Origin of the sequence: Streptomyces sp. WM6372, assembly GCF_001279655.1 — a bacterium.
In the GTDB taxonomy this organism is placed as follows: domain Bacteria; phylum Actinomycetota; class Actinomycetes; order Streptomycetales; family Streptomycetaceae; genus Streptomyces.
This window is the reverse complement of sequence record NZ_LGDB01000180.1, coordinates 112,584-168,143: the sequence shown is the minus strand read 5'-3', so window position 1 is coordinate 168,143 and position 55,560 is coordinate 112,584. Positions and strand designations below refer to the sequence as shown.

Sequence of the window (55,560 nt, the reverse complement as noted above, 5' to 3'; positions counted from 1 at the left end):
GGCGATCGTGCTGCCGGCCGATTCCCTCACGTACGCGCTGGAGACGCAGACCAAACCCGTCTTTTCCGGCGCACCCGACGAGAACCTCGTCCTGCACGAGACGGCCCACCAGTGGTTCGGCGACTCGGTGTCCCCGAAGTCGTGGAAGGACATGTGGCTCAACGAGGGCTTCGCGACCTACGCCGAATGGCTGTGGTCCGAGGACCACGGCGGGACCACCGCCCAACAGCACTTCGACGCCTTCCTGAAGGGCGACACCGCGGTGGACAAGGACGCCGACGCCGACTGGGCCGCCTTCCCGCCCGCCGACCCGCCCAGCGCCGAGGACATCTCGCAGACCCCGGTGTACGTCCGGGGCGCGATGGTCCTCCAGCGGATCCGGCAGGAGGTGGGAGACGAGAAGTTCTTCGCCCTGCTGCGCGGCTGGGCCACCGACCACCGGTACGGGAACGCGAGTACGGCCGACTTCACCGCGTACGCGGAGCGGTCGACGGGGCACGACCTGAAGAAGGTCTGGGACGTCTGGCTGTACGGGGAGGGCCGGCCGAAGTAGCCCGTACGGGCCCCATCCGTACGGCCCGCGTCCGTACGGGCCCGCCCCCCCGCGTCGCCCGCGCCCCCTACAGGGCCTTGCGCATCACGGTGCAGTCGCGGCCGTGCTCGCGGTCCTTGGCGCGGCGCAGCGCGGTGTAGCCCCGGGACCGCCAGAACGCCAGGCCGGCCGTGTTGCCGTCGAGTACGGCGATCCGTACGCCGCTCCGCCCCGCGGCGCGGAAGCGGTCCTCGACGAGGCCCGCGACGGCCCGCCCGTACCCGGCGCGGTGCGCGGTGGCGTCGATGAGCAGCAGGCCGATCCACGGGTCCGGGTCGCCGGAGGAGGGGTCCGGGTGGTGGGCGAGGGTGGCGGCCAGGCCGACCAGCCGGCCGGCGGAGCGGGCCAGGAGCACCTCGGCGCCGTCGTGGGCGAGTTCGTCGGCGAGGGCCGCGGCGACCTGTTCCACGGTGATGCGGCGTGGGTCGGGGAAATCGCCGCTGAGCTCGAAGAAGGCGTGGTTGGTCGCGTAGAGCGCGGCGATCTCGGTGAGGACCGGGCCCGGCAGTGCGCCGTCCACGGGCGCGAGCGGTTGCAGGATCACCTGTCGAACCGTAGCGAAGCCCCCTCCCCGGACGGCCGGGAGGGGGCTTCGCTGCGGTGCGTTCGGCCGGTCGGACCCGGCCTCGGCCTCGGCCTCGGACTCAGACGTTGACGCCGAAGTCCTGGGCGATGCCGGTCAGGCCGGAGGCGTAACCCTGGCCGACCGCGCGGAACTTCCACTCGGCGCCGTTGCGGTAGAGCTCGCCGAAGACCATGGCGGTCTCGGTGGCCGCGTCCTCGGAGAGGTCGTAGCGGGCGATCTCGGCGCCGCCGGCCTGGTTCACGACGCGGATGTACGCGTTGCGGACCTGGCCGAAGTTCTGGCTGCGGGCGTCGGCGTCGTAGATCGAGACCGGGAAGACGATCTTGTCCACGTCGGCCGCGAGGGTGGCGAGGTTGACGTTGATGGACTCGTCGTCGCCGGAGCCCTCGCCGGTGCGGTTGTCACCGGTGTGGACGATGCTCTGGTCCGGGGTGGACTTGTTGTTGAAGAAGACGAAGTGACCGTCGGAGACGACCTTGCCCATCGCGTTGACCGCGATGGCGGAGGCGTCCAGGTCGAAGTCGACACCGGTCGTCGTACGGACGTCCCAGCCGAGGCCGACCGTGACGGCGCTGAGGCCGGGGGCCTCCTTCGTGAGCGAGACGTTGCCGCCCTTGGACAGGCTTACTGCCATTTTGACTGGTGTCCCTTCCTCTTCGCTTGGCCGCGAGATCGTGGCCAAGGTACCGCTGACTTACATAACGCGGGGAGGGGGGCGGTAGGTTCCGCGCGGCGAAATACGCGCGGCGAAATACGGGTGACGGGCATCGCGCGGGGCGGGATCATAGGGGGCATGCCTGGTCCCTATGTCATTCGCGGTTCGGTCGTGCTCCCCGAGGCGGAGCTCGCCTGGCGTTTCTCGCGATCCTCCGGTCCGGGCGGACAGCACGTGAACACCTCGGACTCGCGGGTGGAGCTGCTGTTCGACGTCGCGGCGACGAAGGGGCTGCCGGACGTGTGGAAGGAGCGGGCGCTGGAGCGGCTCGCGGCCCGGCTGGTGGACGGGGTGCTGACCGTACGGGCCTCGGAGCACCGGTCGCAGTTCCGCAACCGGGAGATGGCGCTGGTCCGGATGGCGTCCGTGCTCGCGGAGGCCACCGCCCCGCCGCCGAAGGCGCGCCGCGCCACGAAGATCCCCCGGGGGATCAACGAACGCCGCCTGCGCGAGAAGAAGGCCCGGGCCGAGACCAAGCGCGGCCGCACCGGCCGCGACTGGTAGCCGCTGGTCGCGACGGGTACCGACCGGCCGCGACGCGCACCGAAAGGCCGTGACGGGTACCGACCGGCCGCGACGGGCTGCGCCGCCGGGGTCCTCAGCCCGCCAGGTGGCGGTAGCGGCCGCGGAAGTACGTCAGCGGCGGGGAGTCCGGGGACGGGAGCGCCGCGGTCAGGACGCGGCCGATGACCAGAGTGTGGTCGCCCGCCTCGACGCGGTTCTCCGTACGGCATTCGAGGGTGGCCAGCGCTCCCGTCAGCAGCGGGGCCCCCGAGACCTCGCCGCGCCCGTAGGGCAGGTCCGCGAAGAGCAGCCGGTCGCTGATGCGGTTCTTCATCGAGAAGCGGCTCGCCACCTGCACCTGGTGGTCGGCGAGCACCGAGACCGCCCACAGCGGCTGCTCGGCCAGCAGGTCGTCCATCCGGGAGCCCTCGCGCAGGCTCACCAGCACCAGCGGCGGGTCCAGGGACACGGACAGGAACGCGGTCGCCGTCATGCCGACGTCCTCGCCCGCCGGGCCGGTCGGCGTCAGGGGCGGCTCGTGCGCGGTGATCAGGCACACGCCCGCCGCCAGTCGGGACATCGCGGCACGGAACTCGTCGTTGCTCACGCCCTCAGGATGAAGGGTGGCGGGGATCGGCATGGGTACGGGGGTCGTCTTCGGCACGTTCGGAACGCTAGTCTCGCCCTCCCGCGCCGCGCATCGGGCCCGAGTCCGAGCCGCGTCCCCGCCCCTTGGCCTAGGCCCGGGCGTATCGTTTGCTCCCGGGAATGCAGGGGAGTGCTCCGAGGTGACACAACCCCCATCGCCCACCTTTATTCATCTCATGTGACTTGAGTCACAGAGGGCAAGATTTGTTGACCCTGTGTACCTGCCGCACAGCTCACTGTGATTCAGTGGACGGGACACCGCAACGAAACGCCGATGACAAACCTGGAGTTGCTGTCGAGGTCTCGGGGAGAGCGAGCAATGGAGACCGAGTCGGAGCCGTACGTCCGTCTTGCGACCCTGCGGCAGCTCCATCAGGTGGTGGCCGAACTCAACACGGCCAGGAGCCTGGCGGACACCCTGCAGACCGTCGTGGACGGCATCGTCGTGGGCCTCGGCTACGAACTCGCCTGTGTCAATCTCGTACGCCCTGACGGGGATCTCGTCGTCGCCGCCTTCGCGGGCGACCCGGCCGCAGAGGCGCTCATCACCGGCCGCGTCGGCTCCCGCGCCTCCTGGGAGCGCCGTCTGACGATGGGTGAGAGCTGGGACGGGCTCCGCTTCATCCCGCACACCGAGGGCTGGGTCCTCCTGGAGGACGACGTACCCCAGTGGCACACGGACGGCCCCGACCCGCGCTTCGCGGACGAGTGGCACCCCGAGGACCGGCTCTACGCCCCCATGTACGCGTCCGGCGGGGAACTTCTGGGTGTCATTTCGGTGGACAGACCGCGCAACGGGCGCCGCCCCGGCGCGTGGGGGCGCGAGGCGCTCCAGATGTACGCCTTCCAAGCGGCGATTGCGATCAGCAACGCACGGCTGCGCGCGAACATGCAGCGGGCCCTGGTCCGGCTGGAGCGTGAACAGCAGGCGCTGCGCGCGAGCGAGGAGTCCTTCCGGCAGGCCTTCGAGTACGCGCCCAGCGGCATGGCGATCGCCGAGATGGGCGGGGACCAGCACGGGCGGCTGCTGCGGACCAACGACGCGCTGTGCCGGCTGCTGGGCCGGCCCGCCTCCGTACTGCGCCGCTACTCCTTCTCCGACCTGGTCCACCCGGAGGACATCGGGACCCTGCTGCGGACCTCCGCCGAGGGCGGCCGGGCCGAGCTGCGGCTCGGGCGGCGCGACGGCACGTACGTATGGGTCTCGCTGCGCAACTCCGTCGTCGCGGACGCCGCCGACGGGCCGCGCTTCCTGCTCACGCACGTCGAGGACATCGAGGAGCGCAAGCGCCACGAGCTCCAGCTCGCCCACCGGGCCAGCCACGACTCGCTGACCGGCCTCCCCAACAGCGCCGAACTGCGCTCCCGCCTCGGGGCGCGGCTGTGCCGCAGGCCGCAGTCGGTCCGCGCCACCGCCGTGGAGGCGCTCGACGCGGCGTACGAGGGGAACGGGGCGCACGGCGGCCACGGCGCCCACGGCGGGTACGGGGGCGGCGCCGTCGAGGCGGGTGGTGCCGTCGGGGAGCACGGCTTTCGGCCCGACGCCTATCCCGAGCCCTTCGAGTACCCCGGCGCCCCGGCGGTGCCCGCTCCCGGTGTCCCGGGGGTGCCCGGGCCCGGCGGGCCCGGCGCGGGCCCGGGCCCGTACGACCACCACGTGCACACGGTCGCGCCCGCGACGGACATCGACGACGGGACGAAGGGGCTCGCGGTCCTCTTCTGCGACCTCGACGGGTTCAAGTCGATCAACGACCGGTTCGGGCACCACACGGGTGACGCGGTTCTGATCGAGGTGGCCCGGCGGCTGACGACGGGCGTCAGGGACGGTGACACCGTCGCTCGGCTGGGTGGTGACGAATTCGTCGTCCTCGCGGACGGACTGGGCGCGGCGGACGCCGCCGACCTGGCCGTCCGGCTGCGCAACGCGATCATCCCGCCGATCCGGGTGGACGGCCGCGCGGTCCGTGTGGGCGCGAGTTTCGGGATCGGCTGGGCCAGCTGCGGCATGTCGGCGGACGAGGTGCTGCGCTCCGCCGACCAGCGGATGTACATCGAGAAAAGGTCCCGTTCCAAGGCGCACCGCCGGGCCGGCTGAGGAGATCGGCCGCCCGTGGGTGCACCTGTTCGGGGTAGGCTCCCGTGGGTCGAAAGGAGTGACCTGCGATGACGACGCCCGCGAACCACGGCCCGAACAGTGGGGCGAACAAGCCCGAGGACGACGATCCGTTCGGCTATCTCTACGCGGACGGCCAGGCCGCCGGAGCCACCCCGCCCGCGTCGGGCGGTGGATACGGCTACCCCGGCCCGACGGTCGGTGGGCAGCCCGGTGTCCCCCGTACCTCGTACAACCAGGTGCGCACGGTCGGTGAGCGGACGTACGGCGGCCAGCGCGGCGCCCAGGTCCCGCCCCAGCAGCAGCCGGCCTACCAGGCCCAGTACCAGGCCCCGGAAGCGCTCCAGGCGGGCGGCTACGGGGTTCCGCCGCAGCAGGGGCAGGTCACGTCGACGATCCCGGCGCCGGGCGGCCACGGCGGCCACGGCGGAGGCGGCGGTTCCAGCCGCAAGGGCATGCTCATCGCGGCGGTGGCGGTGGTCGCCGCGGTCGCGATCGGCATCGGTGCGGCCGTGGCCTTCGGCGACAAGGACAAGGACAAGGACAAGGCCGGCGCGACGGGCGGACAGCAGTCCGCGCAGCCGCAGAACTCCGCGTCCGCGCAGCCGAGCCCCTCGCAGTCCGCGGAGGTCCCGCTGCCCAAGGCGGACGCCTCGGGCGCGGGCATGTCCCTCACGGGCGGCGCGCACCTGGAGGCCGCGGTCCCGGGCGCGAAGAGCGCGGGCGGCCAGTACGTGGCGGGCTTCAACGCGCCCGGTGCGGCGCTGACCTGGACCGTGGACGTCCCGACCGCCGGTGATTACACGCTCTTCGTGAACTACGGCGTGCCCGGGAAGGACGCGAAGGCGACCCTCACGGTCAACGGGCAGAGCCCGACGCAGTCACTGAACCTGTCGAACTTCGCCAAGGCCGAGGCCGGAGCCTGGGACAAGGGGTGGACCCGCACCTTCGCGTGGATCAGCCTCAAGAAGGGCACCAACACGATGAAGATCTCGTGTGAGGCCGGCAACCAGTGCGAGGCGGTCTTCGACCAGCTCGACCTGGGCCAGGGTCACGTCAAGCGCTGACCTCCCGCCGGGTGGGCGGGCCCCGCCCCGCCACCGGCCCGGAACGAGTCCGGCCCCACCGCACCTGCGGTGGGGCCGGACCCCGTTGTGCCTGCCGGTGCGTCAGCCGCAGTGGACCCAGCCGGTGTTCTCCGAGCGCTTCGACGCCAGGTAGGCGGAGTCCCTCCGGACGCCCGTGATGTCGGGTCAAGCGCGCGCGGACCGCCGCGGACTGACGCCAGGTCGGGGAACCGGACGGGGGCGCGTGGTCCGATCGTCAGTTGCCGCCGGTGACGGAGATGGCCTGCCGCAGCTCCTCGTAGGTGCGGGGGTCGAAGTCCCCCGCCGTCGGGGCGTGGACCGTGGCCGCCGAGAGGGCGACCGCGCGGGTCAGGCGGGCCGGCCAGTCCAGGCCCTCCGTGAGGGCCGACAGCAGCCCCGCCACCGCGGAGTCGCCGGCTCCGGTCGGGTTCCCCGTCAGGGCGCGCGGCGGGGCCGCCCGCCAGGTGCCCTGGGCCGTGGCCGCCAGCAGTCCGTCGGGGCCGAGCGAGGTCACCACGGCGTGCGCGCCGCGGCGGCGGGCGTCGCGGGTGGCCTGGAGCGGCTCGCGGGAGCCGGTCAGCTCGGCGAGCTCGGCGGCGTTCGGCTTGATCATCTCCGGTCGGGCCGCGACCCCGCGGCGCAACGCCTCGCCGCTGGTGTCCAGGAGGACCGGGACCCCGGCCGCGCGGGCGGCCCGTACGAGCGCCGCGTACGCGCCCACCGGCACGCCCGGCGGGAGGCTGCCGCACAGGGCCACCGCGGAGGCCCCGGCCAGCAGGGCCGCGTACCGGTCGAGGAAGGCGGCCCATTCCGCGGAACCGATCAGCGGGCCCGGCTCGTTGAACTGCGTGGTGTCGCCCGAGGACTCGTCGACCACGGCCAGGGTGCGCCGGGTGGTGCCCGCGCAGGGGACCAGAGCGTCCGTCACCTTCGCGGTGTCGGCGAGCAGTTCGCGTACGACGGCGCCCGTGCGTCCGCCCGCGAAGCCGGTCGCGGTGACCTCGTGGCCGAGCGCGGCCAGTACGCGGGCGACGTTGAGGCCCTTGCCGCCGGGCCGTTCGGTCACGGCGGTGACCCGGTGCGAGGTGTGCGGAATCAGCTTCGGTACGTGGTGGGTGACGTCGAGTGCGGTGTTGAGCGTCACGGTGAGGATCATGGCAGGCCCCGGTCTCGGTGTGTGCGGGGATCATGCCAAACACCAGTACGGGCGGCCCAGTCCCGCGGGCCGCCCGTTTCCCTCCGTACCCGCTCGGACCAGCGGCCGCAGCGGCACTCAGACCAGCGGGTCGACGACCCACTCGCCGCGCCGCATGACGCCCTTGACGTCGAACGCGGCGTCCAGGACGACCAGGTCGGCGTACTTGCCCGGCTCCAGCGAGCCGACCTCGTCGTACAGGCCGATCAGCTTGGCGGGATTGGCCGAGATCGCCTGGACCACGGACTCCACGGGCAGCTTGTCCAGGGTCACCGACCGCTTGAAGGCGGTGTCCAGGGTCAGCGTGGAGCCGGCGATCGAACCGCCCTCGACGAGGCGGGCCACGCCCTCCTTGACCTCGACCTCCAGCGGCCCCAGGTGGTAGATCCCGTCGCCGAAGCCCGCCGCGTCCATCGCGTCGGTGATCAGCGCCACGCGGTGCGCGCCGGCGTGGTGGAAGGCCAGCTCCAGCATCGCCGGGTGCAGGTGGGTGCCGTCGTTGATCAGCTCGACGGTGACCCGCTCGTCCTCCAGCAGCGCGGCGATCGGGCCGGGGGCGCGGTGCTCCATGCCGGGCATCGCGTTGTACAGGTGGGTGGCCACGGTCGCGCCCGCGTCGATGGCCTGGCGGGTCTGCTCGTACGTGGAGTCGGTGTGGCCGATCGCGGCGATGACCCCGTGCTCGGCCAGCAGCCGTACGGAGTCCAGCCCGCCCGGGAGTTCGGTGGCGAGGGTGAACATGCGGGCGGCGCCGTGCGCGGCGTCGATCAGCTTGCGGACCTCGGCCGGGTCGGGGTCGCGGAGCAGGTCCTCCTTGTGCGCGCCCTTGCGGCAGGGGTTGATGAACGGCCCCTCGAAGTGGATGCCGGCGATCTCGCCCGCCTGCGTCAGCTCGGCGAGCAGCCCGGCGCGGCGGGCCAGTTCGTCCAGGTCGCCCGTGACGGTGGAGGCGACGAGCGTGGTGGTGCCGTGCTCGCGGTGGGTCCGTACGCCCTTGAGGACCTCCTCGGCGGTGCCGGAGGTGAAGGAGGCGCCGCCTCCGCCGTGGTTGTGCATGTCCACGAAGCCGGGGACGAGCCAGTGCCCGGACAGGTCGACGGTCCGCGCGCCCTCGCCGGCACTGCCGGCGATGCGCTCGCCGTCGACGATGACGCGGCCGCCCGCCACGGTCCCGGTGGGCAGGACCACCCTGGCGCCGGAGAGAACGGTGCTGTGTGCGCTTCCGGACATCAGGCAGGTACCTCCGTGGCGAGTAGGTCCCAGGCGAGCAGCCCTGCGCCCAGGCATCCGGCGGTGTCCCCGAGGGCCGCCGGAACGATGTCGGGCAGCCGCTGGAACGTCACGCGCTCCTCGACGGCCGTCCGTAGTGGTGTGAACAAGGTTTCCCCCGCCTCGGCGAGCCCGCCACCGATGATCAGCGTGCGCGGGTCCAGCAGGGTGATCGCGGTGACCAGGCCGTCGGCGAGGGCGCCGACCGCGGCCAGCCACACCTCGTGGGCGCGCGCGTCGCCGGACGCGACGGCCTTGGCGCAGTCCGCGGCGTCCGCGGCCGGGTCGCCGGAGGCGGCCGCCCAGGCGCGGCTGACGGCGGACGCGGAGGCGAGGGTCTCCAGGCAGCCGTACTGGCCGCAGCCGCAGGCGGGGCCGCCGGGGCGGACCACGATGTGGCCGATCTCGCCCGCGTAGCCGTGGGCACCGGCCTCGATGCGGCCGGCGATGCCGATGGCGCCGGCGATGCCGGTGCCGAGCGGGACGAACAGGAAGCGGTCGGCGCCCCGGCCCGCGCCGATGCGGCCTTCGGCGAGTCCGCCCGTGCGGACGTCGTGGCCCAGGGCCACCGGGATGTCGCCGAGCCGTCTGCTGAGGAGCGCGCGCATCGGTACGTCGCGCCAGCCCAGGTTCGCCGCGTAGACGGCGATCCCGTTCTCGGCGTCGACGATGCCGGGGACGGCGACGCCCGCCGCGCTGGCGGGTACGCCGAAGCGTTCGCGGCCGAGCCCGGACAGCTCCGCGGCGAACTCCAGGATCGTCTCGACGACGGCGTCGGGGCCCCGGTCGCGGCCGGTGGCGCGGCGCGCTTCGTGCAGCAGGGAGCCGTCCTCGGCGATGAGGGCGGCCTTCATCCCGGTGCCGCCCACATCGAGGGCGATGACGTGTTTCACGGGTTTCACAGGTGACAGTCTCGCGTGCTCGGCGGGGAAAGGTCTAGTCCATTGGAGGGGATTGTTGAGCGGCCATACAAAATCGAAGACCTCGGTCGGGCGACGAACCGGACACCGTGCGTTCCGGATGTGGACGAGCCGCCAAAGTGGTGTAGACCTTACGTGGATCGTACGTACAACAAGGGGTGGATCGAGAACTGTGAAGGGCCGTTACCTGAGCCTGGCCGCGACCGGCGCCGCGCTGAGCCTGACCGCCGCGGCACTGACGGGCTGCGGAGCCGTGGGGAGTCTCACCGGGGACAACGAGGTGACCCTGCGGGTCGTGGCGGCCGACTACGGGGACAATCCGCAGAACTCCTCGACGGGCTACTGGAAGGACCTCGCCGACGGCTTCCAGAAGGACCACCCCGGCGTCAAGGTCGAGGTCAGCGTCTACTCCTGGTCCGAGGTCGACGCCAAGGTCGCGGAGATGGTCAAGGCCGGCAAGGCCCCCGACATCGCGCAGATCGGCGCGTACGCCGACTACGCGGCCGCCGGCAAGCTGTACACGGCGGAGGAGCTGCTCTCCGTCAGCACCGAGGCCGACTTCCTGGCGCCGCTCGCGGACGCCGGCAAGGTCCGGCGGGTCCAGTACGGCATGCCCTTCGTGGCCAGCACCCGCCTGCTCTTCTACAACGAGAAGCTGCTGACGGACGCCGGGGTCATGCCGAAGGACGCCAAGGGCGGCTGGCAGCCGAAGAGCTGGACCGACCTGGAGGCCGCCGCGAAGAAGCTCAAGGCCGCGGGCGTGCCGACGCCGCTCGCGCTGCCGCTGGGCCGCGAGGAGGCGCAGGCCGAGACGATGATGTGGATGCTCGCGGGCGGTGGCGGCTACACCGACAACGAAGAGGCGTACGCGATCGACTCCCCGGACAACGTCAAGACGTTCGAGTTCCTGCGCGACAAGATGGTCGGCCAGGGCCTGACCGGAGGGCTGGAACCGGCGAAGACCGACCGGCAGGCGGCCTTCGACGCCTTCACGCGGGGCGAGGTCGGCATGCTCAACGGCCACCCCACGCTGCTGAAGCAGGCGGCGGAGAAGGGCGTGAAGTTCGGCATGGTGGCCATGCCGACCGCCGACGGGACCGAGCACCCGACGATGGGCGTCGCGGACTGGGTGATGGCCTTCAAGAACGGCCACCGCAAGGAGTCCGGGCAGTTCCTGGACTACCTGTACGAGGCGAAGAACGTGACGGCCTTCACCAACAAGTACGACCTGCTGCCGGTCACGACGACCGGCTACCGGGCGATGGACGCCAGTACGGGCGGCTCGGCCACGCAGCTGAAGACGTTCTTGCAGGCGCTGCCGAACGCGCGGCTCTACCCGGTCGGCAAGAAGTCCTGGGCCGGGGTGAGCGAGGACGTCAAGAAGAACATCGGCAAGACCGTCCAGCCGGGCGGACAGCCGGCGAAGGTCCTGGAGGACATCGCGGAATCGGCGCGCAGGGCGGACGCGCACTGAGGGACGGCTCAGGGACGGCTGAGGGACGGCCGCCGAGGGGTGCGGGCCCGGTGGGTGTCACAGGGCGGCGTTAATCTGGCGGTATGACGGACGACGTGGGGCTGACGGCCACCGAGGCCGCGGTGCTCGCGTACGAGGGACGCACCTGGCCCGGGCCCGGGGCCAAGGAGCGGGCGATACGGGAAGGGCTGGGGATGACCCCGGTCCGCTACTACCAGCTGCTCAACGTGCTGATGGACGACCCGCGGGCGCTGGCCCACGCCCCCGGCACCGTCAACCGGCTGCGCCGCATCCGCGAGGCACAGCGGGCCCGGCGCTGAGGGGCGGCTCCGGGGGACGGATCCCCCGGGGGGTGTCCGGGCCTCGCGCGCCGTAGCCGTGGCCCGGCCGGGCCGTTAGGGTCGTCCGTATGGGGAGCCATCCGCACGACTTGCCGATGCCCGTCACCGCCGCCGGACGCGAGGGCCTCGAAGCCCTGCTCCGCGCACCCCGCCGTTCCGTCGTCGCGCTCGACTTCGACGGCACCCTCGCCGAGATCGTCCCCGACCCGGACCAGGCACGGGCCCACCCGGGGGCCGTCCCGGCCCTCTCCGCGCTCGCCCCCGAGGTCGACTCGGTGGCCGTGATCACCGGCCGACCGGCCGGTGTGGCCGTCCGCTACGGGGGCTTCGCCGGCGTCCCCGGACTGGAACACCTCGTCGTCCTCGGCCACTACGGCGCCGAGCGGTGGGACGCGGTGACCGGCATCGTCCACGCGCCGGCCGAGCACCCGGGAGTCGCCGCCGTACGGGCGGAGCTGCCCGGCTTCCTGGACTCCATCGGCGCCTGGCGCGGTACCTGGATCGAGGAGAAGGGCCGGGCGCTGGCCGTCCACACCCGGCGCGCCGACGACCCGGCGGCGGCCTTCGCGGCGCTGCGCGAACCCCTGGCCGAACTGGCGGCCCGCCACGGGCTCATGGTCGAGCCGGGCCGGGCGGTCCTGGAGCTGCGCCCCCCGGGCATGGACAAGGGCGTCGCCCTGACGGAGTTCGTGGCGGAACGGGACGCGGAGGCGGTCCTCTACGCGGGCGACGACCTCGGCGACCTCGCCGCGTACTCCGCGGTGGAGAAGCGCCGGGCCGACGGTCTGCCGGGGCTGCTGGTGTGCAGCGGCTCCGCCGAGGTCCCCGAGCTCGCCGCCCGGGCGGACCTGGTCCTGCCGGGCCCCGGCGCGGTGGCGGACTTCCTGGCCGTCCTGGCCGGGGCCATCCGCGGCTGACGGGCCCCAATGCCCCGCGAGCCGTCCCTGGCCGGGGCCATCCCGCGGGGCGACGGGCCCCACCGCCCCGCGGAGCCCCTCAAGGCTCCGCGCGGCGGCAGCGGTCACGCCTCGCGCAGGTCCTCCAGCTGGGCCGTGAACCACTCCGTCGCGGGGAGGGCCGTGGCGGCGGCGGCCAGGCGCTTCGTACGCTCCAGCCGCTCACCCGCCGGCATGGCCAGCGCCGCGTGCAGGGCCTCCGCCGTCGCCGTCACGTCGTACGGGTTCACCGTCAGCGCGTCCTCGCGGAGCTCCCCGTACGCCCCCGCCCCGGTCGACAGCACCAGCGCGCACCCCGCGTCCGACACCACCGGGATCTCCTTCGCCACCAGGTTCATCCCGTCCCGTACCGGGTTGACCAGCGCCACGTCCGCCAGCCGGTACGCCGCCAGGGAGCGGGCGAAGTCGTCCTTCACCGACACCAGCACCGGCTGCCAGTCCTCCGTACCGAACTCCTCGTTGATCCGCTCCGCCAGCTCCCGCACCGCCTCCGTGTACGAGCGGTACACGGCCAGGTCCTGCCGCGACGGGTACGCCGACGCCAGGTGCACCACCCGCCCGCGCCACTCGGGGTGCACCGTCAGCAGCTCCCGGTAGGCCAGCAGCCCGCGCACGATGTTCTTCGACAGCTCCGTCCGGTCCACCCGGACGATCGCCTTGCGGTCCCCGACCTCCGTCCGCAGCGCCGCCAGCTTGTCGTTCACCTCCGGCCGGTGCGCCAGCGCGCGCAGCTCGTCCCCGTCCACGCCCAGCGGGTACACGGCCACGTCCGTCCGCCGGTGCCGCACCGGGCCGCGCGGGGCCTTCTCGACGAACCGCTCGCCCGTCCCCGCCGGGGAGCACGGCTCGGCCACGCCCCGCTCGTCGTCCAGGTGCGAGCCGTCCATGAAGCTGTTCGCCCACGCCCAGGTGTGGAAGCCCACGACGTCCGCCCCGAGCATCCCCCACATCAGCTGCGAGCGGATGTCGTCGGGGAGCATCTCCAGGAACTCCCGCGAGGCCCACGGGGTGTGCGTGAAGTGGCTGATCTTCAGGTCGGGCCGCAGCTCCCGCAGCTCGCCCGGGACCAGCGCCAGGTGGTAGTCCTGCACGAGCACCGCCGCGCCCTCGCCCGCCTCCTCGGCGAGCGCCAGCGCGAAGGCGTGGTTGTACGCGGCGTACGACTGCCACTGCCGCCGGAACCGCGCGTCGAAGACCGGCTCGCGCGGGATGTCGTAAAGGTGGTGGTGGGTGAACCACAGCACCGAGTTCGCGATGCCGTTGTACGCGTCGTCGTACGTGGTGGGATCGATGTCCAGCATCCGGACGCCGGGCTCGGAGACGCCGCGGCGGACCGCCTCCCGGTCCGCGTCCGACAGGGCCGCGCAGATCCACAGCGCCTCCGGCTGGCGGGCGAGGGCGGCGGAGAGACCGGAGACGAGTCCGCCCCCGCCGCGCCGGGCCGTGAGGGTGCCGTCTTCGTCGAGTGCGTAGGAGAGCGGGCCGCGGTTCGCTGCAACGAGTACCTGGGAAGCCATGCGGCGAACCTAGCCCGGGGCCGGTGTGCTCAAACGTCAGTTCCCTCACGCCACCCGGCGGCCGGAGTACTCCTTCACCCCGGCCATCGGCGGCCGCTCCTCGGTGTCCACGGCGTACGTCCGGGGCCTGAACCCGTCCGGGCCGCGCTCGAACTGCGTCAGCTCCGGCCGTACGAGCTGGCCGCGCGAGAGCCGCAGCTGCGCCGTCCGGTAGATCGCCGCGGCCATCCGGCCCAGCGCCTGGCCGTCCTGATGGCGGTGGAGCCGTACGCCCACGTCCACCTGGGCCAGCGCGTCCAGTCCGACCGTGTGCAGCGCGTCCACGAGCAGGCCGAGCTCGACCCCGTACCCGACGGGGAAGGGCAAACGTTCCAGCAGGGACCGGCGCACGGCGTACTCGCCGCCCAGCGGCTGGACGAAGCCGGCCAGCTGCGGCCAGTGGAGGTTGAGGAGCGGGCGGGCGACCAGCTCGGTGACCCGGCCGCCCTGGCCGGGCGCGTCCCCCAGCGGGCGGTCGTACATCGCCTTGACGAACTGCACGCCGGGCTCGGTCAGCAGCGGGCCCACGATCCCGGACACGAACGTGGAGGAGAAGTCCCGCAGGTCCGCGTCCACGAAACAGACCACGTCACCGGTGGTCGCCAGCAGCGAGCGCCACAGCACCTCGCCCTTGCCGTGCAGGGCCGGGATCCGCGGCAGGATGTCGTCGCGGTGCACCACCCGGGCGCCGGCCTTGGCGGCCACCTCGGCGGTCCGGTCGGTGGAGCCCGAATCGATGACGACCAGCTCGTCGACCAGCGGCAGCGGCAGCCCGTCGATCAGATCGCGCCGGATCACCTCGACGATCGCGCCGACCGTCTCCTCCTCGTCGAGCGCGGGCAGGACGACGCTGACCGTGGCGCCCGCCGCCCGCTTGGCGGAAAGCAGCTGGTCGAGCGGTCGGTCGGCCGCGGACCAGGAGCGGTCCGCGAACCAGCGCTCCACCTCTTCCAGCACGTTCAGCACTCCCTGCTCGTCCGTCGGTCGTCCGTCGCTCCTCGGCGGTTTCGGCCGAAAAGTGATCCATCTCGCGGTTCGGACGGCTGTCTCAACCACCCGGACCTTCAGTTACAGTCTTGAACAACGCGAAGGACCACCGCATGCCGGGGGTCCCCGCGCACAAACGCCCGGACGCGCCGCAGAGCGCGCGGCCCGGTGCCATACCGCTCATCCAGAGGGGCAGAGGGACACGGCCCGTTGAAGCCCCGGCAACCCTCCAGTCGGTTCTCGCGCTTGCTTGCTTGCGGCAGCGAGGTCCCCGGCTAGGGAAGGTGCCAATTCCGTCTCATGGCGAAGTGCGCCATGGGGAAGATGAGGAGAAAGGGCCTCGCCATCATGGCTGCACAGACTGTTGCCACCTCTGTCGATCTCGGACCTGCCACGGGCCTCTCGTGTCGTGAGTGCGGTACCCGTTTCGAGCTCGGACCCATCTTCGCCTGCGTCGAGTGCTTCGGTCCGCTGGAAGTCGCCTACGACCTTCCCACCGGAGACCCGCAGGCGCTGCGCGCCGCGATCGAGGCCGGCCCGAACAACATCTGGCGCTACGCCCCGCTGCTGCCCGTCCCCGCGGACGTGGCCTCCAAGCCCAGCCTGAACCCGGGCTTCACCAAGCTCGTGGACGCGGCCAACCTGGCCAAGGAGCTCGGCGTCACGGGCAAGCTGTACGTCAAGGACGACTCCGGCAACCCGACGCACTCCTTCAAGGACCGCGTCGTGGCCATCGCCGTCGAGGCCGCCCGCGCCTTCGGCTTCACCACCCTGTCCTGCTCCTCCACCGGCAACCTGGCCGGCGCCGTCGGCGCCGCGGCCGCCCGGGCCGGCTTCCGCTCCTGCGTGTTCATCCCGCACGACCTGGAGCAGGGCAAGGTCGTCATGGCCGGTGTGTACGGCGGCGACCTCGTCGGCATCGAGGGCAACTACGACGACGTCAACCGCTTCTGCTCCGAGCTCATCGGCGACCCGCTCGGCGAGGGCTGGGGCTTCGTCAACGTCAACCTGCGTCCGTACTACGGCGAGGGCTCCAAGACGCTGGCCTACGAGATCTGCGAGCAGCTCGGCTGGCAGCTGCCCGACCAGATCGTGATCCCGATCGCCTCCGGCTCGCAGCTGACGAAGATCGACAAGGGCCTGCAGGAGCTGATCAAGCTCGGGCTCGTCGAGGACAAGCCGTACAAGATCTTCGGTGCCCAGGCCGAGGGCTGCTCCCCGGTCTCCACCGCCTTCAAGGCCGGCCACGACGTGGTCCGCCCGCAGAAGCCGAACACCATCGCCAAGTCGCTCGCCATCGGCAACCCGGCCGACGGCCCGTACGTCCTGGACATCGCCCGCCGTACGGGCGGCTACGTCGAGGACGTCACCGACGAGCAGGTCGTCGAGGCGATCAAGATCCTCGCGCAGACCGAGGGCATCTTCGCCGAGACCGCGGGCGGCGTGACCGTCGGCGTGACCAAGAAGCTCATCGAGAACGGGCAGCTCGACCCGGCGCTGACCACGGTGGTCCTCAACACCGGTGACGGCCTCAAGACCCTGGAGGCGGTGGCCGCGGACAGCGGGCAGACCGCCACCATCCGCCCGAGCCTGGACGCGTTCCGCGCCGCCGGCCTGGCCTGACCCCTACCCTCCGCCCCCGGAAAGGCAGTAGCGCCATGAGCGTCAACGTCCGCATCCCCACCATCCTGCGCACCTACACCGGCGGTCAGGCCGAGGTCCCCGCCGAGGGCGCGACCCTCTCCGAGGTCATCGCCTCCCTGGAGGCGAGCCACCCGGGCATCGCCGCCCGCGTCCTGGACGACCAGGGCAAGCTGCGCCGCTTCGTGAACGTCTACGTCAACGACGACGACGTGCGCTTCGAGGGCGGTCTGGACGCGGTGACGCCGGACGGCGCGGGCGTCTCGATCATTCCCGCCGTCGCCGGCGGCTGCTGACACGCGAAAGCCCAGAATTACCCCCTCCGGTAAAAGCGGAGGGGGTAATTCTGCTTGGTTGGGCGCGGTAGAGTTGGGGAAGTCCCCTCCGCTGTTCTTGCCCGCCGCATATGAGCGGGTCGCGTGATGGTTGACATTGAGTCAATGTGCGAGTGCGGTATGGGGCTTTGGCGAGATATGCCGGGTCCGAGTTGCCCGGGAATATGCCAACTTTTCACTCTATTTCAATGTATCCCCGTGTCCAGATTTCTCGTCGGATTGACCTGTTGCAGACAGCAGCGGTGCAGATACATTCAGCCCCGGTCGAGGCGTTCCGGCGCAAGTTCTGACCCGGGACCGCGAAGTGCGGTCCTGCGCAAGGGCCAGTAATAGGGGAGTTAGGCATGGCTCAGGGCACCGTCAAGTGGTTCAACGCGGAGAAGGGCTACGGCTTCATCGCGGTCGACGGTGGTGCGGATGTGTTCGTCCACTACAGCGCCATCCAGATGGACGGGTACCGCACCCTTGAAGAGGGTCAGCGGGTCGAGTTCGAGATCTCGCAGGGCCAGAAGGGTCCGCAGGCGGACATGGTCAAGCTCGCCGTCTAGCCCCGGCGCGATCGACCAGCGACGCATTACGCACGAGGGTCCACATCCTGGAGGAGGGATGTGGACCCTCGACGCATGTCCGGGCTCCGCCCGGGCCGGCCGGGCCTGTCGTTGCCCGAAGCCGCTTGCTCCCCCCGTCGCCCGACCGCCACCCCTCAGCGAGGCTTCTTCGAAGCCGCTTGCACTCTCGGGGGTCGAGTGCTAATCATTGGCGTTAGCACTCTCCTGGTGAGAGTGCTACTACACAGGACCGGGTCGGTGAGGCCCGCAGGGTCCGGCGGGAAGGAACCGCCGGGCACGCAGGCCGTCCGTCGCGGGCGCGGGCGCGGTCCGGAGCAATCCAACCCTCCCCTCGTGCCGACGGCGCAGGGGGAACCCCAGTCCTGGAGGACCACTTCAGATGGCCAAGATCATTGCGTTCGACGAGGAGGCCCGGCGCGGTCTCGAGCGCGGGATGAACCAGCTCGCCGACGCCGTCAAGGTCACCCTTGGCCCCAAGGGTCGCAACGTCGTCCTTGAGAAGAAGTGGGGCGCCCCCACGATCACCAACGATGGTGTCTCCATCGCCAAGGAGATCGAGCTCGAGGACCCGTACGAGAAGATCGGCGCCGAGCTGGTCAAGGAAGTCGCCAAGAAGACGGACGACGTCGCGGGCGACGGTACGACCACCGCCACCGTGCTCGCCCAGGCGCTCGTCCGCGAGGGCCTGCGCAACGTGGCCGCCGGCGCCAACCCGATGGCCCTCAAGCGCGGCATCGAGAAGGCCGTCGAGGCCGTCTCCGGCGCCCTGCTGGAGCAGGCGAAGGATGTCGAGACCAAGGAGCAGATCGCTTCCACGGCCTCCATCTCCGCCGCCGACACCCAGATCGGCGAGCTCATCGCCGAGGCCATGGACAAGGTCGGCAAGGAAGGCGTCATCACCGTCGAGGAGTCCCAGACCTTCGGTCTGGAGCTTGAGCTCACCGAGGGCATGCGCTTCGACAAGGGCTACATCTCGGCGTACTTCGCCACCGACATGGAGCGTATGGAGGCGTCGCTCGACGACCCGTACATCCTGATCGTCAACTCGAAGATCGGCTCGGTCAAGGACCTGCTGCCGCTCCTCGAGAAGGTCATGCAGTCCGGCAAGCCGCTGCTGATCATCGCCGAGGACGTCGAGGGCGAGGCCCTGTCGACCCTGGTCGTCAACAAGATCCGCGGCACCTTCCGCTCCGTCGCCGTCAAGGCCCCGGGCTTCGGTGACCGTCGCAAGGCCATGCTCGGCGACATCGCCATCCTCACGGGCGGCACGGTCATCTCCGAGGAGGTCGGCCTCAAGCTCGAGAACGCGGGCCTGGACCTGCTCGGCCGCGCCCGCAAGGTCGTCATCACCAAGGACGAGACCACGATCGTCGACGGTGCCGGTGACAGCGACCAGGTTCAGGGTCGCGTCAACCAGATCCGCGCCGAGATCGAGAACTCCGACTCGGACTACGACCGCGAGAAGCTCCAGGAGCGCCTCGCGAAGCTGGCCGGCGGCGTGGCCGTCATCAAGGCCGGCGCCGCGACCGAGGTGGAGCTCAAGGAGCGCAAGCACCGCATCGAGGACGCCGTTCGCAACGCGAAGGCGGCCGTCGAGGAGGGCATCGTCGCCGGTGGTGGCGTGGCCCTGCTCCAGGCCTCCGCGGTCTTCGAGAAGCTCGACCTGACGGGTGACGAGGCGACCGGCGCCAACGCCGTGAAGCTCGCCCTGGAGGCCCCGCTCAAGCAGATCGCCGTCAACGGTGGTCTCGAGGGTGGCGTCGTCGTGGAGAAGGTCCGCAACCTGACCGTCGGCTGGGGCCTGAACGCCGCGACCGGCGAGTACGTGGACATGATCGCCGAGGGCATCATCGACCCGGCGAAGGTCACCCGCTCCGCGCTGCAGAACGCGGCGTCGATCGCGGCCCTCTTCCTCACCACCGAGGCCGTCATCGCCGACAAGCCCGAGAAGGCCGGCGCCCCGGCCGGCGGCGGCATGCCGGGCGGTGACATGGACTTCTGATCGGCCCCTGGCTGATCGGCTGTTCTTCGACCGAGGGCGGCACTCCCCACACGGGGGGTGCCGCCCTCGGGCGTTCTCGGGGCTCCTAGAAGCCGCTGGTGTCGAGGGAGAAGTCGAAGGGCGAGGGGATCTGCAGGGGCTTCCCGAAGGACACCGTCGTACGAGAGCGGTACCCGTGCGGCGAGGGGTCCCAGAAGCAGGTGATCTCCGAGTCCTGCATGTCGACGACGAGGTAGACGGGCACGAGCCGGCCGTACACGTCGAGCTTTTCGTTCCAGTCCGCGTCCCTGGTGGAGACGGACGTGAACTCCCCGACCAGCGACAGCGCCGCGCCGTCCGCGTGCAGCCCCTCCTGCTCGAAGGCCGCCTCGTCCGCGACGTACAGGTCTGGTCCGTAGCCGCGCTCAGCTGCCTCGAACCGGAAGAGGAAGAGCGAGGTGTCCGCGAATTGCCCCTCGGGGACGTGGGCCTGGAGCTGCTCGCGCAAAAGACGCATGCGACGGGAGTAGCGCAGCTTGGAGAACGGCGACACGATGATCTTCCCCCGGATGAGCTCGGCCTTATAGCCGTCTGGCGTGTCCATCTCCGCAACCGTGCGCAGGAGCGTCTCGAATGTCGGCGGTGCCGCCTGCTCTATCGGTGTGGCCCGTTCGATCATGATCGTCACCGTGATCCTCCGCGTGGCGTGCCGTGTACTGGGCGTGAGCCCCGTTCCAGGCTAGCGGCGCAAGGGTGGCCGCGCCCGGGTGCCGAGACGGCTCACCACCCAACAGGGCGGTTTGGTTGACTGGGGGGATGAGCGAGCTGTTCGTGAAGATCTGCGGGCTGAAGACCGGGCCGGACGTCGACGTGGCCGTGGCGGCCGGGGCCGATGCCGTCGGGTTCGTCTTCGCACCGGGGAGCCCCCGTACGATCGGCGCCGCCGCGGCGCGGGAGCTGGCGGCGCGGGTGCCGGACTCGGTGCTGACCGTGGGGGTGTTCCGGGGGCAGCCGGTCGAGGAGGTGCGGCGGCTGGCCGAGGAGAGCGGCGTACGGGGAGTGCAGCTGCACGGCGACGAGGGCCCGGAGTACTACGAGGCGCTGCGCGCCGAGGGCCGGACCCTGCTGCGGGCCACCGCCGAGCACGTGAAGCGCTGCGGGGAGTACGGGGAGGACCTGCTGCTGCTCGACGCCCCCGACCCCGGCTCCGGCAAGCCGTGGAACTGGGGCTCCGCGGAGTTCACCGCGCCCGAGGGCCGCTGGCTGCTGGCCGGCGGGCTGACCCCGGGCAGCGTCCGGGACGCCGTGGAGACCACCGGCGCCTGGGGCGTGGACGTCTCCAGCGGAGTGGAGCGGGAGCGCGGGGTGAAGGACCCCGCCCTGATCCGCGCCTTCATCGAGGCCGCCCGCGGCTGACCCCGCCGCGCCGCCGTCAGGAAGCGCGCCACACCGTCATGTCCGCGGTGATCCAGCCGGGCAGGTCGGGCAGCCGCACGACCGGCTTGGTCTGGATCACGAGCAGCGCGATGTCCCCCGAGGGGTGCCGGACGCAGATCTCGGTGCCGGGCGCCGACGCGGCCAGCGGCAGCTCGTGCTGCGTGGCGGCCTTCGTGAGGAGGCCGCACGTGTCGAGGTTGCCCGTGCCGGGATCGGCGTACAGCTGGACGATCACGCTCGTGTCGCTCGCCAGCGCACAGCTGTTCTTCTCGCAGTCCAGACGGATGTCCCCGGTACGGTCCTCCCGCCTGACGGGGTCCTTGACGCCGATCGAGTTCTTCTGGTCCAGCCAGACCTGGGGGAAGGGGACGGGTGCGGGCGGCTTGGAGGCCTTGGGCGTACTCGATGCGGTTCCGCCGGCTCCACCGGACCCGATCGATCCACCGGCTCCGCCGGCTCCGGAGGCCTTGCCGCCGCTCGCCGGGCCGGGGGACGTGGCCGCGGCCGCGCTCCGTTCGCGCGCCCGGTCCGCCGCGTCCATGACGGTCCAGGCCAGACCGGTCAGCAGGACGGCCGCCGCGGTCACCGCCGCGGTGACGATCACAGCGGTACGCCGCCTGCGACTGCGCTGCTCCTCCGGTGTGAGGGGCGTCGTCACCGGCGGCTGCCAGGCCATCGGCGACGGCGACGGCGACGGCAGCGGCGGCTGCGGCTGCGGATCCAGGGCCCGCGTGTGGACCGAGGTGGGGTGCGGTACCGGAGCCGGGACCACCAGCTCCGGCCCCGTCACCTCCCGCCACACGGCCGGACCGCCGCCCGCGTCGGCGTCCTTGCCCAGCCGCTGCCGGCACCACGCGACGATCTCAGCCGGGGTGGCACGATCCTCCGGATCGGCTGCCAGGCACCGGGCGATCAGCGGGCGCAGGGGCTCCGGCAGCCGGGACAGGTCGGGATCGGAGTGCACGATCCGGAACAGCACGCTCACGGAGGGGCCGTCCCCGTACAACGGCTCGCCCAGCGCGGCGAACGCCGCCGTCTGGCCCAGCGCGAAGACGTCGGTGGCCGCCGTGGTCTCGCCCGCCAGGGCCTGTTCGGGGGCCATGTACTGGGGCGTGCCGATGGCGCTGCCCGTGGCGGTGGGAGAGGTGGTGCCGGAGGCCAGCGAGATGCCGAAGTCGATGACCCGGGGCCCGTCGGCGGCCAGCAGTACGTTCGACGGTTTCAGGTCGCGGTGCACGATCCCCGCACCGTGGATGACCTGGAGGGCCTCCGCCACCCCTGCCACCAGCCACAGCACCGCGGGCACCGGCAGCGGTCCGCGCCGGGCCACGGCCTCCGACAGCGAGGGCCCCGGCACGTACACGGTGGCCAGCCAGGGCGGCGTCGCGTCCGCGTCGGCGTCGATCAGCTCGGCGGTGTACGCGCCGCGGACCCGCCGGGCCGCCTCCACCTCCCGGCGGAACCGCCGCCGGAACGCCGGGTCCTCCGCCAGCTCGGGCCGTACCACTTTGATCGCCACCGGGCGGCCGCCCGGCGTGTGCGACAGGTAGACCCTGCCCATGCCGCCCGCGCCGAGCCGGGCCGCGAGGCGGTAGCCGGCAACGGTCTGCGGATCGTCCGCCCGCAGCGGCTGGAACACCTCGGTCGCGCTGTTCATCGGTCTCCCCCCGACTCCCCCGATCAACTCCCGAGTTGATCGTCCTCACCCTAAGTGGCGGGCGGGGCGGGGGAACGGGCGGGAGCCCGTCAGCCGGCCGAGGCGGTGCCGTCCTCCTCGACGGTCTCGACGCCCGGCAGCGCGTGCAGGGCCGCGACCTGGCCGGGGCTGAGCGGGGCGGCGAACCCGTGCAGGGTGGAGCGGAACACGTGGACCGGGGTGACGCCGACCAGCTGCGCCACGCCGGCCGGGTCGAGGTCCTTCCGTACGGTGACGATGTACGTGGGATGGTCGACGGGGGCGGCGTACGGCGCGGGCTGCGGCACGGCGGCGCCGGCCGCCGAGACGGGCAGGGCGGCGAAGGCGGCCAGGACGACGGCGGCTGCGGGCAGGGCCCGGCTCAGGCGGGTGCGCATGGGGCGAGGCCATCACGTACATCGCCGCAGGTCAACGACGCCCCGGGGGGTGGCGGGGGCATCGGGGGCGCACCGGCCGTGCGCTCCCTGGTGTGGGGGCGGACCATACGGGTGATCTTGTCGGCGGCCCGTCGGCGGTGAGGGACGGGACCACGCGGGGCACGGGCTTGGCGCCACAACGGGATAACCCTTTCTGCAGTGTGTGCGACAGCGCGTGTTGACGCCGCACCGGACGATCGGCCTGGCGGCGGGCCGTGGTTCAGAACGCGCCGGGGTGGCACCGATGGAACGAAAGCCGCACCGCACAGGCACTCCTCGTAGCGGGGCGGCTCTCCCATGTCGATCCTCCGCCCCCTTCAGGGAGTTCTTTCCATGCGACTGCTCGCACGCCTGGCCGCCGCTGCCCTCCTCACCGTGCCCCCGGTCGCGGCCGGTACCGCCGCCGCCGACACCCCGGAGCCGACGCCGGTTCCGCTGCACACCTCCGCGAGCGCCGTGCCCGGCAAGTACATCGTGACGCTGGAGAAGGGGGTGGACGCGGCGAAGGCGGCGACGAAGCTCGGCCTGAAGCCGTCCTTCGTCTACACCTCGGCCATGAACGGCTTCGCGGTCCCGCTGACCCCGCTCCAGCTGCAGATCGTCCGGGTCAGCCTCGGGGTGAAGTCGGTGGAGGAGGACGCGGCGGTGCAGTCCGTACCGATGCCGTCCGCGTCCGGGCTGCGCGCCCCGTCGAACTCGTGGGGTCTGGACCGCATCGACCAGCAGACCTGGGACAAGGTGAACGGGCAGGGCGACGGTCAGTTCACCACCCAGGGCAACGGCGCGGGGGTGACCGCGTACATCCTCGACACCGGCATCGACTACAACCACACCGAGTTCGGCGGCCGGGCGACGTTCGGCTTCGACGCCATCGGCGACGGCCGCAACGGCCTGGACTGCCAGGGTCACGGCACGCACGTGGCCGGCACGGTCGCGGGCAAGACGTACGGGGTCGCGCGCAAGGCGAACCTGGTCAGCGTCCGCGTCCTCGGCTGCGACGGCAAGGGCACCTGGTCGGGGATCATCGCGGGCATGGACTGGGTGGCCAAGAACGCCAAGCAGCCGGCCGTGCTGAACGGGTCCTTGGGCGGGGACAAGTCGACTGCGGTGAACGACGCCGCGACCGCCCTCTCCGACGCGGGCGTGCTGCCGGTCATCGCGGCGGGCAACAGTGCGAAGGACGCCTGCTTCATCTCGCCCGCGTCCGCCCAGCGCGTGGTCACGGTCGGGGCGAGCAACAAGTGGGACGAGGAGACGTCCTTCTCCAACTTCGGCCCGTGCCTGACGCTGTACGCACCCGGTGAGGGCATCGTCTCGGCGAAGCTCGGCGGTGGCAGCGAGGCCCAGGACGGTACGTCGATGGCCGCGCCGCACGTTGCCGGTGTCGCCGCCCTCTACAAGCAGCAGCACCCCACGGCGGACCCGGCGGAGCTCGCCGAGTTCCTGGAGTCGGAATCCACCAAGGACGTCTTGGGCAACCTCACCAAGTCCAGCCCGAACGCGCTGCTGTTCACCGCCGGTCTCTGACCGTCTCCGGGTCCTGACGGACCCGCCCCGGCCCGTGCGCGGCAGCCCGCGCACGGGCCGGGGCCATGCCCCGCCGGATCGCGGTTAGGCTGCGGGCCGGGGGGATCATGAACAAGAAGCCGCCGCTCGTGAAGCGGCTCCGGGACCACGTGCGGCTCGCCGCGGCCTGCGCCTTCAGCGCCGTCGCGGTGCTGTGGGCCGTCCTGTGTGTGAAGTTGACCGCCGCGGACATGGCCCCCGCCCTCGTGTGCGGGGACGGGGGCTGCCCGCGCGGGCTGGGCCTGTTGGTGCTGTGGGCCGTGGCCGCCGGGCTGGCCGCGGGCGGCCTGTGGTGGTCGGCCGTGAAGGGCCGCGGGTACCGCTCCGCCGTCGGCTGGACCGTGGCCGTCGCGCTTGCGCTCGGCGCCCTGTGGCCCGCATGGCTCGGCTTCTCGTGGCTGCGCGGCCCGCACATGGACCTCTTCTCGTACCAGGTCCCGGACGGGCCGGGCGCGGGCAAGCCGCTCGGCTCCTGGGAGGGGGACCCGGCCACGGGGTTCGTGATCCGGGCCCGCGCGGACGGCGTGACCGGCTACAACGGGGAGGGCCGCCACGGCTGGGCCCTGCCCGCCCCGGCCGGTGGCGCGGTGTGCGCGATGAGCCCGGACACCCCCTCCGGCACCGGCCTGCTCACCTTGGCCACCGCGCAGGGCGCCTGCGGCAACCGCCTGGTGGCGGTGGACATCACGTCCGGCAAGCAGCGTTGGACCAAGGACGTCCCGAAGCTCGTGGGCCGGCCGTCCGCGGGCGGCTCCCTGGCCGTGACCGCGACCGCGGACGGCGTAGTCGCGTATGACCTGGTCACCGGCGCCGAGCTGTGGCACTCCCCGCTGCCCGCGGGCGCCGCCGCCATGGAGGTCGCCGCCGGCCCCGACCGGGCCCTGCTCCTGGCCCGGACCGACGAGGGGGTCGAGCTGTTCGCGCTCGACGCCCGCACCGGCGCCGTCACCTGGCGGTTCACGGTGCCGACCGGGTACGAGTCCCCGCGCATCGTGTCGGCCTCCCCGGCCGCCGCCGTCGGTGACGGCCGCCTGCTGGTGTTCGACGACGAGGGCTGCCCGCGTGCGCAGTCGCAGGCGCCGTACGTCCCGACCACGGGCGAGGCGGACTGGCTGGTCGCCGGCGACGTGCTGTACGCGTCGGTCCCGGAACGGGAGGAGCGGGAGGTCCTGGCGGCGTTCTCCCTGAAGGACGGCCGCCACCTGTGGACCCGCGCCTTCGAGCACGACTGGCGGATCCGTGCCCTGGCCGACGCCCGGTCCGGCCGGATCGCCGTGGTCACGGAGGGCGGGTACACCCACCTCTGGCACCTCGACCCGGGCACCGGGAAGCCGGCCGGCGAGTCGACGGTCCTGCGGGGTCTGCGGCTGGGCGGGTCGTTCGCCCTCCGCGGCAGGACCTTCGTCAACCTCGACGACGACGGCCGCCTCCCGCCGATCTTCGACGTGACTCCGACGATCGGCTGGTGAGCCGGGCCGCGCAGCCCTCCTGGGCCGCGGTGCCGGTGCCGGTTTCCCCGGCGGCCTCGGCTCAGGCCAACGCGGGCTCCGTGGCCGGCCGGGCCGCGGCCGGGGCCGGCTCCTGGTCGGCGTTGAGTTCGGTCAGCATCCGGCGCGTGAACCCGAAGAAGTACGTGGCGGCGAAGCCGACCAGGTAGCCGACCAGCAGCCCGCCCGCGTAGATCGCGAGGTTCGGGCCCAGCCCCGACGGGCCGTCGAGCAGCGGGAACAGGGCCCAGCCCGACGGGCCGATGGCCGTGGCGCCGAACGCGACCCCGAGCTGGTTGAACAGTCCGACGAACGCCCCGCCCGCAGCGCCGCCCACGCAGGCGGTGACGAAGGGGCGCCCGAGCGGGAGCGAGACTCCGTAGATCAGAGGCTCGCCGACACCCAGGAACCCCGCCGGGAGCGCGGACTTGATGGTCGTCCGCAGGGACCGGTTGCGCGGCAGCCGGCAGTACACCGCGAGCGCCGCGCCGACCTGACCCGCGCCCGCCATGGCGAGGATCGGCAGGAGGGCGGTGTGGCCGGTCTGCTCGATGAGGGTGGTGTGGATCGGGATCAGGGCCTGGTGCAGGCCCAGCATCACGAGCGGCAGGAACAGGCCGCCGAGGACCAGCCCGGCGAAGGCGCCGCCGCCGGCGAGCATCCAGGTGGCGAAGGAGCCGATGGCGGTGGCGACCTCACCGGCGAGGAACATCAGGCCGAAGATCGTGACCAGGCCGGAGGTCAGGACGGTGAGGGTGGGGGTGACCAGCGCGTCCACCGACTCGGGTACCCACCTGCGGCAGAGCTTCTCCACCCGCACGGCGAGGAACGCGGCCGCCAGGGCCCCGAGGACCCCGCCCTGGCCGGGGGAGAGGTGCTGGCCGAAGGCGTCGATCTTCGCGACGCCCGGGAAGACGATGATGGCGGCGACGGCCCCGCCCAGGATCGGCGTACCGCCGAACTCCTTGGCCGTGTTGTAGCCGACGAACACCGCGATCAGCGACATGAACCCGGAGGCGATCGCGGCGAGCGCCGGGACGACGGCCGGCAGCCAACCCGTGTTGAGCAGCACGCCGTTCAGTCCCGCGATGATGCCGCAGCCGATGAGCGCCGGGATCAGCGGGACGAAGACGTTCGCGATCCGGCGCAGGAACAGCTTGACCGGGGTGCTGTTGCGGGCCTTCTGCTCCTGCTTCAACGCGGCTCCCCGGTCCGCGAGTTCCTCGGCGGTGACCGGGGCACCGGCGGTACGGCGGGAGCGGCCCTCCTCGACCAGCGCCTCGAACTCCGGGGTCACCCGGGCGACGGTCCCCGGTCCGAGCACGATCTGGTAGGTGTCGTCCTCGACGACGCCCAGGACCGCGGGCAGCGCCCGCAGCCCCTCGTCGTCGACCAGTGAGCGGTCGTGCAGCGCGATGCGCAGCCGGGTCATGCAGTGCGCGATCGATCTGATGTTGTCCGGGCCGCCGACCAGGGGGAGGATCGCGGCGGCCGTGGCGCGGTTCTTGTCAGTGGACATGTGGTGATCGCCTTGCGTCGGGGAAAACGGGGCAGTCAGCAGGTCAGAGCAAGCCAGCGAGTCAGCAGGTCAGAGCAGGTCAGAGCGGGTCAGAGCAGGTCGGTGAGTCGTCGGGTCAGCGCGCCGAAGCCAGGGCCAGAGCCAGGGCTTCGCGGAGGTGGCCGTGCGCGGCCGTGAGCAGTCCCGCCGCCGCCGGGCCGTCGACGCCGCCGAGCAGGACCAGGACGGCCTGCTTGACCTCGCCGCCGGTGGCGTCGAGCGCGGCCTCGATCTCCTCGTCCGGCGCCCCGGTGGCCAGCGCCACGATCCGGCGGGAGCGGGCGCGCAGCTTCTCGTTGGAGGCGCGCAGGTCGACCATCAGGTTCCCGTACGTCTTGCCGAGCCGGATCATGGTGATGGTCGAGACGAGGTTCAGTACGAGCTTCTGCGCGGTCCCGGCCTTGAGCCGGGTGGATCCGGTCAGCAGCTCGGGTCCGGTGACCACCTCGATGCCGTGCTCGGCGGCCGCGGCGAGCGCCGATCCGGCGTTGCAGGACAGGCCGACCGTGAGCGCCCCGCACGTACGGGCGTACTCGACGGCGCCGATCGCGTACGGGGTGCGGCCGGAGGCGGAGACGCCGATGACGGTGTCGTCCGGTCCGATGTCCAGCGCGGCCAGGTCCGCGGCCGCCAGCTCGGCGGAGTCCTCGGCGCCTTCGACCGACCGGACCATGGCGCCGGGCCCGCCCGCGATCAGGCCCACGACCTGCGCCGGGTCGGTGTTGAAGGTGGGCGGGCACTCGCTGGCGTCCAGGACGCCCATCCGCCCGGCCGTGCCGGCGCCCGCGTACACGAGGCGCCCGCCGCGGGCCATGCGCGGCGCGATGGCGTCGATCGCGGCGGCGATCCGCGGCAGCTGCGCGGCGACGGCGGCCGGGACGGTGGCGTCACCGGCGTTCATGGTGCGCGCGATGTCGAGGGTGGACAGCCGGTCGATCTCGGCCAGCTCGGGGCGGAAGGCCTCGGTGGTCAGGGTGTCGAGCTGGGCGCGGAGCGCGGCGTACGAGCCATCGGCGTACGAGCTGGTCATGGGCGGGGGCTCCTGGCGGATCGGCGGGGGGCGAGTGCCTCGTACGAGGCGGCGAGCGCGGGGGCCGCGGTCTCGTACGTCTGCTGCGCGACGGCGACGAACAGGCAGTCGACGACGAGGAGTTGGCTGGTCCGGCTGGACATGGCGGCCGGCCGCAGCCGGGTCTCGCGGGCGGCGGAGGTGGCCAGTACGAGGTCGGCGTAGTGGGAGACGGGGGCGTTCGGGCGGGCGGTGAGGGCGATGGTGGTGGCGCCGCGCTCGAAGGCGGTACGGAGGGGGTCGATCACGTCGCCGGTGGCGCCGGAGTGGGTGATCGCGACGGCGGCGTCGCCGGGGCGCAGCTGGACGGCTCCGGTGACGGCCAGGTGCGGATCGCCGTGGGCGTGGGCGACGAGGCCGATGCGCAGCAGCTTCTGCGCCAGGTCCTGGCCGACGAGGGCGGAGGCGCCGACGCCGTAGATGTCGATCCGGCGGGCGGTCGCCAGCGCGGTGACGGCGGCGGCGAGCGCGGTGAGGTCGAGTCCGGCGGCGGTGTCGGCGAGGGTCTGGGCCTCCTCGTGGGCCAGCTTGGCGACGACGTCGGAGATCGGGTCGTCGACGGCTATGTCGGCGGTGACGGCGGGGGCGGCGCCGGATTCCTGCTGCGCGGCGAGCGCGGCGAGGGCGAGGCGCAGGTCGCGGTAGCCGGGGTAGCCGAGGAGGCGGGCGGTGCGGACGACGGTGGCCTCGCTGGTGCCGGTGCGCGCGGCGAGCGCGCTGACGGTGAGGCGGGAGCAGCCGGCGGGGTCGGCGGCGACGGTTTCGGCGACGGCCCGGACGGAGCGGGTCATGGAGGGGCCGAGGCTGCGGACGCGGGCCCGCAGGGGCACGCCGGAGCCGGTTGCGCCGGAGCCGGATGCGCCGCCCTCCACGTCACTGAAAGTTACTTTCGGGTCGTCGCTCACCCTTGAAATCTATTTTCGGCCCGGGTGGGGGTCAAGGCGCCATCCGGTACCGGTGGGGAAGGGCCTTCACCACTTGGCCCATACGGGGCCACAATGGGCGCATGGACCACGCGACCCCACTGGAGCAGGCGCTGCACGTCGCCCGTGCACTTGTTCTCGCCGATCTCGCCGCGGGCGAGGTCGCCGACGCCGATGTCGTCTCCCTCGTCGAGGACTCGGTCACGCACCGTCGGTGGTGGGTGGAGCAGTGGCCGGAGGGGGTCGACTACCTTCCCGGACTCGTCGCCCAGGACGTACAGGACGCGCTGCTGGAGAAGTACGGCCGCTGGCCGCTGTGCCCGGTCTGCTCGCACGGCGATCCGCACGCGCTGGACGTGGACCCGGAGTTGGGACCCGATCCGCACTGGGTGTGCGCCAAGGCAGGGGTGAAGGTCGCCGCCGTCGGCGCCCTCGGCCCCGTGTTCGGCGCCGGCCGGTGAGCCGCCGGTGACGCTCTACATCGACCCGCCGACCTGGCCGGGCCACGGCCGCATGTGGTCGCACCTGGTCAGCGACGTCTCGTACGAGGAACTGCACGCCTTCGCGGCGTCGATCGGCTGCCCGGCGAAGGCGTTCGAGCGGGACCACTACGACGTGCCGTCGCACCGCTACGCGGACGCGGTGGGCGCGGGCGCGGTGGAGATCGGCAGCAAGGAGCTGGTCCGCCGCCTGACGGCCGCGGGCCTGCGGCGGCCGAAACATCGCCCGCCCATGGCCTGAATACCCGTCATCTCTCCTGCGGCCAGGGGGATTTGCTGCATTAGGATGACCGCCGTTCGCAGTCGTGTCGGCATGAGGGGGACCGTGCGTCGGTCAGTGCTGTTCGTACACGGGACCGGAGTCCGCGAGGCCTCGTACAAGGAGACGTTCGGCGCGGTCCGGGCCCGGCTCGAAGAGATCCGGCCCGGGCTGGAGGTCCGCGGCTGCTTCTGGGGCCGGGAGCAGGGCGCGGCCATGGCGCTCGACGGCGCCTCCGTCCCCCGCTACCGGCAGACGCGTGGCGGGACGGCGGAGGACGACGAGATCGCGGTCTGGGACGTCCTGTACGAGGATCCCTGGTACGAACTGCGGCTGCTCGGACTGCAGCCCGCGGCGGCGTCCGGGCTGGGTTTCGGGCTGCCGCCCTCCGAGGAGTTCCTCGCCGAAGTCACCGGGTACGCCCCGGCGCCCGCAGTGGTCGAGGCCTTCGCCGCGCGTGGCCTGGCCGGGGAGTTCACCGAAGCGCTGCGCGCCGTGGTCCAGGCCCCCGAGCTGCACGACGCGGCCGCCACCGTGGACGCCGACGGAACCGAGCACCGCCGGGCCGTGGCCCGCGCCGTGGTGGCCATGACGCTCGCCCTCGCCTTCGAGCGGGGCGCCGAGGTCTCCGGCATCGTGCGCGACGCGCTGCTCTCCGAGCTCGGCGCCGACCTGTACGCCGAGGGCCGGTCCATCACCGGGTTCCTCGCCAAGGCGCTGGCCCGGCCCGTCGGCTGGCGCGGCCGGTACCGGCGCGGAGCGTGGGGCGACGCGACCCTGCCGGCCATCGGCGACATCCTGCGGTACCAGGCGCGCGGGCAGGGCGTACGCGACCAGATCAAGCGGACGATCGAGAACACGCCCGGGGACTCGATCACGGTGATCGCGCACAGCCTGGGCGGGGTCGCCTGCGTCGACCTGCTGGTGCGGGAGCGGCTGGAGCGGGTGGACCAGCTGATCACCGTGGGCTCGCAGGCGCCGTACTTCTACGAGATCGGGGCGCTGGTCTCGCTCGAACACCCCGAGACGCTGCCGCCCGGCTTCCCGGCGAAGTGGCTGAACATCTACGACGGCCGCGACCTGCTCTCGTACCAGGCCGCGCAGGTGTTCCCGGGCCGTGCCGACGACCACCGGGTCGACAACCGGCAGCCCTTCCCCTGGGCGCACACCACGTACTGGTCCAACCCCGACGTCTGGAACGCTGTCGACGCATGGCTGAGCTGACCGTCCCCGACCCGGCACGCGTGCACGCTGTCGTGGTCGGCATCGAGCACTTCCCGCGGATCAGCGGGAAGGACCTGCCCGGCGCTGCCGCCGACGCCATGCGGCTCGCCCGCTGGCTGCGCACGCGCGGGGTGCCTGCCGGGAACATCAGGCTGCTGCTGGCGCCGATGGCCGGGTCCTGGCAGGACCTCAACGCCGAGGCGCGGGAGCTGGGTCTCGACATCGAGCCCGTCACGTCCCGCGACCAGATCATCGACAAGCTGGCGCCGGCGCGGACCGTGCCCGAGGGCGACGTCCTGTACGTCTACTGGGGCGGTCACGGCGTACTGGACCGGGGCGACCGCCGGCTGCTGCTCTGTCCGGACGCCTCGGACGCCGAACCGCGCTGCCTGGACCTGATGGACCTGCGGGAGTACCTGACCCGGCCGGACGTGGCGCGTTGCCGCAGGCAGGTCTTCCTCGTCGACGCCTGTGCGACCTTCGTCCAGGACAACCAGACCAGACCGGTCGTCGCCGCGTTGCCGGCGGGCAAGCGGGTGCCCGTGGAGCAGTTCATGCTGCTCGCCGCCGCGTCGGGACAGGCGGCGACGCAGCGGACCGCCGAGCGGACCGGGGCGTTCTCGACCGCCGTCATGGACTGGCTGGAGGAGCACTCGCCGGGTCTCAGCACCGACCTCGACGCGCTGGTCGCGCACACGAAGGAGCACTTCACCGGGTACCGGCTCGGCAGCAGGCAGCTCCAGACCCCGGTCACCCTGGTGATCCAGCCCTTCGGCGGCGACGTGGAGATCCGGCAGGGGCCGGCAGCCCCTGCCACGGAGCCGGCCGGGCCTCCCGCGGGGCCGGAGCGGAGTGGCGGGGTCCGGCGGGCTGCCGCTGTGTGGGCCGGGGCCGCTGCCCTGGTGGTCATCGCCGTGGTCGCCGCCGTGGCATTGAACGGTGGGCCGGACGGCGGCGGGCAGCGCGGGCAGGCCGCTCCGGGGGGCTCGGCGCCGGCGCAGCCGAGTGCATCGCCCTCCCCGTCCGCGCCTTCCTCGGGTTCCGCCTCGCCCTCGCCTTCTCCCTCGGCGAGCAGCGCCGCGCCGAGCACCGCGGCCCCCTCCGGGGCGCCGACACCGCAGGCGCAGGCCGCGGGGGCGGCCGCCACGGGAGGCAAGGAGTCGTGCGCCGCCTTCCACACCGCGGATGATCCCAAGGTCAGCGAGAGTCCCTGTTTCGTGAGGGAGGGCACGACGGTCTTCATGCGCGCCTACGTCAGGGCCACCGTCCCGACCAAGGTGACCGTGTACGTCTGGCTGACCCTGAAGGACGGCAACAAGTACCTGTACCCCGACGGCGGGGCGAAGACCTGGACCCTCACGGCCGGCCCGGATCCCCAGGTGTGGACGGAGCGGGTCGCCACGTCGCTCGCATCCGGCACGGAGTACGAGGTACACGTCAGTACCAAGGTCGACGGTGCGACCCCGCCGAAAGTGACCAACCCGGCCGTCACCGGACACGGGCAGTGGTTCAGGTACTGACGGTGTCAGCCGTCGCCGAGGAGGCGGGGGAGGCCGCGACGATCCGGGTCGGGGGCTGCGGAGTGCGGGTGTGCAGGCGCAGCGCGATCGCGGTGAGGGCGATGGCCGTGACGGTCATGGCCGCGCCCGCCCACGCAGGGGCGGCGAAGCCGCGGCCGGCGTCGATCACCGTGCCGCCGAGCCACGGGCCGCCCGTGTTGCCGAGGTTGAACGCCGCCGTGGTGGTGGCTCCGGCCAGGGTCGGGGCCGCGCCCGCCACGTTGAACATGCGGGCGTTGAGCGCGGGCGCCGTGAAGAACGCCGAGACGCCCATCAGGAACGACAGCCCGACGGCCGCCACCGCCGACGACGCGAACAGGGCCAGCGCGACGAGGAAGACCGTCGACGCGGTGATCCCCCACAGCATCACGCCGAACAGGTGCGCGTCGGCGATCCGCCCTCCGACCGTCGTGCCGACGAGCGCGCCGACCCCGAACAGTGCGAGCACCCACGGCACCCACCCCGCGTCCAGCCCGGCGACCTCCGTCAGCAGCGGCGACAGGTAGCTGAAGGCGCAGAAGACCCCGCCCGCGGCCAGCGCCGTCACGCCGATCGACAGCCACACCTGGCGGTCGCGGTAGATGCGCAGCTCCCGCGCGAGGGTGGGCCGTACGGCGGGCCGCGGGATGTCCGGGATCAGGGCCAGGATGCCGACGAGGGCGACCGCCGAGGCCGCGCCGACCGACCAGAACGCGGACCGCCAGCCCAGGTGCTCCCCGAGGAAGGCGCCGGCGGGGACGCCGAGGACGTTGGCGATGGACAGGCCGCCGATCATGACGGCCATGGCGCGGGCCCGCTGGTCCTTGTCCACCATCGCGATGGCGACGGCCGCGCCGACCGCCCAGAAGCCGGCGCAGGCGAGGGCGGAGACGATGCGGGAGGCGAAGAGGAGCTCGTACGAGGGGGCCAGCGCGCCGGCGACCTGCCCGAGGCCGAAGAGGCTGATGAGGGCGATGAGGGTGGTGCGGCGCGGGAGCCGCAGGGTGGCCACCGCCAGCAGTGGCGCCCCGACGACCATGCCGATCGCGAAGGCCGATATGAGCAGGCCGGCCTGCGGGATGGTGACGTCCATGTCCTCGGCGATGGGCGGCAGCAGCCCCGAGAGCATGAACTCGCTGGTCCCGAGCGCGAAGACGGACAGGCCGAGGACGTATACGGCGACGGGCATGCGGGAGCGTGCTGCGGCGGAGGGCATGTTCTGCACGAACCGCCGCGAAGCGGATCTCATTCCCCGGCGGCGGGACCAGTGGCCGTGTGCGTGGTCGGGTCGGCGGCCGGCTCGGTGGTCAGGTCGGCGAGCTCGGCGGCCAGGTTGCGGCGGGCCGGGGCCTCCCAGTGCGCGGTGCCGTACGGGGTGCGGAAGAGGCGGGGCAGGGCGAGCAGCTGGCGCAGCACGGCGGCCCGGCCGGTGCGGAAGGCGTCCTCGGGTACGAAGCCGTACTCGGCGCGGACGGCGGCGACGTACGCCGCGTACACGTCGGGCGCGCCCGCGAGCACGGCCAGGTCGGCGTCGCAGAGCACCTCGCCGTCGGTGTCGCCGGGGGCCGGGTCGTGGGTGACGGTGAGCCGCACCAGGCGGGCCACCTCGGCGGTGCGGGCCGCGTCGATGCCGAGCTCGGGCAGGGCGCGCTCGGCGAGGGCGGCGCTGCGCTCCTCGTTCTCGGAGCGGTCGGGGCGGTAGACGGCGTCGTGGAACCAGGCGGCGAGTTCGACCGCGGCGGGGTCGGCGGCGTGCCCGGCCAGTACGTCGATCCGCGCGAGTACGTCGGCCAGGTGCGCGGTGGTGTGGTACCGGCGCTGGGGCTCCGCCCAGGCGGCGAGGAGCCGGTCGGCGTAGGGGGCGGGGTCGCGATCGGCGGCGGCGCCCGCGGCGGCGGTGGTCGCGTGCCAGCGGGCGCGCAGCGGGGCGGTGTCGGGCGCGGGGTCGGGCGCTGTGTCCATGCGCACATTGTGCGGGTGGCGTGATGGTGCTGGTGGAGGGTGGGCGGAGGCCCGTACTCTGGATATTGGACTAGACCTATTTTCCATACCAGCAGCTTTCCGGAGGAGTGGGGCCCAATGAGCAACCGTGCAGTCCTGGAGGTGATCGCCCTCGACGCGGAGGACGCGGTCGCGGCCCAGGAGGGTGGGGCGGACCGCCTCGAACTGGTCACCGACATGGCCGCCGACGGGCTCACCCCGCCGCGCGAGACCTTCGCGGCGATCAGGGCGGCGGTCGACATCCCGCTGCGCGTGATGCTCCGTACGGCCGACGGCTTCGCGGCGGGCTCGGCCGCGGACGTGGAGCTGCTGGCCGCGCGGGCGCGGGCGCTGCGGGCGGAGGGGGCGGACGAGTTCGTCCTCGGGTTCCTGGCCGCGAACGGCGGCCCGGACCTGGCCGCGATCGAGGCGGTCGTGGCGGAGCTGGGCGGCTGCAAGTGGACCTTCCACCGGGCCATCGACCGGGCGGCGGACCGGGACCAGCTGCGCAAGGCGCTCGCGGAGCTGCCGGAGTCCGCCGCGCCGGACACGTACCTGACGGCGGGATCGGCGGCCGGGGTCGACGCCGGGCTGCCGGTGCTGCTGGCCGAGGCGGCCCGGCGGGGCGAGCCGGGGTACACCGCGCAGATCCTGGTGGGCGGCGGGCTGGCGCTGTCGCACCTGCCGGAGCTGCGCGCCGCGGGGATCGACGCGTTCCACATCGGCGGCGCGGCCCGCCCCGACGGCTGGTCGGCCCCGGTCTCCGCGTCGGCGGTGGCCGACTGGCGCGCGGCCCTGTCCTGACGGCTCGGCTCGCGCCCCGAACGCCGACGGGCTCACCCGGCCGGCGTTCGGGGCACGGGGGCCGGTGCGCGGGGCCGGGCCACGGGGCCGGGGCGGCGCGCCCCTGCCCTGCCCCGGCGCGGCCCCTGCCCTGCCCCGGCGCGGCCCCTGCCCCGGCGCCCCGGCCGCTACGCCAGCGCCGCCGGCAGTGGATCCGCGTGGAGCAGCGTCAGGCCGGAGACGGCTCGGGTGAGGCAGACGTACAGGCGCCGCAGGCCCGTCCGCTCGTCCGGCTCGCCCGCCACGATCGCGGCGGGCTCGTCCAGGACCACGTAGTCGTACTCCAGGCCCTTCGCCAGCGACGCCGGAACGAGGGTGAGGCGCGACTGGGCCGTCGTCTCCTCGCCGGGCGAAAGGTACGCCGTCCCGGCCGCCTCCAGCGCCTTCGCCAGCTCCGGGATCCGGGCGTCCGCCGCGATCAGGCCGATCGAGCCCTCGTGGCCGAGCGAGGCGCGGCAGGCGTCGAGCACCGAGGCGGTCAGGTCCGACGGGTCCACGGGCGGTGCGACGACCAGCGAGCCCGGCGTCTCACGCACCGAGGAGACCGGGGCCAGCCCCGGCGAGATCGACGGCAGCAGCCGCGAGGCGTACGCGATCACCTCGCGCGGCACGCGGAAGCCCGCCGTCAGCTCCTCCAGTACCGCCTCCGGCTTGCCCAGGTGTGCCAGCGCCTCGTCCCAGCCGCGCGTGGCCCACGGGGTCGTGCCCTGCGCGAGGTCGCCCAGGACGGTCGCGGAGCCGGTCGTACAGCGCCGCCCGACCGCCCGGTACTGCATCGGGGACAGGTCCTGGGCCTCGTCGAGGACGACGTGGCCCAGCGAGTGGGTGCGCTCCACCAGGTCGGCCGCCTCGTCGATCAGGACCAGGTCGGCCGCCGACCACTTCGCCGACTTCACGCTGCGGAAGGGCTTCGCCCACAGCAGCAGCTCCTGCTCGTCGTCCGAGAGCACGCCCTGCGCGTGCTGCGCCAGGAACTCCCGGTCGGACAGCAGGCGCAGCACCAGCTTCGCCGGGTCCACGGCCGGCCACATCGCCTTGACCGCCGCCTTCACGGCGGCGCCCCGGGCCACCGCGTCCTGGACGCGGTCGTCCGGGGCCTCGCCCGCCTGCTCCATCCGTACGAGCACGGTGTGCGCGATCCGCTGCGGCAGCGCGTCGCGGGCGGCGCCGTAGCGGATGTCCCGGGCGAGGAGTTCCGCGACGATCTCCTCCAGCTCGTACGCCGGCACCCGCCACCGGCGCGAACCGCGCACCACCATCAGCGGCTCGGCGGGCGGGGTGACGTGCGAGCGGACCGCGCGGCGCAGCACCTCCGCCATGCGGGCGTCGCCCTTGACGACGGCGGTCGCGGCGGCGTCGGCGCCCCGGATCTCCAGGCCGTCGCGGGAGACGAGGTCCTCGACGGTGGCCTGCTTGACCTCCAGCTCGCCGAGGGCCGGGAGGACCTGCTCGATGTAGTGCAGGAAGGAACGGTTCGGCCCGATGACGAGCGTGCCGGTGCGGGCGAGCCGCTCGCGGTGGGCGTACAGCAGGTAGGCGACGCGGTGCAGGCCGACCGCCGTCTTCCCGGTGCCGGGGCCGCCCTGCACGCAGACGGAACCGGACAGGCCGGAGCGGACGATCTCGTCCTGCTCGGGCTGGATCGTCGCGACGATGTCGCGCATGGGGCCCACGCGCGGGCGCTCGATCTCCTGCTGGAGCAGCTTGCTGACGGCGGCCGCCTCCGAGGGGTCGGAGAGGTGCTCGTCCTCGTACGCGGTGAGCTCGCCGCCGGTGTAGCCGAAGCGGCGGCGCAGCGCGATGTCCTGCGGGTCGTTCTTGGAGGCCCGGTAGAACGGCTGGGAGACGGGCGCGCGCCAGTCGATCACCATGGGGTCGCCGTCGGCGTCGTGGACGTGGCGGCGGCCGATGTAGAACTGCTCGCCTTCCGCGCCTTCGGCGAGGTCCGCGCCGGGTGCGTGCAGGTAGTTGAGGCGGCCGAAGAAGAGCGGGGTGTGCGCGAGGTCGGCGAGGGCCTTGATCCGGTCGTCGATCTGGGCCTGGAGGACGATCGCGTTGACCCAGTTCGCGGTGACGTCGCGGATGTCGAGGGCCTCGACGTCCTCGCGCATGGCGCGGAGCGCGGCGCGGGAGGCGGTGAGGTGGGCCTGCTCGCGGGCGAGGGGACGGGTGGCGGCGTCGGGGCCGGTGCCGGTCTCGGGGTCGGTCTCGGAGTCGGCTTCGGGGGCGTGCGCGGACACGGAAATGCCTCCAGCTGCTGATCGGTACGGAACGATGCCCGCCGGTTTCCGTCCGGCGGGCGGCTCTCCCCGAAACGGCGGCGGGAGGCGGCAAGAGCGGAGATTGTAGTCAGCGGGTGGCCGGGACGCGAACGGTTTTACCGGCGGGAGGTCCCTCCGGAGGGGTAGGCCCGTACGGGTGTCATACCGGGGAGTGTCAGACCTCGGGCAGAGCCACTAGGGGACGGCATGGGCCGGGAGGAGGAGGCGGGAGGGTCTGCGGTTCCCCCCGCAGACCGATGTGATTTCCGGGAAGAAAACGCACCATGGATACATGAGCACCGCAACCTTCACCCCGATCCGGGGCGGCCGCCCTAGCGGCGCCACCGCCACTTCCGACTCCCCTCCCCGCCACCTGGTGGGCAATGCCCTGCGCGCCGCGAAGGTCTTCGTGTCCGCGGCCGTCAGCGTGGTCGTCCTGGGCGAGTACGCCGAGGACGCAGGCGTCATACGCCGCTGACCCGCGGCCCCACTCCGCCTGGCCGGATAGCGGCGGGACGTCCACGGTGATCCACTAGGGTCACGCGCGTGACCCGGAGCCTTCCTTCCAGCCCCCCGACGTCGCCCCTGGTCGGCGTGCTGGTCACGGGCTCGTTCCTCGTGCTCGGCGTGCTCTGCATCGTGGTGCGGATCCCGATCGCCGACGGCCTCGCCGCCGGGTTCAGCGCAGGGTTCAGCGCCACCGAGTGGCGGCCTCCCGCCGCGTACCCGCCCTTCGCGGCGATCCTGTTCACCCCGGCCGCCTGGCTGCCCGCCGGCGTCCTGAAGGCCGTCTTCGTGCTCGGCAACGCCGTCCTGCTCGCCCTGCTGATCCTGATGTCCTGCCGCCTCGCGGGACTGCGGGCCCGGCCCGGGCCCGTCCTGGCCGCCACCATCGCCGGGCTCTGGATGGAGCCGCTGTTCCAGAGCCTGCTCGCCGGGCAGATCAACCTGGCGCTGGCCTGCCTGGTCCTGTGGGACCTGCGCCGGCCCCGCGGCGCCCTCGGCAAGGGCTTCGCCCTGGGCACGGCCGCCGGGATCACCCTGACCCCGGCGCTGCTCATCCCGTACCTGCTGCTGACCGGCCGGATCCGGGCCGGGCTGACGGCACTGGGCGCCCTCGCCGGTACCGCCCTGCTCGGGCTGCTGGTCCTCCCGCAGGCCTCCGCCGAGTTCTGGGCCCGGCACCTGCCCGCCTCCGGCCGGGCCCTGCTGCCGGATCCGCCGCACCTGTGGGTCTGGTCCGTCCCGCTGCTCGCCCTCCTGGCCCGGGCGGCGGCCCGGCGCCGCCCGGAGCCACCGCCGGACCTGGTCCCGGTCCCCATCCCCGTCCGAAGGTCACCCCTCGGGCAGCAGGATGTCCGCGTCGTCGACCGGGCGGTCAGTCCGTCGGGCCGTCGGTCGTCAGGAGTTCGTCGGCGTCCATGATGCGGTAGGCGTAGCCCTGTTCGGCGAGGAAGCGCTGGCGGTGGGCCGCGAAGTCCTGGTCGATCGTGTCGCGCGCGACGACCGAGTAGAACCGCGCCTCGTGGCCGTCCGCCTTCGGGCGCAGCACGCGGCCCAGCCGCTGGGCCTCCTCCTGGCGGGAGCCGAACGTACCGGACACCTGGATCGCGACCGTGGCCTCGGGCAGGTCGATCGAGAAGTTCGCGACCTTCGACACCACCAGCACGCTGATCTCGCCCTCGCGGAACGCGTCGAAGAGCTTCTCCCGCTGCGCGTTGGAGGTCTCGCCCTTGATGACGGGCGCGTCCAGGTGCTCGCCGAGCTCGTCGAGCTGGTCGATGTACTGACCGATGACCAGCGTCTGCTCGCCCTTGTGCTTGGCGACGAGCGCCTCGGTGACCTTCCGCTTCGTCGCCGTCGTCGCGCAGAAGCGGTACTTCTCCTCCGTCTCGGCGGTCGCGTACGCCAGCCGCTCGCTCTCGGTCAGGTTCACCCGGACCTCGACGCAGTCCGCCGGCGCGATGTAGCCCTGCGCCTCGATCTCCTTCCACGGCGCGTCGAACCGCTTCGGGCCGATCAGCGAGAACACGTCCGACTCGCGGCCGTCCTCGCGGACCAGCGTCGCGGTCAGGCCGAGCCGCCGCCGGGCCTGGAGATCGGCGGTGAACTTGAACACCGGCGCCGGCAGCAGGTGCACCTCGTCGTAGAGGATCAGGCCCCAGTCCCGGGAGTCGAACAGCTCCAGGTGCGGGTAGACGCCCTTCCGCTTCGTCGTCAGGACCTGGTACGTGGCGATGGTGACCGGCCGGATCTCCTTGCGGGTGCCGGAGTACTCGCCGATCTCCTCCTCCGTCAGCGAGGTCCGCTTGACCAGCTCGTGCTTCCACTGGCGGGCCGAGACGGTGTTCGTGACCAGGATCAGCGTCGTCGCCTTGGCCTTCGCCATGGCCCCGGCGCCGACCAGCGTCTTCCCGGCGCCGCAGGGCAGGACGACCACGCCCGAGCCGCCGTGCCAGAAGCCCTCGACGGCCTGCTGCTGGTACGGACGCAGCGCCCAGCCGTCCTCGACGAGGTCGATGGCGTGCGCCTCGCCGTCGACGTACCCGGCGAGGTCCTCGGCCGGCCAGCCCAGCTTCAGCAGGGTCTGCTTGATCTGCCCGCGCTCGGAGGGGTGCACGGCCACGGTGTCGGGGTCGAGCCGGGCGCCGACGAGCGGGGTGATCCGCTTGGAGCGCAGGATCTCCTCCAGCACGGGCCGGTCGGTGCTGGTCAGGACCAGACCGTGCACGGGGTGCTTGGAGAGGGTGAGGCGGCCGTAGCGCGCCATGGTCTCGGCGACGTCGACGAGCAGGGCGTGCGGGACGGGGTAGCGGGAGAACTCGACGAGCGCGTCGACGACCTGCTCGGCGTCGTGCCCCGCGGCCCGCGCGTTCCACAGGCCGAGCGGGGTGATCCGGTACGTGTGGATGTGCTCGGGGGCCCGCTCCAGCTCGGCGAAGGGGGCGATGGCCCGCCGCGCCGCCCCGGCGAGCTCGTGGTCGACCTCGAGAAGCAGTGTCTTGTCGCTCTGGACGATGAGAGGCCCGTTCACAAACGTCCCTTTCCTGCGGGGGGTGGCCGTCCGGGCGCGGACGGCCAAACCTCCAGTCTGCCGTATCCGCCCGGTGGGGGGACAGCCATCGCCGCAGGGCCGCGCACGAGCCGCCGCGCGGCTCCCGCTCACCGCCCGACGCGGCGGCGTCTGCGACGGGTTTCGAGAACGCCGAAGGGGCCCGGCACGTGGTGTGCCGGGCCCCTTCGGGTCAGTCCCTTAGCCGCGGACGGCGCGGCGGCGGCGGGCGCCGAGCCAGGCGGCGGCACCGCCGAGGGCGACGAGGACGGCGGCCAGGCCGGAGTACAGGCCGGTGTTCGAGTCGGCGCCGGTGCTGGCCAGGGAGCCCGTGGCGCCGGTGGCCTTGGTGTTGTTGTTCGCGGCGACGACCGCGGTGGCGGAGGCCGAGGCGGACGGCGACGGAGACGCGGACGGCTGCGTCGTGGCGGACTTGCTCGGGGTCGGCGAGGGCGACGTGGTCGCGGTGGGCGGGGTGAGCTGGAACTTCGTGTCGGCGCCGGCGAACGGGTAGGTGTTGCCCTCGGCGAGGCTGACACCCGCGTGCAGCGTGACGTCGGTGGCCTTCTTGAAGTCCGTGTTCGGGCCGAACGAGGCCCGCAGGTGCAGGACGCGCTCGCCGGAGGCGGCGCTGAAGCCCTTCGGGATCGTCGGAAGCATGAAGTTGTAGGGGTCGGCGGTGCTCAGGCCCTCCCACTTGCCGTCGACCAGCGTCCACAGCTGGAGGTTGGGCACCTTGGCGTCGGAGCCGAAGCTCAGGTCCAGCCAGGAGTAGAGCGCCGTGTTGAACTCGCCGTCACCGGTGACCCGGTAGCTCAGGTCCATCTCCCGGCACTGGAGCGCCGGAACGCCCTTGCAGTCGCCGACGTTCTTGAAGGAGGTCTCCAGCTTGCCGGCCTTGACCGCCGGGTCCGTCTTGAAGGTCAGGGACGGGGAACCGCCCTCCGCCACCTCGTTCTGGTAGCTCGTGGCACGCAGCGCGAAGTCACCGTCGTTGGTCGGGTAGTTCTTGCCGAGGCCGATCGTGACCTTCCAGGTCAGCTTCCCGCCCGCCGGGATCTCGAAGCCCTCCGAGGCCCCCTTGCCCGCCGGGTGGAACATGCCCTGCCACTCGCCGTCCTGCTGCCCGATGGAGGACTCGGTCGCCGGCGCGGTCACGCCCTCGACCTTGAAGGTCACATCGGTCTGCTGGAGCGGGCTCGCGCCGGCCGGCGTGCCGATCATCCACGGGTGGTACGAGTGGGGCTTGTCCGAGGGGTTGGCGACCGTCAGCTCGAAGGTCTCCGTCGCACCGCCGCGGGTCAGCGGGCCGCTCGGCGCCGGGGCACCCATCGTGATCTTCAGCGCGTGCAGGTTCTCCGCGGCCGGGGCGGCGTACGCCGACAGCGGCATCAGGACGGTGCCGGCGACGGCGGCGACGACGGCGGTGGCGGCCGCGGAGCGGAGGGTACGGCGGGTGGCGGTGCGAGCGGACATGGTGGACTCCCCCCAAGGAATCACGAAGGCAGGCGAGCAGCGCAGAGCGGTGGCAGCCGGCGGAACAGACGGAAGAGGCGTGCGAGATGCCGCGGCAGAGCGCCGGGGCGGGTGGTGCTGGGTGTCGCTCTCGCGCCGGTTCGTTTTCCTCGGCCGCTGCTGCGATGAACTGATCTTCACACATCGTGGATCACCAATCCATCGCCCGTGTGTCACCGCTCTGCAACAGGGGCCGGAGGAGGCCTTCCACCCCTCTGAGCTGCGAAAACGATGCCTCGCATTCCGCTTTCCGCGCCGCGGGGCGGCTACGCGCCCAAGTGCTCCAGAGACCCCGCCGGATACGGCGTCTCCACCGGCAGCAGCGCCCGCGCCGCGGCCTCGTCGCCCGACCGGACCAGGCCGTGGATCTCCCGGGCCAGCGGGGTCACGTCACGGATGGAAACCGTCCACTCGTCGGCGTACGCGCGCGAGGCCGGCCCGGACAGGCCCAGCTGGAGCGAGCGGTGGGCCAGCGGGTTCAGGTGCAGGTCGCGCTCCGGGTCCCACTGGACGCGGGCGGGGGAGTCGCGCAGGGCCCGCTGCCAGGCCTCGTGGTCGGTGTGGGTGCCGCGTTCGTAGTGGGACAGGCAGGCGCGGCGCAGCGCGTGGTCGAATCCCTCACGGGTGATCTCGACGGCCAGCACCGTCTCCTGGTCGGCCTTGGTGGCCCAGCCGCAGCGGTACATCATCCACAGGAACGACGGCTTGATCCACGTCATCCGCTCCCGCTTCCACGCGGGCGGGAACCGGCCCTCGCGGGCCGCGGGCAGCCCCAGCGCGGGCGCGTACGCCTGGTAGACGGTCACCGTGGTGTCGGTGTGGGCGGCCCTGATCTGCCGGTCGGCTCGTACGTCGTGCATGCGGCAAGGGTGCTTGGTGGGAGCCCCTCGCCGCGAGCCGTTTTACAAGTGCTCCTCCGCCAGCTCCGCGACCCCCGTGATCCGGTGCAGCGCGTACGTCCGGACCTCGTCCGCCGTGTGGTCGTACCCCGTGACGAAGCCGCCCTCCACCCGGACCGGGGCGATGACCCGCTGGCTCGCCGCGCCGTCCGCGTTCACGTACCCGATCCACACCGCAGATCCGGTCAGCGCGGCCGCCTGCACCGTGGCCAGGGTCTCCGCCGCGCTCGTGCGCGGGAGTTCGCCCGGGACGACGGACGCCGCGGCCGGCTCCTTGCGCACCGCCGTCGCTGCCAGATCGCCCGCGCGGATGGCCCGTACGGCCGCCCCCAGCAGCGTCTCGTCCGGTACCGGAGGCCCGTCCGGCACCGGGACCGGCGCCGACCGCGCCGGCGTCCGGTGGGCGTCGGCCCGCGCCACGACCACGTCCCCGGTCAGCGACTCCGCGGCCGGCGCGTAGCCCATCGTCCGCAACCCGTCGAGCAGCGCGCCCGGTTCGGCCTGCGCCGCCAGCACCGTCGGGGCCAGGCGCCGCAGCCCCAGCCCGGCGGACCGCCGGTCGGCCAGGATCTCGTTCAGCATGCCGTCGTCGTCGCAGCGCACGTACGAGGAGGCCGCGCCGACCCGCAGGTGCCCGTGGCGCCGGGCCACGTCGTCGATCAGGTACGCCAGCGGCTGCGGAACCGGCGTGATGCTGTGCTCGGCGAGGAAGGCGTGCAGGTCGGAGGCGGTCCGCCCGGAGTCCAGGGCCCGCCGTACGGAGCCGGGCGTGAAGCGGTAGACGGTCGCCCCGCCCTTGGACTCCACGTCCGCGAGGACGGCCAGCACATCGCCGAGCGCCCGGCGCAGCGGCCCCGGGGCCACCGCCGTCAGGTCGGCCTGGAGCAGTACGTGGTCCACCGGCTCCGGGAACAGCGGCGCCAGCAGCGGCGCCGGGTCGCGGTGCTCCAGCAGCGCGCGGCCGTGCGCCGCGAGCGCGCCGCGGCCGGTCACGCCGAGCACCTCGGCCTCGGTCAGCGTCCACCGCGCGAGGCGGGCGCGCAGCTCGCTCGTCCCCCGCACCGGCCGCTCCCAGGTGAGCCGCGCGAGCAGCGCGTCGGCGTCGGCGGAGCCGCCCTCGGGCAGGGCGGCGAGGAGTTCGAGGACGCGCCGGCGCACCTCGGGGGCGGCGGAGCGGTCGAGTTCGGGGCCGAGCGCGGACAGGGTGCGGCCCTTGGCGTCCTGATCGCCGACCAGGCCGGCGGTCCGGGTGGCCGGCAGCCAGGCCCCGGCGAGGGCCGACCACCGCTCGGCGGGCGGGAGTTCCACCCAGTCGTCGAAGGCGGGGGTGGGCGCGTACCGCTCGTCGGCCTCGCCGTCGCTGGCCAGCAGCCCGGCCGCGTAGGCGAGTTCGATCCAGAACGCGGCCGCCGTCTCGGTGGCGTCCAGGGTGGCCGCGGACCGCTTCAGGTCCCGTACGGACAGTCCGCCGGCCCGCAGCACCGGCGGTCCGGCGTGCTCCCAGGACTTCACCAGCTCCTCGACGGTGGCCAGCGCGGCCAGCGCCTGCCCGGCCGCGTTCGCGTCCACAAGCTGTGGACGGTGCTCGCGGTCCGCGGGCACCGCCGGGGCCAGCGGCTCCGTCTCCCGGTGCGCGAGGCCGCCGCGCAGGTGCAGCGCCACCTCGCGGGGCAGTACGACGGTCCGCGCCGACGCCGGCAGCAGCAGCCCGCGGTCGCGCAGCCAGCGCACGGGCGCGGTCGGGTTCGGCGTGACCTCCCCGTACGGAGGCCCCCACACGAGCCGGCCGAGCACCTGGTGGGCCTCCGCGGGGGCCTCGTCCAGCAGCGCCGACATCCGCTCCGGGTCGGTGAACAGGCCGGTCAGCGCCGTCACGGCGGACACCGGGTCGTGCGTGGCGGGCAGCCCGGCGGCCGCCACGATCTCCTGGATCCGCGTCGGCGACATCCCGGAGGTGGCCTCCGCGACGGTCGGCCCGAGGCCGGTCGGGGAGGGCCGGCCGGCGGACGGCGCGAGCAGCTCGCGGGCGGTGCGGACCAGCCGCAGCCGCTCGTCGTCGCCCCACACCAGGGCCTGGTCGCGCAGGGTGGCCACGGCGCGCGGGAGTTCGGCGCGGGCGCCGTTGTCCGCGCCGCTGCCGGGGCCGCTGCCGTGCTCCCCGGCCAGCAGCGACTCCAGCACCGGGTACGGGCACGGGTCGGGGGCCACCGCGAGAGCCTCCGCGGTCTGGAGCGCGAACCGGTCGAGCCGGTCCAGCGCGCGGACCACCGAGGCCCGGGTGCCGGCCCGGGTGGCCAGCTGCGTCATGTCACCCGGCACCGGGCCGAGCAGGTCCGGGCGCGCGTGCAGCAGGGCGGCGAGCGACGCGTCGTCGCGGGCGCGCAGCGCCTCGGCGAGGGAGCGCGGGGCGCTGCTCGCTGTGGCGCTTCCCGCAGCACTGCTGGGCTCAGGCAGCTCAGGCACGGTCGCCTCCATGGTCGCGTCGGCCGGTCCCCATCCGGCCAACGGTATCCGCTGAGCCCTCGGCCGCTCCACGGGCGCACGCGCTACCTTTCCGGTGGGTGGTACGGGAGGAGCCGGGCATGGGGATCGAGAGCGACCATCTGGTCTACGAATATCTGAGCCGGGTCGGGGACTTGGCGCAGCGGCGGCAGCTGTCCTCCGCGGACCGGATGCGGCTGGTGGCGGGGTTGCGGGACGAGATCGACCGGCGGCGCGCCAAGTACGAGCCGGAGACCCCGGCCGCCGTACGGCGCATCCTGGAGCGGATCGGTACGCCGGAGGAGGTCCTCGACGGCATGGGCGCGTCGCCGGCGCCGCAGACGCGGGCAGCCACCCCCGATGCGGCTCCGGCGGTGCCGACGCAGCGGGGGCCCGGCCGGCTGCGCCGCAAGGCCGTGCCGGAGCCGCGCCCGGCGGACACCGCGCCCGCGCCGCCGCACCTGGCGGGGCTCGACGAACTCGGGGCCGACGGCGGGGCGGAGCCCGACTGGTGGCGCGTCGCGCCGGGCCCGTTCGGCGCCGGGCCGCAGGTGGAGGGCTTCGCGGGCGGGGTGGAGATCCCGGAGCTGTTCAGGAACCCGCTGGAGGAGGAGAAGAAGCCGGAGCCGTCGGCCGCTCCCGCGGGTGGGCCCGCCGCCGAAGACGGTTCGGCCGTACGGGGGCTCGTACGGTTCCTGAAACAGCGCCGGCGGGCCAAGGCGGATGCCAAGGCGGCGGCCGGTGCCGCGGCCGGGGGCCCGGAGACGGCGCCCGCGGCCGCCCCGCGCCCGAAGCCGCACGCCTTCCTGCTGCTGGCCGCGGCCGTGCTCGTGGTGGGTGCGGTCACCGGCTCCTGGCTGCTGCTGATCGGCGGCTGGCTCCTCGCGTACGCCTCGCGGGTGCTGGGGCCGGCCGAGCGCAAGGCGGTCGTGTTCGGTCTGCCCGGCGCCGTCTTCGCGGGCGCGGTGGTGTGGCTGTGGGGCCGTCTGGAGGGCCGCTGGGGCGCGCCGCTGACGGACGAGGGGCTGGGCGGGGTTTTCCAGGGCATGTGGCCCTGGCTGGCCCGGGGCGCGGCCGTCGCCTCGGCCCTCTACCTGGCCTGGCGCTCCCGCCGCCGCTGAGGCCGCGAGTTTCACTGTCCGTAAGGCGGGGCTAAGGCTGCGTTCCCGCCCGTCGGCCCCGGCTCGGCACAATGGGCGCATGAGCTCCGAGACCCCCGCCGTGCCTGCCGTGCCCGCCCAGCTGACGGTCGGCTTCGACCTCGACATGACCCTCATCGACTCGCGCCCCGGAATCAAGGCCGCCTACCAGGCGCTTTCCGCCGAGACGGGTACGTTCATCGATGCGGACGAGGCGGTGACGCGGCTCGGTCCGCCGCTGGACGAGGAGCTCGCGTACTGGTTCCCGGAGGCGGAGATCCCCGCCATGGCCGACCGGTACCGGGAGATCTATCCCACGCACGCCATCGAGCCGACGCCGGCGATGCCCGGCGCCCGCGAGGCGATCGCGGCCGTCCAGGCGCTCGGCGGCCGCGCGATCGTCGTCACGGCCAAGCACGAGCCCAACGCCCGGCTGCACCTCGCGCACCTCGGCATCGAGCCGGACGCCGTCATCGGCTGGCTGTGGGCCGAGGCCAAGGCGGGCGCGCTGCGCGAGTACGGGGCGCAGGTCTACGTCGGCGACCACGTGGGCGACGTACGCGGGGCCCGTACGGCCGGCGCGCTGTCGGTGGCGGTGCCGACCGGCCCCTGCCCCGAGCCGGAACTGCGGGAGGCGGGCGCCGACGTGGTGCTGCCGGACCTCACCGCGCTGCCGCAGTGGCTCGCGGAGTACGTCCGCACGCAGGCGGTCTGACCCGAAGGGGCGTCAGGTCCGCGCGTCAGGCCTGGGACGCGCGGGCGGCCCGGCGCTGGGCCGCGGCCGAGCGCAGCACGCCCGCCGCGGAGATCAGGAAGCCGACGCCCATCAGCATGCACACCGCCCACGCGGACGGCGGGAACGGCTTGATGTCCAGGAACAGCGGGGCCATCGTCACGAGGGTCGCCACGGCGCCCGCGATGAACACGATGCCACCGGCGCGCACCAGGCCGTCGCCGGGCCGCGCTTCATCGCCATGAGGAGTAACAGTCACCCCACCAGGGTAGTTCCCTGGCCGAAGCAGCCGACAGCGCAGCCGAAATGCGAAGAGCCGGCGAAGGACCGGGGAACGTCTTGTCTCCTGTCAAACGCCCACTAGCCTGGATACGGCGGGTCACCATGACCCGCTGCGCTGTTGTCCGGACCCGCCGCGCGGAGTGCCGGACCCCGACGAGCACAAGGACAGAGGACGGACGTGCCTACCGGCAAGGTCAAGTGGTTCAACAGTGAGAAGGGCTTCGGCTTTCTCTCCCGCGACGACGGCGGAGACGTCTTCGTCCACTCGTCGGTGCTCCCGGCCGGGGTCGACGCCCTCAAGCCCGGCCAGCGCGTCGAGTTCGGCGTGGTCGCCGGACAGCGCGGTGACCAGGCGCTTTCCGTGACGGTGCTGGACCCGGCGCCCTCGGTCGCGGCCGCTCAGCGCCGCAAGCCCGACGAGCTCGCCTCGATCGTGCAGGACCTCACGACCCTGCTGGAGAACATCACCCCGATGCTGGAGCGCGGCCGCTACCCCGACAAGGTGCACGGCACGAAGATCGCCGGCCTGCTGCGCGCGGTGGCCGACCAGCTCGACGTCTGAGCCCGGACCGAGCCCGTTCGTACGACGGTGCCCCGGCCCTCCGAGAGGGCCGGGGCACCGTCATGGGTACGTGGAGGCGCTCCGGAAGCGCTCTGGAAGCGGCCTGAAACGGCCTACGGGAAGTCCAGCGCATCCGGCGCGATGGCCGGTACCAGACCCTCCGCCGCGGCCCGCGTCAACAGCCCGCGCACCGCCGCGTAACCGGAATCGCCCAGGTCGGCGGTGAACTCGTTGACGTACAGCCCGATGTGCTGGTCGGCGACGGCCGGGTCCAGCTCCTGCGCGTGGGCGCGGACGTACGGGCGGGAAGCCTCCGGGTCCTCCCAGGCCATCCGGACCGACGTACGGGCCGACTCGGCCAGCGCGCGCAGCGTCCCGGCGCCCAGCGAGCGCTTCGCGATGATCGCGCCGAGCGGGATCGGCAGGCCGGTCGTGAGCTCCCAGTGCTCGCCCATGTCGGCCAGGCGGTGCAGCCCGTAGTCCTGGTACGTGAACCGGGCCTCGTGGATGACCAGTCCGGCGTCGACCCGGCCGTCGCGGACGGCCGGCATGATCTCGTGGAACGGCAGCACCACGACCTTGCCGACGCCCTCGGGCAGCACGTCCGCGGCCCACAGCCGGAACAGCAGGTAGGCGGTGGAGCGTTCGCTGGGCACGGCGACGGTCTTGCCGGCCAGGTCCGCCCCCGGCTCACGCGTGAGGACGAGGGGCCCGCAGCCGCGCCCGAGCGCCCCGCCGCACGGCAGCAGCGCGTACTCCTCCAGCACCCACGGCAGCACGGCGTACGACACCTTCAGCACGTCCAGCTCGCCGCGCTCGGCCATGCCGTTGGTGATGTCGATGTCGGCGAAGGTGACGTCGAGGGCGGGCGCGCCCGGGACCCGGCCGTGGGCCCAGGCGTCGAAGACGAACGTGTCGTTCGGGCAGGGCGAATAGGCGATGGCGAGCGGTCCGGCGGGTCGTCCGGCGGGCCGGTCAGCGGGCCGTTCACTGGTGCTCATGGCGTTCTCCCCAGGTGACGAGTACGGGCCCCAGGGCGCGGAATCCGGCGGTGAGCGCGGCCAGCGCGTCCCCGATCCGCCAGGCGTCGCGGTCGCGGGGGCCGACGGCGTTGGACACGGCGCGGATCTCCAGTACGGGCAGCCCGTGGGCGGCGGCCGCCTCGGCGACGCCGAACCCCTCCATGGCCTCGGCCCCGGCGAGCGGATGCCGGGCGGCGAGCCGAGCCGCGCCCGCGGCGGTGCCGGTGACGGTGGAGACGGTCAGCACGGGCGCGAGCAGCGCCCCGGTGGCCTCGGCGGCGCGGGCGGCGAGCTCGGCGGGCGGCAGGTGGACGCTGCGCCCGAAGCCGAGCTGCTGTACGTCGAGGAAGCCGTCGGGGGTCTCGGCCCCGAGGTCGGCGGCGACGACGGCGTCGGCGACCACGAGGGAGCCCACCGGGGCGGCGGGCGCGAACCCGCCGCCGATGCCGGCGGAGACGACGAGGGAGTAGTCGGCCAGCGCGAGCGCGGTGGCCGTGGCGGCCGCGGCGGAGGCCGGCCCCACCCCGCCGACGAGGACGTCGGCGGCGAGGCCGGGCAGATCCCGCCGGGAGAGGAGGTATCCTCCCCCAGACTTCGTCCGGGGGTACCCCCACGGAAGGGCGCGCGGCTCCGGCGTCACCGGGTCCGGATGAGGGGTGGGCCCGGTCAGGCCACTGGCGACGGAGTCTGCCTCCGCCGCCACCGCGGTCACGATGAGCGCGCGCACCGTCGGTACGTGACTACTTGAGCTTGACGTTGTAGGCCCAGACGGCGAGCGGCTTGCCGTCCTCGCCGACCTGGACGATGTTCAGCTTCTTGGCGGACGGGGCCTCGCCCTGGCCGCCGGTGGCGAACAGGTCGGCACCCGGGAAGCTGCGGTAGGTGTTGGAGGAGGGCTCGGTGATCGGCTGGCCGTCCAGGACCGCCTGCCACCGCTTGCCGTCCTCGACGACTTCCGGCTCGACACCGAGACGCAGGGTGTCCCCGCGGCCGTAGTCGATGGTCTTGGCGTCCTTCATGTCGGTGAGGCACTCCTGGACCTTGTCCATGGAGAGCTCCTTGGCGTCGGAGCAGACTGCCTCGGTGGACACCGACGACGTGCCGACCGTCACGGTCGCCAGCGGCGTCGGCTTGTCGCAGGCGGAGAGGAGGAGGAGGCCGGCGGACACGGCTCCGAGGGCCGCGACGCTGCGGCGGCCCCTACCCGAGAAAAGCGGTGCGGTCATGAGCCGAAGGCTATCGGGCCACCCCGCTCCGCCGCCGCACGGGGGTGTCCGTGGCCTGCCGCGCGGCGCGCGACCCGTCCCGCCGGGCCGGTTTGCCCGGGATGACCCGCCGTGCACCCCCTACCTACGCCACTCGGGGGCGGGTGGAGCCCGGATGGTGGTGGCGGGGGGCGGAAAGGCGGCCGCGGAGGGCCATCACGGTGCCCGCCGCGACGATCGCCGCGGCCACGGCCATCCCCAGGACCCCGTTCAGCGGCAGCGCGATGCCGATCGCGCCGCCCAGCACCCAAGCCATCTGGAGCAGCGTCTCCGAACGGGCGAACGCGGACGTCCGTACGGCCTCGGGCACGTCCCGCTGGATCATCGCGTCCAGCGACAGCTTGGCCAGCGCCTGGCAGAAGCCCGCCGTGGCCCCCAGGACGGCCATGAACAGCCCGCTGAAGAACACCGCCGCCAGGATCGCGACCGCCAGGGTCACCGACAGCACGGACGCGATGATCGTCTCCGGGGCCCGGGCCCGCAGCCAGGCACCCGCCGCCGTCCCGCAGGCGTTCCCGACGCCCGCCGCGACGCCCACGATGCCCAGCGAGACCGCCGCGCTCTGCCCGGCGAGCGGGTGCTCGCGCAGCAGGAACGCCAGGAAGAAGATCAGGAACCCGGACAGGGCGCGCATCGCGGCGTTCGCCAGCAGGCCGCACAGCACCGACGGGCTCACCGTGCGCAGGCCCGGCTTGCGCGAGTGCGGCTCGTGCGTGGACAGCCGGGCCCGCCGCTCGCCCTTGGCCTCGTCCACCTTGTGCGGCAGCGAGAACGCCGCGAACGTGCCCCACACGAAGATGGCGCAGGCCCCGTACAGCGGCCACGGCGGCCCGATGGCGTGCAGCCCCGCCGCGACGGGCGCCGCCGCGCCGGTGGCGAGCAGGCCCGCCAGGGTGACCCGGGAGTTCGCCTTGACGAGTGAGAAATTCGGCGGGAGCAGCCGCGGCACCACCGCGCTGCGGACCACCCCGTACGCCTTGGAGGCGACGAGCACGCCCAGCGCCGCCGGGTAGAGCTCCAGCCCGCCCGTGGCCACCGCGCCCGACATCATCACCGCGAGCAGCGCCCGCGCGAGCATCGCGCAGGCCATCGCCGCCCGCCGGCCGTGCGGCAGCCGGTCCAGCGCCGGGCCGATCACCGGGGCCAGGACGGTGAAGGGGGCCATGGTGATCGCCAGGTACAGGGCGACGCGGCCGCGTGCCTCGTCCGTGGGTACCGAGAAGAACACCGTCGAGGCGAGCGCCACTGTGATCATCACATCGCCGGCGCCGTTGATGGCGTGCAGCTCGATCAGCTTGCCGAGACCCGATTCGCCGGCCCCGTGCGCGTGCGTGGCCCGCCGGATCCCGCGCGCCGTACCGGTGAAGGGACGCCGCAGGGCACGACCGACGGCCCGGCCGGCCCGTCTGGCCGGTCCCGAGCCGTCGCGGGACGACCGTACGGGTGCCACACCCGCCATAGTGCCCCACGGACCCCTCACGGTCCCGTCCCGGCGCGTTACGGGCGCCCGACGGATCGCCGTCGGGCCGGCGTCGGGAGGTCGTAGGGGCGATGTCGGCACACGGTCTCGTCCGCGAATCGGACCTTGCATGTGGGCCCAAGGCTTCGGAGGAGGTAGCGTGCGTAGCGCGCCACCGGCGGTTGCTCTCGGCCGCGCGCCTCTTCGCTATCCCGCAGAATGGATGGCAGGTAGGTGCGCCCGAGGCCGATCGGGTGCGGACGTCGACGCGGCCCTCTGGTCCGCTCCGCCCGCGCCACGTACGGACAGGACCGACGGGTCGTTCAGGACGACAGTACGGACGGCGCACTCGTGAGACGGCGTAGGAGAGAACGAGACCTGTGAGTGCTGCGACGACGCGAAGCCGTACCCCCGACCGCCTGTGCGCCGAGGCGGTAGACCTCGCCCGCACGGCGGCCGAGGAAGCCGCCGCTCCCTCCGTGGTGGGCGAGCACGTCTCCGCCGTGGCGGAGGGCGACCGGGTCGTCACGCACTTCTTCGAGTGCAAGGACCCCGGCTACCGGGGCTGGCGCTGGGCCGTCACCGTCACGCGCGCCTCCCGCGCCAAGAACGTCACCCTCGACGAAACGGTGCTGCTTCCCGGCGACGACGCCCTCCTCGCCCCCGAATGGGTGCCGTGGAGCGAGCGGCTGCGCCCGGGTGACATGGGCCCCGGCGACCTGCTGCCCACCGACGCCGAGGACCTGCGGCTGGAGCCGGGCTGGTCGGGCGAGGACGCGCCGCCGCCGAACTCGGTCGTCTCCACCGAAATGGCCGAACTGGTCGAGGCCGAGGACGCCGACGTCACCGACCGCGCCGTGGTCCCCGTACGGGGCTCCATCACCTCCGTGGCCGAGGAGCTCGGCATGCGGCGCGCCCGGGTCCTGTCCCGGTACGGGCTGCACAGCGCGGCCGACCGCTGGGACGAGTCCTTCGGCGCCAAGACCCCGATGGCGCAGGCCGCGCCCGCCTCCTGCGTCTCCTGCGGGTTCCTCGTCGCCATCGGCGGCTCCCTGGGCCAGGCCTTCGGGGTCTGCGCCAACGAGTTCGGCCCGGCCGACGGACACCTCGTCTCGCTCTCGTACGGCTGCGGCGGCCACTCGGAGGCCGCGGTCATGCCGAAGCCGCTGCGCCCGGCGCCGCCGGTGCTCGACTCGATGGCCACGGACGAGTTCCCGCTGCGCCCGGCCCCCGACACGGGCTCGGTCCCCGCAGCGGACCTCCCGGCCGCGGACCTGGGGCACTCGTAGGGCCGTGCGGCACTCGTGGAGTCGGCACGGCCCTCGTAAAGCCGCGCCGGCCTCGTAAAGCCGCACCGGCCCCGTATGGCCGCGCCGCCCGTAAAGCCGCGCCGCCCCCGCACCGGCGGCGTACCCTCGCCCCATGGGGGAAGACGGCATGATCGGGCTGGACGGCCGGGTGACCGGGACGGTGGGCCCCGGGCTCGTGGGCGAGGTGATCGTCCGCATCCGGGGCGGCGCGGAGCACTTCCTCGCCCATCCGGCGCACGGGACGGGCCGGCTGCCGGTCGGGACGGTGGTGACCGTCGTCGAGTACCTGCCGCCGCGCACGGTGTACGTGATGGCGGCGTACGACAACTGAGCCCCGACGCCACCTGCGCGGATGTGGTTCGTATCAAGATGGCGACAAGAATCCGTCTGCGTCTTCTTAACGGCCCGCCGCAGGAGCACACTCGCCCTCGTCAGTGTCGAACGGCACTGCGATAAGGGGGCGTTGCCGATGGCTATCGGCGTCGTGGCGGGAATCGTTCTCGCCGCAATCCTGGCTTTGATCGGCCTGTTCAAGCTCATGTGGCGGGTGGCCGAACCGAACGAGGCACTCGTCATCTCCGGCTCCACGCACCGCACCGAGGGCATCGGCGAGGGCATGGGGTTCCGGATCGTCACCGGGCGCGGAACCCTCGTGGTCCCCGGTGTGCAGGCGGTGCGCAAGCTCTCGCTGGACCTCAACGAGACCCAGCTGAACGTGGACTGCGTGACCCATCAGGGCATCCCGCTGCGGGTGAAGGGCGTCGTGATCTTCAAGATCGGCGACGACCTCGTGTCCATCGCGAACGCGGCACGCCGCTTCCTGGACCAGCAGAAGATGATGCCCGAGCGGGTGCACATCGTCTTCGCCGGCCATCTGCGGTCCATCGTGGGCGGGTTGACGGTCGAGGACATGATCCGCGACCGGGAGAAGCTGACGGGGCAGACCCGGGCGGCCTGCGGTACGGAGATGGAGAAGCTCGGCCTCATCGTCGACTCGCTCCAGATCCACGAGATCGAGGACCCGACGGGCTACATCAAGAACCTGGCGATGCCGCACGCGGCCGCCGTCCAGCGGGACGCGCGCATCGCGCAGGCCGAGGCGAACCGTTTGGCCACCGAGGCCGAGCAGACCGCGTTCGCGCGGATGGCGGAGGCCACCCGCGACAGCGAGATCCTCCAGGCCGGCTACCAGGCCGAGCGCGACAAGGCCGCCGCGACCGCCCGCCAGGCGGGCCCGCTCTCGGAGGCCGCGGCCCGCCAGGAAGTCGTCGTACAGGAGACCCGGGTCGCCGAGCTCGAAGCGCACCGGCGCGAGCAGCAGCTTCAGGCGGACGTGCGCAAGCCCGCGGACGCGGCGGCGTACGAGACCCGTACCCGCGCCGAGGCCGAGCGCGACGCGCGCATCTCGGCGGCGCAGGCCAAGGCCAAGGAGACCGAGCTGGCGGCCGCGGCCGAGGCCACGCGCGTCACGACGGCGGCGACCGCGGACGCGGCGGCCACCGAGGCCCGGGGCCTGGCGGCCGCGAAGGCCACCCGGGCGACCGGTGAGGCCGAGGCCGCGGCCACCCAGGCGAAGGGCCTCGCGGTCGCGGCGTCGGCGAAGGCGAAGGGCCT

At 73.2% G+C, this 55,560-nt stretch carries 53 protein-coding genes and 1 riboswitch (2 of these 54 running past the window's edge); of the genes, 27 read left to right on the top strand and 26 right to left on the bottom strand.

The genetic code is table 11. The features are described from left to right. Positions 1-553, top strand: partial view of a M1 family metallopeptidase gene (locus tag ADK52_RS16905; protein WP_053690639.1) — the 3' portion only. It extends 872 nt beyond the left edge of the window; only the last 553 of its 1,425 coding nucleotides appear in the window; its start codon lies off the left edge, out of view; the stop codon is at positions 551-553. Between the two features lie 67 nt (positions 554-620). Here ADK52_RS16905 and ADK52_RS16900 read toward each other — a convergent pair whose 3' ends face one another. Both ADK52_RS16900 and ADK52_RS16895 read right to left on the bottom strand, forming a co-directional pair. Next, positions 621-1,136, bottom strand: coding sequence for a GNAT family N-acetyltransferase (locus ADK52_RS16900; RefSeq protein WP_053690638.1), 516 nt, complete (start codon positions 1,134-1,136; stop codon positions 621-623). 100 nt (positions 1,137-1,236) lie between these two features. Continuing rightward, positions 1,237-1,812, bottom strand: a complete 576-nt coding sequence (locus tag ADK52_RS16895) for a TerD family protein (protein ID WP_030156998.1) — start codon at positions 1,810-1,812, stop codon at positions 1,237-1,239. Positions 1,813-1,971: 159 nt separating this feature from the next. Here ADK52_RS16895 and arfB point away from each other — a divergent pair, with 159 nt between their 5' ends. After that, positions 1,972-2,397, top strand: coding sequence for an alternative ribosome rescue aminoacyl-tRNA hydrolase ArfB (gene arfB / locus ADK52_RS16890; RefSeq protein ID WP_053690637.1), 426 nt, complete (start codon positions 1,972-1,974; stop codon positions 2,395-2,397). Positions 2,398-2,491: 94 nt separating this feature from the next. Here arfB and ADK52_RS16885 read toward each other — a convergent pair whose 3' ends face one another. Further along, on the bottom strand, positions 2,492-3,037 hold the full coding sequence (locus tag ADK52_RS16885) for a flavin reductase family protein (RefSeq protein WP_053690636.1): 546 nt from the start codon (positions 3,035-3,037) through the stop codon (positions 2,492-2,494). 327 nt (positions 3,038-3,364) lie between these two features. Here ADK52_RS16885 and cdgB point away from each other — a divergent pair, with 327 nt between their 5' ends. Both cdgB and ADK52_RS16875 read left to right on the top strand, forming a co-directional pair. Beyond that, positions 3,365-5,140, top strand: a complete 1,776-nt coding sequence (gene cdgB / locus ADK52_RS16880; protein WP_053690635.1) for a diguanylate cyclase CdgB — start codon at positions 3,365-3,367, stop codon at positions 5,138-5,140. Between the two features lie 68 nt (positions 5,141-5,208). Beyond that, entirely contained in the window at positions 5,209-6,225 is a 1,017-nt protein-coding gene (locus tag ADK52_RS16875; protein ID WP_053690634.1) for a CBM35 domain-containing protein, read from the top strand. A gap of 256 nt (positions 6,226-6,481) precedes the next feature. Here the strand turns inward: ADK52_RS16875 and ADK52_RS16870 are convergent, their stop codons facing one another. The 3 genes from ADK52_RS16870 to ADK52_RS16860 all read right to left on the bottom strand — a co-directional run bounded on the left by ADK52_RS16870 (position 6,482) and on the right by ADK52_RS16860 (position 9,603). Next, positions 6,482-7,402 (bottom strand): 1-phosphofructokinase family hexose kinase, encoded by a 921-nt coding sequence (locus ADK52_RS16870; protein ID WP_053690633.1) that lies wholly within the window; start codon positions 7,400-7,402, stop codon positions 6,482-6,484. A 117-nt stretch (positions 7,403-7,519) separates the two neighbouring features. Then, on the bottom strand, positions 7,520-8,671 hold the full coding sequence (gene nagA, locus ADK52_RS16865) for an N-acetylglucosamine-6-phosphate deacetylase (protein ID WP_053690632.1): 1,152 nt from the start codon (positions 8,669-8,671) through the stop codon (positions 7,520-7,522). Continuing rightward, positions 8,671-9,603: an ROK family protein gene (locus ADK52_RS16860; protein WP_053690631.1), complete on the bottom strand. Its 933-nt coding sequence runs from the start codon at positions 9,601-9,603 to the stop codon at positions 8,671-8,673. The genes nagA and ADK52_RS16860 overlap by 1 nt, the downstream gene beginning before the upstream one ends. Before the next feature lie 199 nt (positions 9,604-9,802). Here ADK52_RS16860 and ADK52_RS16855 point away from each other — a divergent pair, with 199 nt between their 5' ends. From ADK52_RS16855 to otsB, 3 genes are all read left to right on the top strand, one after another. Then, positions 9,803-11,104 carry an extracellular solute-binding protein gene (locus tag ADK52_RS16855; RefSeq protein ID WP_053690630.1) on the top strand — a complete coding sequence of 434 codons (1,302 nt, stop codon included), beginning with the start codon at positions 9,803-9,805 and terminating at the stop codon, positions 11,102-11,104. Positions 11,105-11,187: 83 nt separating this feature from the next. Then, complete coding sequence (locus tag ADK52_RS16850) at positions 11,188-11,424, top strand: DUF3263 domain-containing protein (protein WP_030156982.1); 237 nt, start codon at positions 11,188-11,190, stop codon at positions 11,422-11,424. A gap of 89 nt (positions 11,425-11,513) precedes the next feature. Then, complete coding sequence (gene otsB / locus ADK52_RS16845; protein WP_053690629.1) at positions 11,514-12,362, top strand: trehalose-phosphatase; 849 nt, start codon at positions 11,514-11,516, stop codon at positions 12,360-12,362. A 104-nt stretch (positions 12,363-12,466) separates the two neighbouring features. On the opposite strand, the gene ADK52_RS16840 is transcribed toward otsB, so the two are convergent. Both ADK52_RS16840 and ADK52_RS16835 read right to left on the bottom strand, forming a co-directional pair. After that, complete coding sequence (locus tag ADK52_RS16840; RefSeq protein WP_053690628.1) at positions 12,467-13,918, bottom strand: alpha,alpha-trehalose-phosphate synthase (UDP-forming); 1,452 nt, start codon at positions 13,916-13,918, stop codon at positions 12,467-12,469. 45 nt (positions 13,919-13,963) lie between these two features. After that, positions 13,964-14,914 (bottom strand): glucosyl-3-phosphoglycerate synthase, encoded by a 951-nt coding sequence (locus ADK52_RS16835; protein WP_053690655.1) that lies wholly within the window; start codon positions 14,912-14,914, stop codon positions 13,964-13,966. Between the two features lie 207 nt (positions 14,915-15,121). After that, positions 15,122-15,275, top strand: a riboswitch (SAM riboswitch). A gap of 17 nt (positions 15,276-15,292) precedes the next feature. Here ADK52_RS16835 and thrC point away from each other — a divergent pair. The 4 genes from thrC to groL all read left to right on the top strand — a co-directional run bounded on the left by thrC (position 15,293) and on the right by groL (position 19,491). Then, positions 15,293-16,567: a threonine synthase gene (thrC, locus tag ADK52_RS16830; protein WP_053690627.1), complete on the top strand. Its 1,275-nt coding sequence runs from the start codon at positions 15,293-15,295 to the stop codon at positions 16,565-16,567. Between the two features lie 35 nt (positions 16,568-16,602). Beyond that, the gene (locus ADK52_RS16825; RefSeq protein WP_053690626.1) at positions 16,603-16,881 is read left to right on the top strand and encodes a MoaD/ThiS family protein; all 279 of its coding nucleotides are present in this window, start codon (positions 16,603-16,605) and stop codon (positions 16,879-16,881) included. Positions 16,882-17,264: 383 nt separating this feature from the next. Next, positions 17,265-17,468 carry a cold-shock protein gene (locus ADK52_RS16820; protein WP_005315736.1) on the top strand — a complete coding sequence of 68 codons (204 nt, stop codon included), beginning with the start codon at positions 17,265-17,267 and terminating at the stop codon, positions 17,466-17,468. Between the two features lie 400 nt (positions 17,469-17,868). After that, entirely contained in the window at positions 17,869-19,491 is a 1,623-nt protein-coding gene (gene groL, locus ADK52_RS16815; protein WP_053690625.1) for a chaperonin GroEL, read from the top strand. A gap of 85 nt (positions 19,492-19,576) precedes the next feature. On the opposite strand, the gene ADK52_RS16810 is transcribed toward groL, so the two are convergent. Beyond that, a complete protein-coding gene (locus ADK52_RS16810) occupies positions 19,577-20,074 on the bottom strand; it encodes a Uma2 family endonuclease (protein ID WP_234343882.1) in 498 nt (165 codons plus the stop codon). 212 nt (positions 20,075-20,286) lie between these two features. Here ADK52_RS16810 and ADK52_RS16805 point away from each other — a divergent pair, with 212 nt between their 5' ends. Then, positions 20,287-20,886 carry a phosphoribosylanthranilate isomerase gene (locus tag ADK52_RS16805; RefSeq protein WP_053690623.1) on the top strand — a complete coding sequence of 200 codons (600 nt, stop codon included), beginning with the start codon at positions 20,287-20,289 and terminating at the stop codon, positions 20,884-20,886. 16 nt (positions 20,887-20,902) lie between these two features. On the opposite strand, the gene ADK52_RS16800 is transcribed toward ADK52_RS16805, so the two are convergent. Beyond that, the gene (locus ADK52_RS16800; RefSeq protein WP_053690622.1) at positions 20,903-22,564 is read right to left on the bottom strand and encodes a serine/threonine-protein kinase; all 1,662 of its coding nucleotides are present in this window, start codon (positions 22,562-22,564) and stop codon (positions 20,903-20,905) included. Between the two features lie 89 nt (positions 22,565-22,653). Continuing rightward, positions 22,654-22,980: a protease inhibitor I9 family protein gene (locus ADK52_RS16795; RefSeq protein ID WP_053690621.1), complete on the bottom strand. Its 327-nt coding sequence runs from the start codon at positions 22,978-22,980 to the stop codon at positions 22,654-22,656. A gap of 372 nt (positions 22,981-23,352) precedes the next feature. On the opposite strand from ADK52_RS16795, the gene ADK52_RS16790 reads away from it, so the two are divergent. Together ADK52_RS16790 and ADK52_RS16785 are read left to right on the top strand one after the other, a co-directional pair. Next, positions 23,353-24,546, top strand: coding sequence for a S8 family peptidase (locus ADK52_RS16790; protein ID WP_053690620.1), 1,194 nt, complete (start codon positions 23,353-23,355; stop codon positions 24,544-24,546). A 107-nt stretch (positions 24,547-24,653) separates the two neighbouring features. Next, positions 24,654-26,054 (top strand): PQQ-binding-like beta-propeller repeat protein, encoded by a 1,401-nt coding sequence (locus ADK52_RS16785; protein ID WP_053690619.1) that lies wholly within the window; start codon positions 24,654-24,656, stop codon positions 26,052-26,054. Positions 26,055-26,115: 61 nt separating this feature from the next. Here the strand turns inward: ADK52_RS16785 and ADK52_RS16780 are convergent, their stop codons facing one another. The 3 genes from ADK52_RS16780 to ADK52_RS16770 all read right to left on the bottom strand — a co-directional run bounded on the left by ADK52_RS16780 (position 26,116) and on the right by ADK52_RS16770 (position 29,571). Then, positions 26,116-27,591 carry a PTS transporter subunit EIIC gene (locus ADK52_RS16780; RefSeq protein ID WP_053690618.1) on the bottom strand — a complete coding sequence of 492 codons (1,476 nt, stop codon included), beginning with the start codon at positions 27,589-27,591 and terminating at the stop codon, positions 26,116-26,118. 115 nt (positions 27,592-27,706) lie between these two features. Next, positions 27,707-28,660 carry an N-acetylmuramic acid 6-phosphate etherase gene (gene murQ / locus ADK52_RS16775; RefSeq protein ID WP_053690617.1) on the bottom strand — a complete coding sequence of 318 codons (954 nt, stop codon included), beginning with the start codon at positions 28,658-28,660 and terminating at the stop codon, positions 27,707-27,709. After that, positions 28,657-29,571, bottom strand: coding sequence for a MurR/RpiR family transcriptional regulator (locus ADK52_RS16770; protein WP_053690616.1), 915 nt, complete (start codon positions 29,569-29,571; stop codon positions 28,657-28,659). Before ADK52_RS16770 ends, murQ begins: the two co-directional genes overlap by 4 nt. A 134-nt stretch (positions 29,572-29,705) precedes the next feature. Between ADK52_RS16770 and ADK52_RS16765 the strand changes: the two genes are divergently transcribed. The 4 genes from ADK52_RS16765 to ADK52_RS16750 all read left to right on the top strand — a co-directional run bounded on the left by ADK52_RS16765 (position 29,706) and on the right by ADK52_RS16750 (position 33,125). Beyond that, complete coding sequence (locus ADK52_RS16765) at positions 29,706-30,083, top strand: hypothetical protein (protein ID WP_053690615.1); 378 nt, start codon at positions 29,706-29,708, stop codon at positions 30,081-30,083. Positions 30,084-30,090: 7 nt separating this feature from the next. Further along, on the top strand, positions 30,091-30,363 hold the full coding sequence (locus tag ADK52_RS16760) for a DUF4031 domain-containing protein (RefSeq protein WP_053690614.1): 273 nt from the start codon (positions 30,091-30,093) through the stop codon (positions 30,361-30,363). Positions 30,364-30,447: 84 nt separating this feature from the next. Beyond that, positions 30,448-31,605 (top strand): hypothetical protein, encoded by a 1,158-nt coding sequence (locus ADK52_RS16755; RefSeq protein ID WP_147420038.1) that lies wholly within the window; start codon positions 30,448-30,450, stop codon positions 31,603-31,605. After that, positions 31,593-33,125 carry a caspase family protein gene (locus ADK52_RS16750; RefSeq protein ID WP_053690612.1) on the top strand — a complete coding sequence of 511 codons (1,533 nt, stop codon included), beginning with the start codon at positions 31,593-31,595 and terminating at the stop codon, positions 33,123-33,125. The genes ADK52_RS16755 and ADK52_RS16750 overlap by 13 nt, the downstream gene beginning before the upstream one ends. On the opposite strand, the gene ADK52_RS16745 is transcribed toward ADK52_RS16750, so the two are convergent. Then, positions 33,115-34,332, bottom strand: a complete 1,218-nt coding sequence (locus tag ADK52_RS16745) for a Cmx/CmrA family chloramphenicol efflux MFS transporter (protein ID WP_053690654.1) — start codon at positions 34,330-34,332, stop codon at positions 33,115-33,117. The two genes, ADK52_RS16750 and ADK52_RS16745, sit on opposite strands and share 11 nt — an antisense overlap. A gap of 56 nt (positions 34,333-34,388) precedes the next feature. Continuing rightward, positions 34,389-35,105: a hypothetical protein gene (locus tag ADK52_RS16740; RefSeq protein WP_053690611.1), complete on the bottom strand. Its 717-nt coding sequence runs from the start codon at positions 35,103-35,105 to the stop codon at positions 34,389-34,391. Between the two features lie 117 nt (positions 35,106-35,222). Between ADK52_RS16740 and ADK52_RS16735 the strand changes: the two genes are divergently transcribed. Then, entirely contained in the window at positions 35,223-35,927 is a 705-nt protein-coding gene (locus ADK52_RS16735; RefSeq protein WP_053690610.1) for a copper homeostasis protein CutC, read from the top strand. A gap of 167 nt (positions 35,928-36,094) precedes the next feature. On the opposite strand, the gene ADK52_RS16730 is transcribed toward ADK52_RS16735, so the two are convergent. Further along, positions 36,095-38,206, bottom strand: a complete 2,112-nt coding sequence (locus tag ADK52_RS16730; protein ID WP_053690609.1) for a HelD family protein — start codon at positions 38,204-38,206, stop codon at positions 36,095-36,097. A 313-nt stretch (positions 38,207-38,519) separates the two neighbouring features. On the opposite strand from ADK52_RS16730, the gene ADK52_RS16725 reads away from it, so the two are divergent. Next, entirely contained in the window at positions 38,520-38,705 is a 186-nt protein-coding gene (locus ADK52_RS16725) for a hypothetical protein (protein ID WP_053690608.1), read from the top strand. 68 nt (positions 38,706-38,773) lie between these two features. After that, entirely contained in the window at positions 38,774-39,652 is an 879-nt protein-coding gene (locus tag ADK52_RS16720) for a glycosyltransferase family 87 protein (RefSeq protein WP_078988378.1), read from the top strand. On the opposite strand, the gene ADK52_RS16715 is transcribed toward ADK52_RS16720, so the two are convergent. From ADK52_RS16715 to ADK52_RS16700, 4 genes are all read right to left on the bottom strand, one after another. After that, positions 39,606-41,261: a DNA repair helicase XPB gene (locus tag ADK52_RS16715; RefSeq protein WP_053690606.1), complete on the bottom strand. Its 1,656-nt coding sequence runs from the start codon at positions 41,259-41,261 to the stop codon at positions 39,606-39,608. The genes ADK52_RS16720 and ADK52_RS16715 overlap by 47 nt on opposite strands. A gap of 219 nt (positions 41,262-41,480) precedes the next feature. Then, on the bottom strand, positions 41,481-42,755 hold the full coding sequence (locus tag ADK52_RS16710; RefSeq protein ID WP_053690605.1) for an LPXTG cell wall anchor domain-containing protein: 1,275 nt from the start codon (positions 42,753-42,755) through the stop codon (positions 41,481-41,483). A 305-nt stretch (positions 42,756-43,060) separates the two neighbouring features. Further along, on the bottom strand, positions 43,061-43,654 hold the full coding sequence (locus ADK52_RS16705; protein WP_053690604.1) for a DUF4291 domain-containing protein: 594 nt from the start codon (positions 43,652-43,654) through the stop codon (positions 43,061-43,063). Positions 43,655-43,696: 42 nt separating this feature from the next. Further along, complete coding sequence (locus ADK52_RS16700; RefSeq protein ID WP_053690653.1) at positions 43,697-46,168, bottom strand: helicase C-terminal domain-containing protein; 2,472 nt, start codon at positions 46,166-46,168, stop codon at positions 43,697-43,699. A 107-nt stretch (positions 46,169-46,275) separates the two neighbouring features. Here ADK52_RS16700 and ADK52_RS16695 point away from each other — a divergent pair, with 107 nt between their 5' ends. Then, positions 46,276-47,295: a hypothetical protein gene (locus tag ADK52_RS16695; RefSeq protein WP_053690603.1), complete on the top strand. Its 1,020-nt coding sequence runs from the start codon at positions 46,276-46,278 to the stop codon at positions 47,293-47,295. A 79-nt stretch (positions 47,296-47,374) separates the two neighbouring features. Then, a complete protein-coding gene (locus tag ADK52_RS16690) occupies positions 47,375-48,028 on the top strand; it encodes an HAD family hydrolase (RefSeq protein WP_053690602.1) in 654 nt (217 codons plus the stop codon). Positions 48,029-48,053: 25 nt separating this feature from the next. On the opposite strand, the gene ADK52_RS16685 is transcribed toward ADK52_RS16690, so the two are convergent. Further along, positions 48,054-48,305, bottom strand: coding sequence for a hypothetical protein (locus ADK52_RS16685; protein WP_053690601.1), 252 nt, complete (start codon positions 48,303-48,305; stop codon positions 48,054-48,056). Positions 48,306-48,506: 201 nt separating this feature from the next. Here ADK52_RS16685 and ADK52_RS44795 point away from each other — a divergent pair, with 201 nt between their 5' ends. Further along, the gene (locus ADK52_RS44795) at positions 48,507-48,890 is read left to right on the top strand and encodes a cold-shock protein (RefSeq protein WP_030012939.1); all 384 of its coding nucleotides are present in this window, start codon (positions 48,507-48,509) and stop codon (positions 48,888-48,890) included. 113 nt (positions 48,891-49,003) lie between these two features. On the opposite strand, the gene ADK52_RS16675 is transcribed toward ADK52_RS44795, so the two are convergent. The 4 genes from ADK52_RS16675 to ADK52_RS16660 form a co-directional block, all read right to left on the bottom strand. Then, positions 49,004-49,891, bottom strand: a complete 888-nt coding sequence (locus ADK52_RS16675; RefSeq protein WP_053690600.1) for a 1,4-dihydroxy-6-naphthoate synthase — start codon at positions 49,889-49,891, stop codon at positions 49,004-49,006. After that, entirely contained in the window at positions 49,878-50,639 is a 762-nt protein-coding gene (locus ADK52_RS16670; RefSeq protein ID WP_053690599.1) for a futalosine hydrolase, read from the bottom strand. Before ADK52_RS16670 ends, ADK52_RS16675 begins: the two co-directional genes overlap by 14 nt. A 13-nt stretch (positions 50,640-50,652) precedes the next feature. After that, complete coding sequence (locus ADK52_RS16665) at positions 50,653-51,138, bottom strand: hypothetical protein (protein WP_053690598.1); 486 nt, start codon at positions 51,136-51,138, stop codon at positions 50,653-50,655. A 124-nt stretch (positions 51,139-51,262) separates the two neighbouring features. Continuing rightward, positions 51,263-52,636 carry an MFS transporter gene (locus ADK52_RS16660; protein ID WP_053690597.1) on the bottom strand — a complete coding sequence of 458 codons (1,374 nt, stop codon included), beginning with the start codon at positions 52,634-52,636 and terminating at the stop codon, positions 51,263-51,265. A gap of 380 nt (positions 52,637-53,016) precedes the next feature. On the opposite strand from ADK52_RS16660, the gene ADK52_RS16655 reads away from it, so the two are divergent. From ADK52_RS16655 to ADK52_RS16645, 3 genes are all read left to right on the top strand, one after another. Then, a complete protein-coding gene (locus ADK52_RS16655; RefSeq protein WP_053690596.1) occupies positions 53,017-53,925 on the top strand; it encodes a DUF3027 domain-containing protein in 909 nt (302 codons plus the stop codon). A 133-nt stretch (positions 53,926-54,058) separates the two neighbouring features. Then, a complete protein-coding gene (locus ADK52_RS16650) occupies positions 54,059-54,277 on the top strand; it encodes a hypothetical protein (protein ID WP_078864531.1) in 219 nt (72 codons plus the stop codon). Between the two features lie 132 nt (positions 54,278-54,409). Then, on the top strand, positions 54,410-55,560 hold the 5' portion of the coding sequence (locus tag ADK52_RS16645) for a flotillin family protein (protein WP_078988377.1). 331 nt of this gene lie beyond the right edge of the window; only the first 1,151 of its 1,482 coding nucleotides appear in the window; its start codon is at positions 54,410-54,412; the stop codon falls past the right edge of the window.

Coding starts and splice junctions, on each gene's coding strand:
- ADK52_RS16895 (WP_030156998.1), bottom strand. CDS start 1,812: ATGGCAGTAAGCCTGTCCAAGGGCGGCAACGTCTCGCTCACGAAGGAG.
- arfB (WP_053690637.1), top strand. CDS start 1,972: ATGCCTGGTCCCTATGTCATTCGCGGTTCGGTCGTGCTCCCCGAGGCG.
- ADK52_RS16885 (WP_053690636.1), bottom strand. CDS start 3,037: ATGCCGATCCCCGCCACCCTTCATCCTGAGGGCGTGAGCAACGACGAG.
- cdgB (WP_053690635.1), top strand. CDS start 3,365: ATGGAGACCGAGTCGGAGCCGTACGTCCGTCTTGCGACCCTGCGGCAG.
- ADK52_RS16875 (WP_053690634.1), top strand. CDS start 5,209: ATGACGACGCCCGCGAACCACGGCCCGAACAGTGGGGCGAACAAGCCC.
- ADK52_RS16870 (WP_053690633.1), bottom strand. CDS start 7,402: ATGATCCTCACCGTGACGCTCAACACCGCACTCGACGTCACCCACCAC.
- nagA (WP_053690632.1), bottom strand. CDS start 8,671: ATGTCCGGAAGCGCACACAGCACCGTTCTCTCCGGCGCCAGGGTGGTC.
- ADK52_RS16850 (WP_030156982.1), top strand. CDS start 11,188: ATGACGGACGACGTGGGGCTGACGGCCACCGAGGCCGCGGTGCTCGCG.
- otsB (WP_053690629.1), top strand. CDS start 11,514: ATGGGGAGCCATCCGCACGACTTGCCGATGCCCGTCACCGCCGCCGGA.
- ADK52_RS16840 (WP_053690628.1), bottom strand. CDS start 13,918: ATGGCTTCCCAGGTACTCGTTGCAGCGAACCGCGGCCCGCTCTCCTAC.
- thrC (WP_053690627.1), top strand. CDS start 15,293: ATGGCTGCACAGACTGTTGCCACCTCTGTCGATCTCGGACCTGCCACG.
- ADK52_RS16825 (WP_053690626.1), top strand. CDS start 16,603: ATGAGCGTCAACGTCCGCATCCCCACCATCCTGCGCACCTACACCGGC.
- ADK52_RS16820 (WP_005315736.1), top strand. CDS start 17,265: ATGGCTCAGGGCACCGTCAAGTGGTTCAACGCGGAGAAGGGCTACGGC.
- groL (WP_053690625.1), top strand. CDS start 17,869: ATGGCCAAGATCATTGCGTTCGACGAGGAGGCCCGGCGCGGTCTCGAG.
- ADK52_RS16810 (WP_234343882.1), bottom strand. CDS start 20,074: ATGGACACGCCAGACGGCTATAAGGCCGAGCTCATCCGGGGGAAGATC.
- ADK52_RS16805 (WP_053690623.1), top strand. CDS start 20,287: ATGAGCGAGCTGTTCGTGAAGATCTGCGGGCTGAAGACCGGGCCGGAC.
- ADK52_RS16800 (WP_053690622.1), bottom strand. CDS start 22,564: ATGAACAGCGCGACCGAGGTGTTCCAGCCGCTGCGGGCGGACGATCCG.
- ADK52_RS16795 (WP_053690621.1), bottom strand. CDS start 22,980: ATGCGCACCCGCCTGAGCCGGGCCCTGCCCGCAGCCGCCGTCGTCCTG.
- ADK52_RS16790 (WP_053690620.1), top strand. CDS start 23,353: ATGCGACTGCTCGCACGCCTGGCCGCCGCTGCCCTCCTCACCGTGCCC.
- ADK52_RS16785 (WP_053690619.1), top strand. CDS start 24,654: ATGAACAAGAAGCCGCCGCTCGTGAAGCGGCTCCGGGACCACGTGCGG.
- ADK52_RS16780 (WP_053690618.1), bottom strand. CDS start 27,591: ATGTCCACTGACAAGAACCGCGCCACGGCCGCCGCGATCCTCCCCCTG.
- murQ (WP_053690617.1), bottom strand. CDS start 28,660: ATGACCAGCTCGTACGCCGATGGCTCGTACGCCGCGCTCCGCGCCCAG.
- ADK52_RS16765 (WP_053690615.1), top strand. CDS start 29,706: ATGGACCACGCGACCCCACTGGAGCAGGCGCTGCACGTCGCCCGTGCA.
- ADK52_RS16750 (WP_053690612.1), top strand. CDS start 31,593: ATGGCTGAGCTGACCGTCCCCGACCCGGCACGCGTGCACGCTGTCGTG.
- ADK52_RS16745 (WP_053690654.1), bottom strand. CDS start 34,332: ATGCCCGTCGCCGTATACGTCCTCGGCCTGTCCGTCTTCGCGCTCGGG.
- ADK52_RS16740 (WP_053690611.1), bottom strand. CDS start 35,105: ATGGACACAGCGCCCGACCCCGCGCCCGACACCGCCCCGCTGCGCGCC.
- ADK52_RS16735 (WP_053690610.1), top strand. CDS start 35,223: ATGAGCAACCGTGCAGTCCTGGAGGTGATCGCCCTCGACGCGGAGGAC.
- ADK52_RS16725 (WP_053690608.1), top strand. CDS start 38,520: ATGAGCACCGCAACCTTCACCCCGATCCGGGGCGGCCGCCCTAGCGGC.
- ADK52_RS16710 (WP_053690605.1), bottom strand. CDS start 42,755: ATGTCCGCTCGCACCGCCACCCGCCGTACCCTCCGCTCCGCGGCCGCC.
- ADK52_RS16705 (WP_053690604.1), bottom strand. CDS start 43,654: ATGCACGACGTACGAGCCGACCGGCAGATCAGGGCCGCCCACACCGAC.
- ADK52_RS16700 (WP_053690653.1), bottom strand. CDS start 46,168: ATGGAGGCGACCGTGCCTGAGCTGCCTGAGCCCAGCAGTGCTGCGGGA.
- ADK52_RS16695 (WP_053690603.1), top strand. CDS start 46,276: ATGGGGATCGAGAGCGACCATCTGGTCTACGAATATCTGAGCCGGGTC.
- ADK52_RS16690 (WP_053690602.1), top strand. CDS start 47,375: ATGAGCTCCGAGACCCCCGCCGTGCCTGCCGTGCCCGCCCAGCTGACG.
- ADK52_RS16675 (WP_053690600.1), bottom strand. CDS start 49,891: ATGAGCACCAGTGAACGGCCCGCTGACCGGCCCGCCGGACGACCCGCC.
- ADK52_RS16665 (WP_053690598.1), bottom strand. CDS start 51,138: ATGACCGCACCGCTTTTCTCGGGTAGGGGCCGCCGCAGCGTCGCGGCC.
- ADK52_RS16660 (WP_053690597.1), bottom strand. CDS start 52,636: ATGGCGGGTGTGGCACCCGTACGGTCGTCCCGCGACGGCTCGGGACCG.
- ADK52_RS16650 (WP_078864531.1), top strand. CDS start 54,059: ATGGGGGAAGACGGCATGATCGGGCTGGACGGCCGGGTGACCGGGACG.